The sequence below is a fragment of the Marinobacter sp. EN3 genome (assembly GCF_000475315.1).
Lineage (GTDB): Bacteria > Pseudomonadota > Gammaproteobacteria > Pseudomonadales > Oleiphilaceae > Marinobacter > Marinobacter nauticus.
The window spans coordinates 1-56,621 of the sequence record NZ_AXCC01000074.1 but is presented as its reverse complement, the minus strand read 5'-3'; the positions used below and the strand labels follow the sequence as shown (position 1 = coordinate 56,621).

Here is a 56,621-nt window from a genome sequence, read left to right as displayed (position 1 = left end):
GAACCTGGCTTTCTACGGAGGTCTTCTCGAAAAAACTGCGATTGTTCCACAGCCTGAGCGGCACTTGCATGGCACCGTCGGTGTCGATTCTCAGCAAGATGCGGTAGTCGTGACCGGCTTCAAGCTGGAACGGAAACAGGAAATGCGGATGCTCCACCGGGCGCTCCGAGAACAGCATGCGGTCACCGGTCTGGTAGTTCAGCTGGATTTCGCCGTCCCGTAACAGATAGAAATCGATCCGGTCCAGGTGCGGGTAGGTGATCTCCAGGAGATTGGTGGTTTGGGGCCGGGTGATGGGGAACTTCAGCCAGACCTGGTCCCGGGTGTAACCAAAATTAGGCGTTTGTTCGTTCAGGATTTGCCAGTCGCCGGATTCCAGAGCCTGTTGCGGGCTGCGTTGGTCGTCCGGCGCCAGTCTCAGATACTCAATGGCTGGAATATAGCCATCACTGGCAGCCATGGCCGGAAGCGAAAGCGCCAGAAGAATCAGCAGGGCTGCCAGGAGTCGGGCCAGTTGCATCAGAATCACAGGTTACCGTTCTTGTCGTTATGGCCTGAGTATGGCCTGTCGTCTGGGGCGGCTCAAGCTGTAACCGGCAGACTTTTGGTAACTTGTGTAATTATTGGTCAAATGCCGTTAATCCAGTTCCGTACCCAGGGCAGGGCCTCGGCTTCCGGCTCCAGAGTTTCCAGCGCATCAATCCGCAGGGTGTCGCCGACCTTGCGGGCGCCGGTTTCGTAAAGCGCTTCCTCCATCAGGTCTCCGGCACCGCAAAAGGTATCGCCATAGGAGCTGTCGCCCAGCACGATCACGCCAAAGGGGCGGCCGGGTTGTTGGGGGAGTTGTTCGCGCAAATCCAGATAAAACGGTAACAGGTTGGCAGGGACTTCTCCCTGGCCGGTGGTGGAGGTGCATACCAGCAAGGCATCGTGGTTGTCGCTGATATCGGCCAGAGTTGGATTCTCCAGAACCGTGACGGTATGCCCTTCGGGTTCCAGTTCCTGCTTGATACGGCGCGCTGTCAGCAGGGCGCCCCCGTAAACGCTGCCGGTTAGAATGCGGATTGCTGCCATGACCACTGCCTGTGTTGGTGGGGTGGGAATATTCTGGAGCAGATAGTAATGGCGTGGCGGGTTCGGCTCAAGCCGGCGTCTGTGGGCTGGGCCCGGCGTCCTGGCTCCTTACCCGGGGTGAAATTCGATTCCGGCCGCCCTCCTTGGCGTTGTAGAGCTGCACATCTGCTTGCTTGAGTAATTCGTTGATCGATCCGGATTTGGAAATCGAGCATACCCCGGCACTGATGGTGACCGGCAGGGTCTGTTCCCGGTGGTGAAAACGGGTGGCCGCCACTTCGGCGCGCAGGCGCTCAGCCAGTGTGAGGGCCTGCAGCAAGGTGGTGTCGGGCAGTAGCAGCAGAAACTCTTCGCCGCCCCAGCGGGCAGCCACATCCGACTGGCGGACCATTTGCCGGACCAGATCGGCGAACTGGCGCAAGACCTCGTCGCCGGCATCATGGCCGAAATCATCGTTAATGCGTTTGAACAGATCCAGATCGATCAGCACAACGGAAAAATGGTGGCCGGAGCGCTCGAACCGCGAGAATTCGGTGTTTAGCCGGCCCTGCATGTCCCGCCGGTTGGCCAGCCCGGTCAGTTCGTCGGTGCGGGCAGCGTGTTCGTGGGCCTGGGCCAGTGCCACCAGTTTGTTGCGGGCTCGTAAACGTCCGGCCTCCAGCACGAAACAGAAGATCGACTCAAAGGTAAGTGTGGCGAAGAAACGGATCTTGAAGTCAGTGCTGTATTCGGCACTGACGCCGGGCATATCGGGAAACTGAAAAACCAGGACGGCCAGCAGGTAGCAGAACAGCAGGATGGCGGTGCCACCCTTGAGGCTGGTCAGGTAGAACAGCAACGGTGGGAATACATAGAACCAGAGTGGGCCCGTGTTGCCCTCGCCGCCGGAGGCAATCAGGTAGGTAAACAGCAGGCCGACAATGACCAGCAGGCCCCTTTTCTGTACCGTTCGATCCCGGCGCCAGGCGTACCAGCCTATATTGGCGACAATTGGAACAACAAATGCCCAGAGCACCCATGCGTGCAGATGATGCTCGGCATACCACGCCTTGGCCCCGATCCCGGCCAGGAACAGGACCGCCATGGCTGACAGGCCATTGAGCAGCCGGGAGATCTGAAGCTCTTCATGCTCGCTGGACTGGATTTGGCTGGTATTCGTCATTAACTGTTGTTCTTTTTGACATATTTTCCGGGATTATGCGTCAAAAACCATCTGAATTGCAGCATTAACTATCAGGATTGTGAAGGGGGCCATCAACCGGGATTTGTTTCAATTTGATGGCAAAAAATTTATAGTTTGCCCCCGGCGAATACTGCCGAAACCCCTTCTGTCCACAAGACAAGAGAATCAATTGGTATGGCCCGTTCCAGCAGCTTTCTGGATAACCTTCTCACCAGCCCCTCCACGGAACGGTACAGGGTCGGACTTAGCGTACTTTTCCTTCTTTGTGTCTGGCTTGTGGTTGGCTCCTTCAGCCAGGGCCTGCCTAACGCGATGTTATTGATGGCCGCCGCCGTTATCGGGGGCTACATGGCGATCAATATCGGGGCCAACGATGTGGCCAACAATGTCGGTCCGGCGGTGGGCTCCGGCGCCTTGTCACTGGGGGCAGCCGTTCTTCTTGCCGCGGTATTCGAGGCGGCCGGCGCGCTGATCGCCGGTGGCGATGTCGTGTCGACCATCAAGGGTGGAATAATTGATCCGACTAGCCTGGAAGATCCGCGCGCCTTTGTCTGGTTAATGACGGCGGCCCTGCTGGCGGGCGCCCTGTGGCTGAACCTGGCCACCTGGATGGGCGCGCCGGTCTCAACCACCCACTCAATCGTTGGCGGTGTCCTGGGGGCTGGTATTGCGGCCGGGGGCTGGGCCATTGCCGATTGGGCGGTGATGGGCAAAATTGCTGCAAGCTGGGTGATCTCGCCGGTGCTGGGCGGTGCCCTGGCGGCGTTGTTCCTGTTCGCAATCAAGAAAACCGTACTGTACCGCCAGAATCTGGTGGCCTCCGCCCGTACCTTTGTGCCCTGGCTGGTGGCGATTATGGCCTGGGCCTTTGCCACCTATTTGATGATCAAGGGCGTCAAGAAGATCGTCAAAGTGGATATGGTGGAAGCCTCGGTGATCGGCCTGATTGTGGCGGGTGTGGTGTTTTTCGTGATGCGCACCCTCGTGGGCCGCAAAGCCTCGACCATGGAAAACAGTGCGCAGGGAGTGAATACCCTGTTCACCTGGCCGTTGATCTTCGCCGCGGCCCTGCTGAGCTTTGCCCACGGCGCCAACGACGTGGCCAACGCCATTGGCCCTTTGGCGGCCATCAATGATGCCATTCAGGCCGGTGGTGGTGTGGTTACCTCAGCGAAGATCCCGCTTTGGGTGATGCTGGTAGGTGCTCTGGGGCTGGCGATCGGGCTGATGCTGTTCGGCCCGCGCCTGATTAAAACCGTGGGTTCCGAGATTACTGAGCTGGATAAGACCCGGGCTTTCTGTATTGCACTGTCTGCGGCACTGACAGTGATTCTGGCTTCCCAGCTTGGCCTGCCGGTCAGTTCCACCCACATTGCCATTGGCGGCGTTTTCGGTGTCGGCTTCCTGCGTGAGTACCTGAAATCCAACTACGCGACCCAGTTGCACAAGATCATCGAACAGCATGACCCGACCGATCAGGAGCGCCTCAAGCCGTTCCTGGATGATTTCCGTAATGCCTCTGTGGAGGAAATGGAGAAGCTGCTGAAGCAGGCGAAGAAGAAAAAGCAGCAGGTGCCTTTGTCCAAGTCGGAGCGCAAGCGCCTGAAGAAGATTTACCGCGAGGAGATGGTCAAGCGCTCCCATCTGGTAAAGATTGCCGCGGCCTGGATCATTACCGTGCCGGCGTCAGCGATTATGGCGGCGTTCCTGTTCTTTACCCTGCGTGGCCTGATGGTCTGACTGTTGTGCGGGGCTGGTGATGGCCCCGCGCTTTGTCCATACTATAGGCAATGCATCCGGCAGGCGTGGCCTGTCGCTATCCATATTCGGGGAGTACAACATGAGTTCATCTGTCGAGAGCCGTCAGGCGCGGATGATTGAAGAGTTGCGGGTGTTCATCAAGAAAGTGATGAGCGATCCGACGATTGCCGTGAAGTCCATGGAGATTGCCCGCAAGTACAAGGGCGAGGCCAATGCCGATGAGCTGATGGCCCGTGAGATCAGTGCCAATACCACGATCCGGATTCCGGAGAGCTGGAGTGAGGCCGACAAGATGTTTCTGGAAATCCTGCACGAGGTGCTGGATGACGAAGAGGCGCTTTACTGATTCTGGCTTTGGAGTAGGTTGGGGCTCCCACAAGCCCCGCCCCACGCCGCGGAGCTGTATTCCGGAAGCACTAGGCCTGCCTGGCCTCTTTCTGGTTCTGCTTCAAAACCGCCGCAGCCATCTGGTGCAGGATGGCCATTTCATCGGCAATCCCATCTTCCTTCGACAGTTCCCTCTGCTCCCTGAGAATGTCTTCCAGAATATCCGGCGTTGTTAACGGGTTGGCCAGAACCACCCGGAACACAATGCACGGGAAGTGATAGTAACGGGCTGGCTCCAGTCGGGTTCGGGAGACGAATGCTTTGCCGCGTTCCCGTTGGGTTTTCTGGATGAACTTGGTGATGCGGTTCAGGCAGGTGTTCATCTTTTCTGCCTGCAGCTCATCGGCCATGGCCAGTGCCTGGCGTACATCTTCCGGGCAATAGCGGTAGGTCAGGATGTTCAGTTCCGGGCGGGTGACCAGTTCGAAATCCGGTTGTTCATCGATCATGTTGGCAAAGGTTTTGGCTTTGTCGATGCCCTGGTCGATGAGAATTTCGTAGCCTTCTCTGGCGAGGATTTTCAGGCCTGAGTGGATCAGCATGGACATGCCCGGCCGTGAGCCCTCCAGGGTGGTGCTGCCGAGGTCCCGGGAACCTTTCCGGATGATGTACTGGGCGTGGTGCTCTACCGCGCTGGCGAGGCTGGGGTCTTTGAAGACCACCAGGCCGGCACCCATGGGTACGTAAAGCTGTTTGTGGGCGTCGAAGGTGACCGAGTCGGCCTTTTCGATGCCGCGCAGCAGGTGCCGGTGTGTGCGTGAGAACAGGGTTGGCCCGCCCCAGGCGGCGTCGACGTGGAAGTGGGCGCCGAATTCCCGGGCGATGTCGGCCATGGCGTCCAGTGGGTCGACGTTGCCGGTTTCGGTGGTGCCGGCCACGCCGCAGATGGCCATGATCTTGATCTTCTGCTTCTGCAGCTCCAGGCATTTGTCGCGCAGGGCGTCGGTCTGGATGCGGTTGAACTCGTCGGTTTCCACTGGCACCAGGGCGTCCCGGCCAAGACCGAGGACGTCGGCGGCTTTGCGCAGGGAGTAGTGGCCGCGTTTGGACACGACGATGGCGGCGCCTTCATGGCCGTAGTATTTCAGGGCGCGGAACAGGCCTTCTTCGTGCAGACCGCGGAAGCTGCCTTCAGCGGGGAAGGCACGGTTACGAGCCACCCACAGGGCGGTGAGGTTGGCGACCGTCCCGCCGGAACACATGGCGCCCAGGGCGTGCCGGGGATCGTGCATCCATTTACGATAGAAAGAACCGTCTTCCTGGTACACCAGCCGGTGTATCTGGCCCAGTACCTGGCGTTCCATGGGCGTGAACGCTTTGGAGGTTTCGGTTTTCACCAGGTTCTGGTTCAGGGCGATCATGATCTTCGACAGCGGCAGCATGAAGTAGGGCAGTGCCGAGGTCATGTGGCCGATGAAGGCGGGTGACGCGGTATGAACGGAGTTGGCCACCAGTTTGTCGAGCAGGAACTGGGTCTGCTCGGAGACAAAAACAGGTTTCTCCGGGATGACGTAGTCGGAGAAGTCTTTCTCGACTTCGGACAGGTCCCGTTCGATGGCGACGATGTGCTCCTGGAGGAATCCGGCCAGGTTACGGGAGATGTCCTGGTCGATCCGGCTCAGGGTCGACTCCGGCGCTTCGGGCACCGTGAACACGCGATACATTGCCTCTAATGAGGCCTGGGCGGATTTTTTCTTTCCGGTCATAGCACCACACACATTCAGTGGTATCCGATGGGTTGGTTCCGGAAACCCGTCGGATGGAGCCGGGCGTGGCCCGGTTGCGAAAAATGTCTGCCAGCCGCCAAGCGGGGCATTGGTTCCCTGAGGCTGCGTAGTATAAGACCTGTCAGGCAATGACGCCATGCCTGGCGGGCCACTGGTCCGGGTTAGAGGATTTCCCGGTGTACATCCAGGATGGCGGCGTCGATGCGGTCCTGGATGTCTTTTTCCACCTGGTCAAGGCGCTGGGTGATCTGCTGGGCGCTGGCGCCCAGGGCGGCGATGGTCCAGGTGGCACAGTCGAGGGCTTCCTGGTCGGCGGTTTCGGCGACGGCGAGGTCGGGTTCTCTGCCCCAGATGGCCTTCATGGCGGTGAAGGCTTTGCGTTTGGCTTTCAGGTCTTCGCAGCCGTAGAGCTGGAAGTGCAGGGTGAGGACGCCTACGTGGGGGGTAATATCCTGGTGCTGTTGTGGGGTTTTGCCTTCTTTCAGCAGTTTTCTAAGGGCTTCTGACATGGTCCGATACCGCGTGTTGGTGCAGGAACCGGCGGGGGATGGCTTTCCAAAAACCGCTCCTTCGGCACATCCTTGTGGCGCTTCTGCTCCGCCATCCCTGGCTCCGCAAATTTTTGGAAAGCCATCCCCCGCCGGTTCACAAACCTCGCAAGGGGAGTCTTGTCAGTCTGCTGGCATCTTACTGGTGCGCCTAGCGGACTGAGTTTCCTCTAGCCTACTACAGACGTCCCCCGTTTGATAATCGCCGCCGGGTTGGTGCCGGAGGGCAGGTTGCCGTAGTTCATGCCACCGCCGCTTTGCAGGCGTGAGGCGCAGAATGCGTCGGCGACGTCTTTGTCGCCAAAGCGCAGCAGCAGGGAGCCCTGCATGGCCAGGGCCATGCGATCGACCAGGTTGCGGGCCCGGTACTGGAAATCGCTGATGTCGGCGAAGTCGTGTTGCAGTTGTGCCAGGTACTGGTCGAAGCGGCGGTCGGTGCCACGGGCTTCGGCCGTTTCTTTGAAGAAGGCGTCGAGGGTTTCGGGTTCTTTCTGAAGGGCGCGCAGGGTGTCCAGGCACTGGACGTTGCCGCTGCCTTCCCAGATGGCGTTGACCGGCGATTCCCGGAACAGGCGGGGCATGATGCAGTCTTCCATCACGCCGCTGCCGCCGATGCATTCCATGGCTTCGTAGGCGTGGTTGGGGGTGCGTTTGCAGATCCAGTATTTGCCGACGGGGGTGGCCAGGCGGGCCAGCAGGCGTTCGTGTTCGTTGTTCTGGTTGTCCATGGCCCGCGCGACGCGCATGGTGTAGGCGAGGGCGGCTTCGTTTTCGATAATCAGGTCGGCCAGGACGTTCTGCATCAGCGGCTGGTCGCTGAGGGTTGCGCCGAAGGCGCTGCGGTTGTGGCAGTGGTGCGTCGCCTGTGCCACGGCCTGGCGCATGCCGGCGGCGCTGCCAATCATGCAGTCGAAGCGGGTCATGGCGACCATTTCGATGATGGTTCTGACGCCGCGGCCTTCCTCGCCCACCATCCATGCCAGCGCACCGCGGATTTCCACTTCGCTGGAGGCGTTGGCAACGTTACCCATTTTGTTCTTGAGTTGCTGTACCTGCCAGGGGTTCTTGCTGCCATCTGGGCGCCATCTGGGCATCAGGAAGCAGGACAGGCCATTGGTGGTCTGGGCCAGTACCAGGAAGGCGTCGCACATGGGGGCGGAAACGAACCATTTGTGGCCGACCAGTTCGTAGGCCTGTCCGGGACCTTCCCGTCCTGTCGGGTAGGCCACGGTGGTGTTGGCGCGCACGTCGCTGCCACCCTGTTTTTCGGTCATGGCCATGCCGATGGTGACGGAGGTTTTGTCGCCGTCTGGCAAGTTGCGACTGTCGTATTCGTTGGCCAGGATTTTCGGGGCCCAGAGTTTGGCCAGGTCTGGCTGGTTCTGGATGGATGGGATGGCCGCGAAGGTCATGGTGACCGGGCAACAGTGAGCGGCTTCCACCTGGGAGTGCAGGTAATACTTGGCGGCCCGGGCCACGTGGGCGCCTTTGCCCGGGTTGGTCCAGGGGGAGCTGTGCAGGCCGTTTTCCAAGGCCACGCGCATGAGTTCATGGTAGGCCGGGTGGAAGGTGACTTCGTCTACTCGGTGGCCGTAGCGGTCGTGGGTGCGAAAGCTGGGTTTGTTGGCGTTCGCCAGGTTGCCCAGCTCGATGGTGTCGGCCTTGCCGGCCCAGGCGCCGAAGCGGCTGAGGTCTTCGCTGGCGTGGCCGGCGCCTTCTCGCAATACGGCTTCCCGGAGCGCGCTGTCCTGTTCGTAGAGGTTATAGTTTTCCAGCGGTCGGGGCTGGTTGATGACCTCGTGAGTGGCTGACAGATAGTGGCTGTCGGCGTTGGACTCGGTCTTGCGCTGCGGGCTGTTCATGGTTAGCTCCTGGTGCCGGTTAACCCCCGTAGGCAGAAGCAAACGATGGTGTCGACCAGCTCATCTTCGTTGTTGTCGTGTCCCGGTGGTGTTTCTGTCTGGGTCGGTGACAGCGGCCCCACCAGGGATTCCGAGATGGCGCCAACCAGGCAGGTGCTGGTAAGGCGGGCATCCTGATCCGGTATGCAGCCCTCGGTTATGCCGCTCCGGATCGCTTGTTCAAACAGGTTGGCGTAGGCTTTGCGGTATACCAGTCGCTCTTCTTCGACTTTCGGGTCTACCGGCTCGGCAATCAGTGCCCAGGCTTTCATCGGGCCTTTCAGGGCCCGACGGGCGAACTGACGCAGAGCGTTGTCCAGGCGTTCAACCGCACTACCGCCTACCGCGAGTGCTTCGGCGACCTTGTCGACCTCACGTTGGGTGGCCAGGCGAAAGATTTCCGCAAACAGGTCCTCCCGTGACTCGAAGTGGCGGTAGATGGTGCCTGTGGCAACGCCGGCCAGTCCCGCGATGCGGGTAATGCGTGCGCTGCGGAAACCGCCTTCGGATACGCACTCCCAGGTGCATTCAATGATCTTTTTCCGCGCTTCGGCTTTGCGCTGGCGCATTTTTTCAGTTTCGCGGTAGGCCATGCCGGCTCCTTGCAAGCATTGAATCAATATTCATTCTTTGTGTCAATTCTGTGTGCCGTTAAAAGGCTGATATCTGGTCATTTAAAACAATGGGTTATCTCCGATTACAAAAAATTACAAAAAAGTGGTTGTCAGGAAATAGCGTCGGTCGTGAAAGCAGATTATAAAGACGCCAAGACGGGCCGTCAGATGGCCGGCAGTCGAGACGGGGTGCGTCTTCCAGAGCATCTGGCCACCCGTAAAGCTGTTTTCGTTGATGGAGATAAACCATGAGTGAATTCGACGAAAGCAATCTGGAGCAGTCCAGCAACTGGACCAGCGACAGCGACGATAACCATTCCATTGCCGGCCGTGCCCGGGTCCGGGCCCAGTTGCAGGCAGATATTGAGGCCTTCCTGCAAGGCGGCGGAAAGATACAGGAGGTGGACACCACCTTCCGTTCTGATACCCCGCGCAAGGTGGAGATCGGGTTCAACAACCGCTCCCTCTGATGGCGTTTCCTCGCCGGGCAGCGGCTTCCGTTGCCCCGGCAACTCCGTTTATCTGTCATCTCTTTGTCATCTGTCAACGGCACACTCGGCTCAGGCCTGCAACGGGCGGCTTCTGGGGTGTATGATGTCATCACTTTCCAAGGCCATCCATGTTCAGGAGGTTATCCGTGTCGAAGCCGCGTCTTGCGCACTCCAGTCGAGCCTATCCGTTCACCCGTTTGCGTCGCAATCGTGCCAGTGATTTTTCCCGTCGTCTGGTTCGGGAGAACCAGTTGTCACCCGATAACCTGATTTTCCCGGTGTTTGTGCTTGAAGGCGAGAATCAGCGTGAATCCGTACCCTCCATGCCGGGTGTCGAGCGCCTGAGCGTCGATCTGCTGGTGGAGCAGGCGGCGGAACTGGTAGAGCTCGGTATTCCCGCCGTGGCGCTGTTCCCGGTAGTGCCGGCGGAGAAAAAGAACCTGTCCGGCTCCGGCGCGTGGGATTCTGATGGCCTGGCCCAGAGGGCGGTTCGTGCCCTGAAAAAGGCGCATCCGGAACTGGGGGTGATTACCGATGTGGCGCTGGATCCGTTCACCACCCATGGGCAGGACGGCATTATCGACAACGATGGCTATGTGCTGAACGATGTCACGGTTGAAGCGCTGGTCAATCAGGCACTGTCCCATGCCGATGCCGGTGCCGATGTGGTGGCACCCTCTGACATGATGGATGGTCGGGTGGCGGCCATTCGTGAAGCCCTGGAGGGGGCAGGCTATGTGAACACCCGGATTCTGGCCTACTCTGCCAAGTATGCGTCCAGTTATTACGGTCCGTTCCGGGATGCGGTCGGCTCGGCTGCCAACCTCGGCAAGGGTAACAAAGCCACCTATCAGATGGACCCGGCCAACAGTGATGAGGCCATTCATGAGGTGGCCATGGATCTGGCTGAAGGCGCCGATATGGTGATGATCAAGCCGGGCATGCCTTATCTGGATATCGTGCGCCGGGTGAAAACCGAACTGCAGGTGCCAACGTTTGTGTACCAGGTCAGTGGCGAATACGCCATGCATATGGCCGCAGCTCAAAACGGCTGGCTGGATGGCGATGCGGTCATGATGGAGAGCCTGATGGCGATGCGTCGTGCCGGTGCCGATGGCATTCTGACCTATTTCGCCGTGCGCGCCGCCAGACTGATGCGGGAACGACAGCGATCATAACCGGGCAGCGGCTGGTGGCCGAAGCCCGCCTCAACGATGGATATAAAGAGCAATGACAAGCGAAACCGTGACAGAGCCAGGCAGTGAACAGAGCGTCCCGGCGCCGGTGGATCTTCCTCCCGTTGGTGAGGAAGTGAATCTGGATGCCAGCGAGAACTACTTCAACCGCGAACTGAGCCAGCTGCAGTTCAATTACCGGGTGTTGAAGCAGGCGCTGGATACCACGCATCCTCTGATCAATCGTCTGATCTTCTGCTGCATTTTCAGCAGTAACATGGATGAGTTCTTTGAAATCCGGGTGGCGGGCCTGCGCCAGCAGATGAAGTATGGCCGCGAAACGGTGGGTGTCGACGGCATGTTGCCGGAACAGGTGCTGGCGGAGATCAGCCGCGTTGCCCACGACTATATCCACGAACAGTACGATATTCTCAATAATGTCCTGATTCCGGAGCTGGAGCAGGAGAACATCCATTTTGTCCGGCGCCGCGAGTGGACACCGGCCCAGGCCGAGTGGGTGCGCAATTACTTTGACGAGGAAATTCTGCCGGTGGTCAGCCCGATCGGGCTGGACCCATCACACCCGTTCCCCCGCCTGGTGAACAAGAGCCTGAACTTCATCGTTGAGCTGGACGGCAAGGATGCCTTTGGTCGTGAGACCGGGATGGCGATTGTGCCCGCGCCTCGCTCCCTGCCGCGCCTGGTGCGCTTGCCGGATGAGGTGTGCGAGGGTGGTGACAACCTGGTGTTCCTGTCGTCCATGATTCACGCCCATGCTGATGAGCTGTTCCCGGGGATGGAAGTGAAGGGCTGCTATCAGTTCCGGCTGACCCGGAACGCGGACCTTGAGCTTGAAGACGATCTGGAAGACCTGGCCTCGGCCCTGCGCGGCGAGCTGCTGAGCCGTCGGTTTGGCGATGGCGTTCGCCTTGAGGTGGCGGATAACTGCCCGGAAGAGCTGGTGCAGTTCCTGCTCCGGGAGTTCGGCCTGACCGAGCGGGATCTCTACCAGGTCCACGGCCCGGTAAACCTGACCCGCCTGATGGCGGTGGGTGGCCTGGTGGACCGCCCAGACCTGACCTATTCCAGCTTCTCGCCGTCGATTCCGCGCCAGATTCGCAGCAAGGAATCCATGTTCGATGCCATTCGCAAACGGCCCCTGCTGCTGTTACATCCCTATGAAAACTTCAGCCCGGTAGTGGACCTGCTGCGCCAGGCAGCCAAGGATCCACAGGTGCTGGCCATTCGCCAGACGCTTTATCGCACCGGTGCCGACTCGGAAATTGTCGAGGCCCTGGCCGATGCCGCGCGTCGAGGCAAGGAAGTGACGGCGGTTATCGAACTGAGAGCCCGTTTCAGCGAGGCCGAGAACCTGGAGTTGGCCAGTCGGCTGCAGGAAGCCGGCGTGATCGTGGTTTACGGTGTGGTCGGGTACAAAACCCACGCCAAGATGATCCTGATTGTCCGCCGGGAAGAAGGCCGCCTGCGGCGCTACGTGCATCTGGGCACCGGTAATTACCATGCCGGGAACGCACGCCTGTACACCGACTACAGTTTCATGACCTGTGACGAATCCATCGGCGACGACGTCAACAAGCTGTTCCAGCAGTTGACCGGCATGGGCAAGGCGTTGAAGATCAAAAAGCTGTTTCATGCGCCGTTTACCTTACACAACCGTCTGATCAGTCTGATCGAACGAGAGGCCAGCTATGGTGAGCAGGGGCGGATTATCTTCAAGTTCAATGCCCTGACCGAGCCGCAGATGATCAAGGCCCTGTATCGGGCCTCCCAGGCCGGGGTCAAGATTGATCTGGTCATCCGTGGCATCTGCTGCCTGCGTCCGGAAGTGCCGGGACTCTCGGACAATATCCGGGTGCGCTCGGTGATCGGCCGCTTCCTGGAGCACACGCGGGTGTACTATTTCGGTAATAGTGGCCGGCCCGAGGTGTATTGTTCCAGTGCTGATGGCATGGAGCGCAATCTGCTGCACCGGGTCGAAACCGCGTTCCCGGTTGAGGAGCCCGCGCTGATTGCACGCCTGCGGGAAGATCTGGATACCTATCTGGCGGACAATTGCCAGGCCTGGGTGTTGCAGCCCGATGGCAGTTACATTCAGAATCAGCCCGGGGAAGGCGAAGAGCGACTGGCATCACAGCTGGTCCTGCTGGAGCGCCTGACCGGCAAACCCAACTGAGGCCGGTGGGCCGGCACCGAAAAAAAACACAGGACGGATACCTTGAAACTAAAAAAATGGACCCTGGCCGGTCTGGCCGTACTGCTGGTGGCTGGCGGCGCTCCCTGGGGTGTGGGCTATGTCACCGAGCAGCACTGGCGTGAAGCAACACTGGAAGTAAACCGGGCCCAGCCCTTTCTGAATCTTGAGACCGAGCAGTATCGTCGTGGTGTGCTTGGTTCCGAGGTATCCGCTACCGTGACCCTGAGAGATCCTGAGACCGGGGATTCTCACACCATAGCGATCGAAATCCAGGTGTCCCATGGCGTAACTGGCAGCCTGATGGATTTCCGCCCGCGCCAGGGGTGGCAGCCAGAGGGTGCTGACTGGTTTCCGGACGATGAGCCCAGTCTGACGCTGGAAACCCGGCTCTGGGGCAGCGCCACGCTTGAGCTGACAGCACCGGTGATGGACATTGATAACCCGGAGCGGGAGACCTCACTCAAGAGCAGTGGCGGTCTGGTGCGGATTGATGTTGGGCGTCTTGGTGAAGCGGCAGACTTGCTGGTGGTCTGGCCGGCTATCCGCCTCAGCGATCCGGAAATGGATGTGACGATCGATAACGTCCATATGGAACAGAGCATGGAATGGCTGGTGGGGGATATCTGGACCGGCGCTGGCGTGATGACCGTGGATAACCTGACCTTGCAGGGGGCTGAGGCTCCCACAATGACCTTTGCAGGGATGTCGCTTGAAAGCGCCAGTGATGCCCGCCAGAACGGCGAGCGCCTGGACTCGCAGGTTACCCTGTCGCTGGAATCGGCTGCTCTGGCGGATCAGGCCTTTGGGCCGCATCGGTTGGAGGTGGCGCTGGAGAACCTGGATGTGGCCAGTTGGAATGACTTCAGTGGCGCCATGGCGGATATGCAGGCACTGGCTTTGACCGCCGGAGACGACCCGAGGGCCGCGTTTGAACAACAGATGGCGGTGATGCAGCGTTTTAACGAAGCCCTCCGCAGTCTTGCTGCCGAAGGCTTTTCCATGGGGATCCGGGAGCTCAGTCTGGCAACGCCTGAAGGGGAAGTTACCGGCTCACTGGACATCAGCCATCCGGAGCTCTCCGATCAACAGCGTGACAACATGTTGATGGTCATGCAGGCGCTGACCGGGAGTGTGAATTTCAGCATGCCGGTTGCCCTTGCGGAAGACTATCCCGCCGTGCGTATGCAGGTGGCGCCATTGATCAAACAGGGCCTGCTGGTTCAGAACGGTGAGCGCCTGGTCATGGATGGCCGGATGGAGGATCTGGTACTCACCGTAAACGACGTGGAAATCCCCCTGCCTCCGCTGCTCTGAATCTCAACGACCCGCCAGCTGCTGGTACTTCGCCATCAGCTGCGCTTCGGTGATCATCAACGCCCTTCGGATTTTCCTCAGGATTCGCTGAACTTCTGTTGCAGGGCTTCTGCCACAGCCGGGTCTACAAACTCGGAAATGTCCCCGCCCAGCGAGGCAATTTCGCGGATCAGGGTGGAGGAGATGTAGGACAGGTGGTTGGCGGGTGTCAGGAACACGCTCTCGACTTCCGGCGCCAGCCGGCGGTTCATGTCGGCAAGCTGGAATTCATATTCAAAGTCAGAAACCGCGCGCAGTCCCCGCAGGATAACGGAGGCGTTCTGTTCGCGCACGAAGTCGGCGAGCAGGTTGCTGAAGCCGGTGACGCTGACGTTGGGGAGGTGTGCGGTGGCCTTGCGGACCAGTTCGCAGCGTTCTTCAAGATTGAGAAGTGGCTGCTTTTTCGGGTTGTAGGCGACGGCGACGACAATTTCATCGAACATGCGGCCGGCCCGTTCGATGAGGTCGGTGTGGCCGTTGGTGATGGGGTCGAAGGTGCCGGGATAGATGACTTTGGGCATGCACAGCTCCTTTTGTTGGTGAGCCGTAGGATAGCAGCATTGCCTTTGGGGCTGTAGTCCGGAGCGCCGACAATCTGTTTTATGACTCTGGTGCTGGCGCAGGTCGGGGGCGGGTTTCCGGGAGACGCTACAAGCACATCCATGTGCGCTTCTTTCGGGCCGTCCATGGCCCTCAAGACTCCCGGAAACCCGCCCCCGACCTGCTCGATCAACTGGAGTGCTGGCCGCCCCGGCCTCCTACTTCAGACTCCTTATTGCCTCTCTGGAAGGGGTCTCTTAATCGCGGTTCAGGCAGAGTTGGCAAGCCTCTGCGCCAGTCTCGAGCTGTTCCTCGCTACCAACGCATACACCGACAACTGCGGGTTGGCGCCGATACTGGTGGGGAAGATGGAGGCATCGTGGATGTTCAGGTTGGCGATGTGGTGATGCTCACCGAAACTGTTCACTACCGAGGTTTTCGGGTCAGTGCCCATGCTGCAGCCGCCCATCTGGTGCGCGGTGAACAGGCGGGCGCGGTGGGGCTTCATGGGCAGGTTGTTGATGGCGTCTCTGGCCTGGTTCCAACTGGTGTACCAGTCGGAGTCCAGGTGCATGGCCTGGACGGCTTCGGCGCCGGCGGCGAACTGGATTTCGGCCATGGTCAGGTAGGCCTTGCGCAAGCCTTGCCAGAGGTAGTCGGTGATCGGGTAGTCCAGTACCGGGCTGCCGTCGTCTCTGAGTGACACTGTGCCGCCCGGGCTGTCCGGGTGGAAGCCGTCGCGCAGCAGGGCGATGACGGATTGCATCCAGGGCAGCTGGCCCAGGTTGTCTCGCTGTGGCTGGCCGTGGCCGGGTACCACGCCGGCTGCCATGGCCGGGTGCAGGGGCGGTACTTCCAGTTTGTAACCTGCCGGGCCGTCGGTGCCTGCCTTGAAGTTAAATTCGTCCGAGTAGATGGACTGGGGAGCGCCGTAGAACGGGTCGATTTTCGCCGGCATGCGGGCGACGGTGGCGTTGACCGGATGGATGAAGGATCGCTTGCCCACGCGCTGGTAAGGGTCGGGCAACTGCGAGCGAAGCAGCAGGCCGGGGGAGCCAATGGCGCTGGCGGCGACCACGAATTGCCGGGCTTTCAGGGTGATCGTGACGCCGGATGGGGTGACGCCGTCCGGGCCCATGGCGGAGGCGAGCAGGTGGTCGATCCGGTCCTGACTCATCACCAGGCGTTCTGCCCGCAGACCGTGGAAGAGCTGTGCCTTGTGATCCAGTGCGCCCGGGATGGTGGTGAGTAGTGCCCCCTGTTTGGCGTTGGTGGGGCAGCCTACGCCGCAGTAACCGCTGTTCCAGCAGCCTTTGACGTTTCTTGGGATTACCTGCCAGGAGTAGCCGAGCTTTTCGCAGCCCTGGCGCAGGATGTCGTTGTTCAGGTTGGGTGGGGTTTCCCAGGGCGCCATGTTGTGGCGCTGCTCACGGCCCTCAAACCAGGGGGCCATGGCGTCCGGCGCCAGTCCTTCGAGGCCGAGCTCCTGGCTCCAGTAGGTGAGCGTTTCGTCCGGTGTGCGGAAGCTGCTGGTCCAGTTTACCGTGGTGGAGCCGCCGACACAGCGGCCCTGCAAAATCGCGATGGCGCCATCGGCGGTGACCCGGCTCATGCCTTCCTGGTACAGATTGGCATAGGACGTCAGCTCGTCCATCTTGAAGTCTTTCTGATAATACAGTCGACCCTCTTCCACCAGAATCACGGACAGCCCCTGACGGGCGAGGATCTCCGCGGTTGTGCCACCTCCGGCACCGGTACCGATAACCACAACATCCGCCTCTACTGTGCGGTTTTCGCTCAGTTTGCTGGCATCGGTCACATTCCAGCCGGCAGCCAGTCCCCGGGCAATGGGATCGTTCATGGACATACTTCGCTCCTCAATACGATGGGTATCCGGGGTTTCTCAGACGGCAGGTTTGAACTGTGGCAAGGCATCTACCATCCAGGCGGGAGGCCCCGGATAACCAGACAGGTGCCAGTGGTCTTCATGCCCATAGAAGGCGACGTTGCCGATCTTGGTCAGGGCAATGTAGCCGTTATTCAAAAGTCCGATCCGGCTGTCGCGCCAGCGCCGCAGAAACGCGTCGGCATCGGCGGTACTGACTGAAGGCCAGTCTGACCATACCCGGGCCAGGGCGATCCGGGTGGGAGCGAAGTTAAGCAGATCAAAGAGCTTGCGCAGCTCCTGCTGATTCGCCGGGCCGAACTTCACAATGCCCTGGTCGATCCGTTCAATCGTGCCGGCAATGGCAAAGCGACGCTGGTTCGGTTCCTCCGGCAGAGCTCCGGCAAACATGGCCGGCAACAGGGCCTCGAACAGGGCGATGTCATCCCGGCTCAGAAACTGGAACTGGTAGCGGGCGTCCATGCGGCTGTCGACCGCGCTGACCCGGCCTGCGGGGGCCGTAGCGCAGCCGGTTAGCCCGGCAGAGAGGCTGATGGTGCTCAGGAACACCGCGCCGCCTAAACCGGTTTTGAGGAAACTGCGGCGGTCCAGAGAGGATGCGTTGGGCGAGCTGTCTGTCGAAACTGGGTCTGTCATCTGATTGTTGGCCGTTTTGTTATCTTTTTTTTGCGCGTTGCGAAACGTTTGATCGCCGGTGGGAGGGAGGTCTTTCCGGGACTGTGCAAAACAGGGATGTTTTGCTCAAGCCTACAGGGAAGTATTTACGGCGTGTCCCGGAAAGACCTCCCTCCCGCCGGCCTGCACCCAGTCCGAAGGCTGGGGCTGGAGAGAAGTGGTGTTCTCTGATTAACGAATAAACAGCTTATATACCAACCGATGCGCCGCCGTACCATGGGGCGCATACACGTATTTGCCGCTGTTGAACTTCTGCTTGGTAAAAATCGCCCGGTGATGAGAGAAGGTCAGGAAGCCTTCCTTACCGTGATAGTGCCCCATACCGGAATCACCAATCCCGCCGAACGGCAGGTCGTCCTGGGCCACGTGCATCAGGGCATCATTGATGCACATGCCGCCGGAATGGGTGTTGTCCACCACATGCTGCTGGTGCGACTTGTCATAGCCAAAGAAATACAGCGCCAGCGGCCGTGGCCGGTCATTGATGTAATGGATCGCCTCGTCCAGACTGCCGTAACTGATGACCGGCAGGATCGGGCCGAAAATTTCATCCTGCATCACCTTCATGTCCGGCGTGGTCTTCAGCACCAGTGTCAGCGGAATCTTCCGGGTACCGTCCTTCATGTTCTCGTTGGCGGGATTGATCTCCACCAGTTCAGCCCCCTTGGCCCTGGCATCTTCCAGATAGCCCTGCAAACGATTGTACTGGCGTTCATTGATGATGGCCGTGTAGTCGTCGTTATCCCGCAGGCTCGGGTACATCTCGGCGAACCGCGCCCGGAATTCATCCACGAACGCCTGCACCCGGTCGGCAGGGCAGAGCACATAGTCCGGTGCCACGCAGGTCTGGCCAGCATTGAAGGCTTTGCCGAAGGCGATACGCTGGGCCGCATCTTCCATCGGCACATCCGGCGAAACAATGGCCGGGGATTTGCCGCCGAGCTCAAGAGTTACCGGTGTCAGGTTTTCGGCTGCCGCGCGCATCACCAGCTTGCCCACCGAAGTAGAACCGGTAAACAGCAGGTGATCGAAAGGCCGTTGGGAGAAATCGGCCGCCACATCGGCCTCGCCAGTGATCACCGACACCAGATCCTCCGGGAACATCGACTCGATGATCTCCTTGAACAGGGCCGACGTGTGCGGAGTGAATTCCGACATCTTGATCATGGTGCGGTTGCCAGCCGCCAGGGAAGCGACCAGTGGACCGACTGCCAGATACAGAGGGTAATTCCAGGGCACGATGACGCCTACAACCCCTTTGGGCTGGTAGTAAACCTTGTTGCTGGCGGGCTGGAACAGAACCGAAACATGGCGTTTGGAGGGCTTCATCCAGTCGCCGAGATTCTTCAGCGTGTAATTGATGCCCTGAATAGACGGCATGACTTCGGCGATCAGGGATTCGTCTTTGGAGCGACAGCTGAAATCCCGATCGATGGCCTCGACCAGGCGATCCTGATGGGCCAGTAGCGCCCGTTTCAGGCGCTTGAGGTTCTCTTTGCGCTCGGTCAGGGACGGCATCGGGTTGTTGCGGAACGCCTTCTTCTGGTCCTCAAAGACGCGATGCGTGTGCTGGATCTGCTTTTTGCTCTCGGTGAGCTGGACGACGGTGGCACCCATGGTTTTCTCCCCCTGACTGCCTGGAGCGACAGGCGCTGGCAGTCGGTTATTGTCGTTGGCCAAAATCTGTGCGATTTGCGCTTGAGGCTATTATTAGAGTATATACTCTAGGCAGTCAAGAAAGCCGGATGGCTCTTTAGGCCATCCGTGACACTGATAACAACAAACACCGGCATGACGATGAAAACCAGAGACAAGATACTGTTATCCAGCCTGGAGCTGTTTAATGACAAGGGTGAGCGCAACATCACCACCAATCACATTGCCGCGCACCTGGCGATATCGCCGGGTAATCTGTATTACCACTTCCGCAACAAGTCCGACATCATCTACGAGATTTTCCAGGAATATGAAAAGCTGGTGGACTACTACCTGGATATTCCGGAAGACCGACCGATCACCCTGGAGGATATGACCTTCTATCTGGAGTCGGTGTTTGACGGCCTCTGGAGCTATCGCTTCTTCCACCGGGATCTGGAATACCTGCTCGACAGTGACCCGCGGCTGCGCCAGGACTACCGGGAGTTTACCAATCGCTGTCTGGCGGCCATCAACCGGATCTTCGCAAAGCTGGCGGATGCCGGCATTATCCAGCCTCAGCCGGAGGATCTGCGTTCGGCCATGTCACTGAATGTCTGGCTGGTGATTACCAACTGGATGGCTTTCCTGAAGACGGCTCATGCGGCCGAGGAGCCTGCCAGTCTGTCCCTGACCGAGTTAAAACAGGGGATCTATCAGGTGCTTACCCTGGAAGTGCCCTATCTCACGCCGGAGTATCGTGAACGGGTGCTGGCATTGCGAGAAAAATACCGTCCTACCTTGCCTGAGGCCCAGGGTATCTCTGGCGTTGAGGCATGAGCCTGGCTGGTCTGGTCAAAGTTTGATCTGATATTGAACTTTTTGAATGCGGCGCAGTCACAGCTGATGACGTTGGGAACCGGACACTCCCTGCGTCTCCTGAGTGAGTTCTCAGGTTTTCGGCCTCTGTGGTTGCAGAGGCACATAGCACGTCGCAAACCCTGACGTTTTCACCGGCCTGTCTTCTTCAGGCCGGCTTTTTATGCCTCAACCGGCGCCTGTTCCGAGGCTTCCAGCCAGTGGGTCAGCGCTTCCCGGCACTCGTCGACTCCGCGCTTGGAGGTGGCGGAGAACATGATGAGGTGCTCCACACATTGATATTCCTTCAGCTTTTTCGCGATACCCAGCATGGCGGTTTTTGCCTGACCAAACTTCAGTTTGTCGGCCTTCGTGGCCAGAATCATGAGCGGGAGGTGGTTATGTTCACACCATTCCACCATCATCTGGTCGAAATCTGTGAGCGGGTGCCGGATGTCCATCACCAGAACCAGGCCACGCAGGCAGCGGCGATCATTCAGGTAATGGCCGAGATGCTGTTGCCAGTCGTCTTTCATGTCCCGGGACACTTTCGCATAGCCGTAACCGGGCAGGTCGACCAGACGGGCATGTTCCCGGTTCAGGCTGAAAAAGTTGATCAGCCGGGTCCGGCCGGGCGTTTTACTGGTGCGGGCCAGTTTGCCGTTGGCGGTGATAGCGTTCAGGGCGCTGGATTTGCCCGCATTGGAGCGGCCGGCAAAGGCAACTTCAGCGCCATGGTCGGGGGGGCATTCGTCCAGTTTGGAGGCGCTGATGAGAAAACGGGCGCTGTTGAACGAGAGGCTTTTTTGAGTCAGATCAGGGTCCACGACGGTTGGTGTTCCTTTGGATTTCAGTTATCGGCGATTAATGTATAATGCTACACCAATTTCCGGCGGGACGCCTCGCGTTGCCGCTGTATGCCCCGGTTTTGCGCCTGACGACCCAGTGCCTGCCGGCTGCACAACGAAGAATACTTTCAAGATGCAAAGATGAGAGAAGCGGAGCGAGCATGAAAAGACTGATCGCAGGAGTTGTTCTCGGAGTTGGCCTTACAGCGATGGCTCACGGGGCAGGAGATCCGGCAGCGGGTGAACAGAACGCAGCAGTGTGTGCGGGCTGTCATGGTCAGGGCGGAGCCAAGCCGGTAATGGCTGTGTATCCGAAACTGTCCGGTCTGGGCGAGAAATATCTGTACAACCAGCTGGTTGACATCAAATCCGGGGATCGTGCCATTCCTGAAATGACGGGCCTGCTCAACGCCATGTCCGATCAGGATTTGCAGGATCTGGCTGCCTACTTCAACAGCCAGGAAATGGTTGTTGGTCAGGCCAATCCGGATCTGGTTGAGCAGGGTCAGGCACTGTACCGCGGCGGCAATATGGCCTCTGGTGTACCGGCCTGTTCCGGTTGCCATAACCCCTCCGGCATTGGCAACGAGCCGGCAGGTTACCCTGCGTTGGGCGGGCAGACTGCAGAATATGTTATCAAGCAGTTGAAGGCTTACCGGGCGGGTGAGCGTGCTGGAGGCGCGAATGCCGGCATCATGATGGATGTTGCCTCCAAGCTGACAGACGCTGAGATTGAGGCGGTCGCCAGCTACGTATCCGGCCTGAACTGATCGACAGCCGTCAGTTACGACTGAAAACCCCGCCTCGGCGGGGTTTTTGGTATCCGGTATTCATAATACCTAACCGTTCGGTAACGCATTCCTTTGGCCCTCCGGTGGAACTTTTCCGCATCCCTGGGTCATAATCCCCGTTAAAATTCATTGATGGCACGGAGATTCCCGATGATCAGAACCCTGACGTCTTCCGCCGTTCTGGCACTTTCACTGTTGTCTGCCGCTTCCCTGGTCAATGCCCAGCCCTGGGTGGCCGGAGAGCATTACCGGGTACTGGATAATCCGGTAAGAACGGCATCGGATAACGGTGTCGAAGTGGCGGAAGTCTTCTGGTACGGCTGTCCGCACTGCTACAACTTCAAGCCGCTGGCTGAAGCCTGGGAAGCGGAGGCTCCGGACTACATCAACTATGTGAAGCTGCCAGCGGCACTGGGTCGCAGCTGGGAGCCGCATGCCTACGCATTCTATGCCCTTGAGGCGATGGGCGAGCTGGACAAGGTGCATGACGCGCTGTTCGATGCCCTGGCCGGAGAGCGCCGTCCCCTCAATACCCCGGAAGCTCTGGCTGATTTTGTTGCCGGGTATGGCGTGAACGCCGAGAAGTTTCTGGAAAACTACAACAGTTTCGGGGTGCGTGCCAGAGTGCAGCAGGCCCAGGCCAAGATTCGTGGCGCGCGCATTACCGGTACACCGACTATGCTGGTTGATGGCAAGTACGTGGTAAGTGCCTCCATGGCGGGTAGTCACGAAAACACCCTGAAGGTGGTCGAGTATCTGGCGGAAAAAGAGCGCAGCGGGTCTGAGTAAGGCGCCATGCGGTTCGCCGGGCGCTGGATGGGCTGACCGGAGAAGCGGCTGATAATGTACAAGCGAATCCGTAACCAGCTGAACGGTATACTCAGAAACCAGGAAAGCTCCCGGGGCACTTGTTCCGGGAGCGAGCATGTGCCGGAGTTTGAAGCTCACAGGCACATCCGGCTACTGACTTTCAATATTCAGGTTGGTATCAACACTTCGTCCTATCACCATTACCTGACCCGCAGCTGGCAGCATTTTCTGCCCAATCGCCGGCGCTACGAAAACCTGGATCGGATTGCCACCCTGCTCAGCCAGTATGATGTGGTTGCCCTGCAGGAGTGTGATGGCGGCAGTCTCCGCAGTGGTTACATCAATCAGGTGCAATACCTGGCCGAGGCGGCCGGGATTCCTTACTGGTATCAGCAATTAAATCGTAACCTCGGCCAGATTGCCCAGCACAGTAATGGCCTGTTGAGCCGTTTCCGCCCGCTGGATGTCACTGAACACAAGTTGCCGGGACTGATTCCCGGACGTGGCGCCATCATTGCGCGCTACGGGGATGAGGAAGACCCGCTGGTACTGGTGCTGATGCATCTCTCTCTCAGCAAGTCGGCCCAGCAGAAGCAACTTGGCTTTATCCGTGAGCAGATTGCGAGCTATCGGCATGTGGTGCTGATGGGGGATATGAATGCCCATGCAGAGCAGTTGCTGACACGAACACCGCTGAAAGAAACCGATCTGATTCCGCTGCCCGACACCGCGCACAGCTTCCCGAGCTGGCGCCCGGAAAAGGCGCTTGACCATATTCTTGTCAGTCCCTCTCTGGAAATCCGGCGCTCTGAAGTGGTGAGCTATCCGGTTTCCGACCACCTTCCCATTGCCATGGATGTGGCGCTGCCCAAAGGCTATCTGGAAACATTCTGAGTCTTGTCTGATGCGTCCAGGCAATAAAAAACCCGGCAGATGCCGGGTTTTTTGTGGAGGCAGGATCAATTACTTGATCTTGGCTTCCTTGTACGCAACGTGCTTACGGACAACCGGATCGTACTTTTTGATCTCGATTTTTTCCGGGGTGTTACGCTTGTTCTTTTTGGTCGTGTAGAAGTGACCAGTGCCTGCTGAAGATACCAGCTTGATTTTCTCGCGCATGATGCGGCTCCTTAAACTTTCTCGCCGCGGGCACGAAGATCGGCCAGCACAGCGTCAATGCCTTTTTTGTCGATGATGCGCATGCCCTTGGTGGAAACGCGCAGCTTCACGAAACGCTTCTCGGACTCAACCCAGAAACGGTGGTTCTGCAGATTCGGCAGAAAACGACGACGAGTGTGGTTCATCGCGTGGGAAACGTTGTTACCGGTAACCGGACGCTTACCGGTAACCTGACAAACTCTGGACATACTTGCCTCCGACCTGAGCAATGGTCTCTATCAATACGAATTCGTTTTTAATGCGTCTCTGGTTGCTCCGGAGCCATACCTGCTGCCGGTTTGCGCTTCTGAAACAGAACGCTGCTCGCCAGACGCCGCCAGAAAGGGACGCTTTTATACCAGAACTGGCCGACCAACGCAAAAAATTGTTGGGAATTTGGCCAGTTTCGGAGCGGTATCCTTCACGGGGCTACATCAATCCTCGTTCAGCAAGGGATATTACCTCACCGTGGCCGATAACCATATGGTCAAGAACCCTGATATCGACCAGTCCCAGGGCCTCTTTCAGCCGGCGGGTCAGGGAAATGTCAGCCTGGCTTGGCTCGGCCACGCCTGACGGATGGTTGTGGGCAAAGATGACTGCGGCGGCATTGTCCTCCAGAGCCTGGCGCACCACCTCCCGGGGGTAAACCGCTGCGCCGTCTATCGTACCCCGGAACAGTTCCCGGTACTGGATGACCCGGTGACGGTTATCCAGGAACAGGCCGGCGAACACTTCATGAGGATAAGTGCCCAGGCGGCTGGTGAGAAAGCGCCGGGTATCTTCCGGTGAGCGCAGCGGATCGCCCTGGCGCAGCGGCTCGTCCATCACTCGCCTCGCCATTTCCATGGCAGCCTGCACCTGGGCATATTTGGCGGTGCCCAGGCCTTTGACCTCGCAGAATTGTCGGCGGGAAGCGGTCATCAGGCCGCGCAGTCCGGAAAATTCGGTGATCAGGTGTCGGGCCAGGGCCATCACCGGCATGCCGGTGGTACCGGTACGCAGGAAAATGGCCAGGAGTTCGGCATCTGACAATGATTCAGGGCCGTGAGTGAGCAATCGCTCACGGGGCCGCTCATCGGCGGGCCAATGGCTGGGTGGCATGTTTGCTTCCTTGCTGGTTTCGGGGGAGTGCGTCCTGCACCGGGTTCTCGAAATTACAAAGGTTACTCCAAAAGGTAACATTTGGTAAACGAACAGGGGTTCTGGCGGGCTGTCCGTCTGCGCTCGGCATGCTATCTTATAACTCTTTCATTTTACGGGATTACGGAGCCCGCATGACCGCCAAGCGAATATTGTTGGGAATTACCGGTGGTATCGCCGCCTATAAAAGTGCGGAGCTGGTTCGACTGCTGAAAAAAGCGGGGCACGAAGTCCGGGTTGTCATGACCCGGGGGGCGGAGGCATTTGTTGCGCCGCTGACCTATCAGGCTCTGAGCGGCGAACCGGTGCGCTCCTCGCTGCTTGACCCGGAAGCCGAGGCTGGCATGGGGCACATCGAGCTGGCCAAGTGGGCCGATCAGGTTGTGGTAGCGCCGGCGTCTGCGGATTTTATGGCCCGTCTGGCCCATGGGCTGGCCGATGACCTGTTGACCACGGTCTGTTGCGCCACCGAAGCGCCGATAGCGTTGGCCCCCGCAATGAACCAGGCCATGTGGAAGAACTTCCGTACCCAGCGGAATCTGGCGCTGTTGACGGAAGACCCGCAGATTACCGTCTGGGGACCGGACCAGGGCGAACAGGCCTGCGGTGATACCGGTCCTGGGCGCATGCTTGAGCCGGAACGTCTGGCTCGTCTGGTAAACGGAGAGGGCGTGGTTGAAACTACCGGGCCGCTGTCAGGCAAACGGTTGGTGATCACGGCCGGGCCAACCCGGGAGCCGATCGATCCGGTGCGCTACATTACCAATCACAGCTCGGGCAAGATGGGCTATGCCCTGGCCGGTGCAGCCGTTGCCGCGGGAGCCAAGGTGGTGCTTGTCAGTGGACCTGTCAGTCTGTCGGCCCCAGCGGGGGTTGATGTCCGGCCTGTCGGCACCGCTCAGGAGATGCTGGAAGCCGCCAGCAAGGCGGTCGATGAAGGCTGCGATATCTTTATCGCCACGGCCGCGGTGGCAGATTACCGGCCCGAGGTGTTCGCCAGCGAGAAAATCAAGAAAACCAACGACAACATGAGCCTGGCGCTGGTCCGTAACCCCGATACCCTGGCGACCATCGCAGCCAGGGCTGATGCGCCTTTCACGGTCGGCTTTGCGGCCGAGACTACGGATGTGGCGCGCTATGCGACCGACAAGATGCAGCGCAAGAAACTCAATATGATTGTCGCCAACGATGTGTCCGTGCCCGGGCTCGGCTTCAGCAGCGATCGAAATGCGGTTACGGTGTTCTGGCCTGAGGGTTCGGAATCCATCGGGCCGGACAGCAAACAGGCGATCGCTGCCCGTCTGGTGGCGTTGATTGCAGACCACAGCAACAGGATTGAACAGGCATGAGTAAAAGAAAGTTTGAGGTACGGGTTCTGGATGATCGCATTGGTACCGCGATTCCGTTTCCCGAATACGCTACGGAAGGCTCTGCAGGCCTTGATCTCCGGGCGGCATTAAAGGAAGCCAAGACCGTTATGCCGGGTGAGACCCACCTGATTCCCACCGGCCTGTCTGTGCATATTGCCGACCCGGGGTTGGCTGCCATGATCCTGCCCCGGAGCGGGCTCGGACACAAGCATGGGATCGTGCTCGGCAATCTGGTGGGGTTGATCGATTCCGACTATCAGGGCGAGTTGATGGTGTCCTGCTGGAACCGGGGCCAGACGCCATTCACCATCGAGGTGGGCGAACGTATTGCCCAGATGGTGCTGGTGCCTGTGGTACAGGCGGAGTTCGAGATTGTGACCGAATTTGATGCCAGTGACCGGGGTGAAGGTGGCTTTGGCTCCACCGGGAGCCACTGAGTCGGGCATCTTTACCTGGCAGCGAGATAACTGGCCGGCGTCTATACTCAGCGGATACAGACCTATCCGGGAAAGAAAATAACTGCGGGATGCATTATGAAATTCGCCAAGAAAAAAACCAACGCGTCTTCCGGTGATGAGCAGCCGGACAAGAAACCCGGAAAGAAACAGAAACCGTCCAAAACGTCAAAAGAAGCCGCTGGCTCCGGTTTAAAGAAACTCGGATCGGTCGGGTTGAACCAATCGCTGGTGGTGCTGGTGGCCGGCGTGGTCGCGGTGGTGCTGGCCCACTTTCTGGTGGTGGTGCCCGCGGGAGAGGCCCGCTATGAGGCGGCCAGCGCCATGGAAGTAGACACTGCGCAACGTCGCCTGAATCAGTCACTGACGGCGCTGCAGGAACAGGTTCGGGCGGTGGCGAACCAGCGTTACGCTGCCCTTGCTCTGGCCGAGCGGTCTGATCTGGCCAATCTCGCCGGACAATTGCAAACGGCGCTGCCCGGTTCCGCTCAGGTGTTTGTCTTCCCTTACCGGGAAGTGCCCCGGACCGGTAACGGCGATACCCTGCTGGGATTTGCGGGCCTGGAACTGGCCCGGCGGGCAGAAAATGGACAGAACCTGTTGCCGGACGCCTTCCCCCGCGACAATCAGTGGTATCTGCAATTTGCCGCGGCAGTGCGTCATCCCACAAGCGATGCCGTGGTTGGTAGCGTGCTGGCGGTTTTTGAAGCCTCCCACATACGGCCAATGCTGGCCGTGAGTAACCCGCAACTCGGGGGCCAGCTGTCACTGGTCCAATCCGTGTCCGGCGCTTCACGAACGGTGGCCAGCGCCGGTAACGGCAGCGGCCCTGAGCTGTCTCGCACCCTGATCAACCCGGACTGGTCTGTCCGTTACCAACCCGCCTCGGCACCGGTGGCGCCGGTAAGCACCATTCTCCTGGCGATTCTGGTGGGGGTGCCTGCGCTGGTGGCGGCGGTTCTGGTCTGGATGCTTCTTGGCAACGCTCAGCGTGGAATACGTCAGGATGTGACCGCGCTCATTCAGTGGGCCCACAAGGTGTTCGGAGGCGAGCGGATGAAACTGCCGGCTCTGCGCTGGGATATGGTGGCGTCCACCGGAGAAGTGCTGTTCCGTCTGTCGCAGATGGTTGAGAAGCGGGTGGCCAAGGCCGCGGAGTCGGCTGCGCCCAAAGCGGCTCCTGCCCGCCGCAAGGCAGCGACGGCGGAGGATGAACCGCTGTTTCAGGACAAGGATATGCCGGACATTGACATGCTCGATGGTGACGAGGATGTGCTCGGCTTTGGTGGCTCCGAGGATTCCCTGTTCGACGAGGACATTCCTGAAGTGGCTGAGGCCGAGGTGCCTTCGGTTCAGATCAACCCGGAAATCTTCCGCGCCTATGACATCCGGGGCATCGTCGGTCAGACCCTTTCGGCAGAGGTGGTTGAAGTCATTGGTCGCGCGATCGGCTCGGAAGCGACCGAGCGTGGTGTCACAGATATCTGTATTGGCTACGATGGCCGGCACTCCAGTCCGGAATTGGCTGATGCCCTGGGGCGCGGCATCATGGCGACCGGTTGTAACATCATTCACCTGGGGGCCATACCTACGCCGGTGCTGTACTTTGCAACCCATCACCTGCAGACCGGTTCTGGCGTTATGGTGACCGGTAGCCATAATCCAGCCAACTATAACGGCCTGAAGATCATGCTGGGCGGAGAGACCCTGTCTGGTGAAGCTATCCAGAAGCTGTACCAGCGCATCCAGACCGCCGACCTTGCCAGAGGGCAGGGTGAGCAATCCCGGGACGACGTACGCCGCGCCTATCTGGACCGTATCGTCGGTGATATTGCTGTGGCGGCGCCGTTGAAAGTGGTGGTCGATGCCGGTAACGGCATTGCCGGAGAGCTGGGCCCCATGCTGGTTGAGGAACTGGGCTGTGAAGTCACACCACTGTATTGTGAAGTGGACGGTGATTTCCCGAATCATCACCCGGACCCCGGCAAACCCGCGAACCTGCAGGACCTGATTGCCAAGGTTAAGGAGACCGGCGCCGATATCGGGCTGGCCTTTGATGGCGATGGTGATCGTCTGGGCGTGGTTACCAATACCGGCAAGATCATCTGGCCGGATCGCCTGCTGATGCTCTTTGCCAGGGATGTGGTGTCCCGCAACCCCGGCGCGGATGTGCTCTATGACGTGAAGTGCAGCCGCCGGCTGGCCAGCGTGATCTCGGAAGCTGGAGGGCGCCCGATCATGTGGAAAACCGGCCATTCCCTGATGAAAGCGAAAATGAAGGAAACCGGCGCCCTGCTGGCGGGCGAAATGAGCGGACACATTTTCTTCGGCGAACGCTGGTACGGCTTTGACGATGGCCTCTACTCGGCTGCCCGGCTGCTGGAAATCCTGGGTATTGAGGATCGTCACTCCGATGAAGTCTTTGAAGACTTCCCCGAGGATATCAGTACCCCTGAGCTGAATGTCGAGGTGACCGAGAGCGACAAGTTCGCCATCATTGAACGGCTAGGTCAGCAGGCGGATTTTGGTGACGGCAATATCAGTACCATTGATGGCATTCGGGTAGATTATGCCGATGGCTGGGGGCTATGCCGTGCGTCCAATACCACGCCGGTTCTGGTTCTGCGCTTTGAAGCCGAAACAGAACAGGCACTGGAGCGGATCAAATCCGTGTTCCGGGAGCAACTGCAGAAAGCGGCACCAGACCTGGTGGCGGAATTCTGAAACCCATTACTGTCGTAAGGATTAACACAACATCATGGCGCTGGATCGTGAAACAGCAATGCAGGTGGCCTCGGTACTGAGCCGGGGCCTGCCCTATATCCAACGGTTTACCGGCAAGACGGTCGTGATCAAATACGGCGGCAACGCCATGGAGAACGAAGACCTGAAAAGCAGTTTCGCCCGGGACGTGGTGCTGATGAAGCTGGTGGGGATCAACCCTATCGTGGTTCACGGCGGCGGCCCCCAGATCGGAGAGCTGCTGGAACGCCTGAATATCCAGTCCCGCTTTGTTAACGGCATGCGGGTTACCGATGCGGAGACCATGGACGTGGTCGAAATGGTGCTCGGCGGCCAGGTGAACAAAGAAATCGTTTCCCTGATCAATGCCCACGGCGGCACCGCGGTGGGCCTGACCGGTAAGGATGCCAATCTGATCCGGGCCCGGAAGCTGGAAGTGGTCAATCGTTCGCCGGAGCTGGAGCGGCCTGAAATCATCGATATTGGCCATGTTGGCGAGGTGGCAAGCGTCAACGTGGATGTTATCGACATGCTGACCCGCAGCAACGTGATCCCGGTTATCGCGCCCATCGGTGTCGGGCCGGATGGCGCTTCCTACAACATCAATGCGGACCTGGTAGCCGGCAAGGTGGCAGAAGCCATGAAGGCGGAAAAGCTGATCCTGCTGACCAATGTCTCCGGCCTCAAGAGCAAGGAGGACAAAGTGCTGACCGGCCTGACCGCCCAGCAGGTGAACGATCTGATTGAAGACGGCACCATCCATGGCGGTATGTTGCCAAAAATCCGCTGTGCCCTGAGTGCGGTGGAAAACGGCGTGCGCACCTCCCACATCATCGACGGACGTGTCGCCCACGCCTGCCTGCTGGAAATCTTCACCGACGAGGGGGTCGGTACGCTGATTTCCCGTAACTGATACTTCTGGCCGGGAGTTACCGGATGAAACGCCTGCTGTCATTTCTCGTTATCACAGGAATAGTGGCCTTCGCCGGCTTTAAAGCTGGCGTCTGGTGGCTGACGGACCAGCGTCTGGCAGAGGCGCGCACGGTACTATCGGAATCCGGTGTACTCGAGCGGGGGAGCATCAGCTCCTCTGTGGATGGCCGGGTCATCCTCCGGCAGGCGCACTGGGAGGACTTCCAGCTTACTCAGCCATTGCAGATGGACCTGATTGAACTGGAAACCGGCTCTCCAATCGCTCTGTTGACCACACTGATGAGCCCGGACAGCTTGCCGGCCAGTTGGCGGCTGTCCGTTGAGCGCGCCAGCATTACGCTGGAGCCTACCATGTTCCGGAACTGGGTGACGGCGGCGCCGGATGAAACTGCCCAGGCCCCGCTAGCCAATCTGTCCTGTGCGCCGGACCCAAGGCAGCAACTGGGTAGTGGGGATTTGATGCGTATGGGGATTCCTGATATCCGGGGCGACATGTTGCTGGAGCAGACCCCCGATGCCCTGCGTTTTGAACTGAATACCCGTGAAACCGGAAGCCTGGAGCTGGTTTGGCCAGACGCCAGACTGACCATGGGCAATCTGGCCGACCCGGCCTCCATGGGGGCCGGGCCACTGCAACTGACCGTTCGTGACGCGGGTCTGATGCGCCGCCTCTCTGCCTATTGTGCCCGCGAGACCGGGCTGGAGGTCAGCGACTGGGCCGGGCGGGGTGTCGCGGCATTGGAGAAAGGGCTGCAGGCTCGGGGCCTGGAAGCCAGTCCGCAATTGCTGGCACTGTATCGGCAATGGCTGACCGAAGGGGGTGAGGTGACCATGATGCTTGCACCCGGCTCGGAAACCTTCGGGCTGCCCGTACGCACCGATTCGGAAAACACCGTCAGCCTGCGCGTATCCTATAACGGTGCCACCGTGCCGGATGTGTACCTGACCGAAATGCAACGGGTGGAACCAGCATTGCCTGCGCAGGCAATGGAGCCTGTGGTACCGCCGGAAGACCCGGATTTTGAGCAGTGGTACCCTGACAGTGTTGAGAACGCCAATACCTGGCTTGGCCGGCGCGTAAAGGTTACGCTCTCGAATGAAAACCAGGTTGAGGGGCGACTGGTCAGCGTTGGCGAGCGGGATATGGAAATCGCCCGCACAGTGGCCGGGGGCGAAGTGGCGTACCCCATTCTGATTCGTGCCATTACACAATTTGAAGTCTGGCGCCGGGGCCGCCCGGAATAGCGCCGGGACGGGAGGCAATAAGTGACCGCAAGTGCAAGCACAGGGGTGCCGGGTATCAGGGAAATGCTGGCCCGGCTGATTTCATTGCCATCCATCAGCAGTGCCTCGCCGGAGTGGGATCACAGTAACGAAGGTGTGGTCCGCCTGCTGGCAGAGTGGCTCGAACCCCTGGGGTTTACCGTCGAGATCATGGAAGTGCCGGGCATGCCCGGCAAGTTCAATCTGATCGCCACTCTGGGTAGCGGTCCGGGTGGACTGGTACTCTCAGGCCATACCGACACCGTACCGTTTGACGACAAACGCTGGCAAAGTGATCCGTTCAGTCTCACGGAAAAGGACAACCGCTGGTACGGTCTGGGCACCTGCGACATGAAGGGCTTTTTCCCGCTGGCCATTGAAGCCGCCAGAGCCTTTGCCGGCGAGCCCTTGCAGCAGCCGCTGATTATCCTGGCCACTGCTGACGAAGAAAGCTCGATGAATGGCGCCCGGGCACTGGCAGAAGCTGGCAAACCGAAAGCCCGTTACGCGGTGATCGGCGAGCCCACCAATCTCAAACCAGTGCGCATGCACAAGGGCATCATGATGGAGCGGTTGCGGTTTGACGGGCAATCGGGCCATTCCTCCAACCCGGCCCTGGGCCGCAACGCGCTGGAAGGCATGCACGAGGCGCTCGGCGAACTTCTGGCCCTGCGCAGCGAATGGCAGGAAAAGTACCGCAACCCCAACTTCGAGGTACAGGTGCCCACCCTGAACCTGGGCTGTATCCACGGTGGTGACAATCCCAATCGCATCTGCGCCCAATGCGAATTGCACTTCGACCTGCGTCCGCTGCCGGGCATGAACATGGAGACCCTGCGCCAGGCGATTCTTGACCGGATGCAGCCTCTGGCCGAGCGGCGGGAACTCAAACTCACGTTTGCCCCCCTGTTTGACGGCGTACCGCCGTTTGAAACCCCGGCCGACGCCGCTCTGGTCAAAGCCTGTGAGAAACTCACGGGCCACACGGCACACGCCGTTGCTTTTGCCACGGAGGCACCCTGGCTGCAGCAGCTGGGGTTGGAGACCCTGGTGATGGGGCCAGGTTCGATCGACCAGGCGCACCAGCCGGACGAGTTTCTTGAACTGTCCCAGTTACAGCCGACGGTGGATATCCTCAAGGGATTGATCAAAAGGTTCTGTCTTTGAGTAGACTAACGGTAAGGCGGGCGGAAAACCGTCCCGGCATTCTCCATTCTTGGCAAGCATTATCAGGGTATAAGGAATAAAGGTTTGAAATCAAACGACTGGCTGCACGGATTCCGCCATTCCTCTCCGTACATCAACGCCCATCGCGGCCGAACCGTCGTCCTGACCATGCCCGGGGATGCCATCGAGCACCGCAATTTTATCAACATCATCCACGACATCGCTTTGCTCGGCAGCCTTGGCGTCAAGTTGGTGGTGGCGTTCGGTGGCCGCCCCCAGATTCAGTCGCGACTGGATGATGCCGGCCTGGAATCCTCCTTCGCACGGGGCTTGCGCATCACCCCCGATAACCATCTGCCGATGGTTATGGAAGCCATTGGCGGGCTCAGGGCCTACCTGGAAAGCCAGCTCTCCATGGGGTTGGTGAACTCACCCATGCATAACGCCCGGATTCGGGTCAGCAGCGGCAACTACGTCACCGCCAAACCCGTTGGCGTGCTGGATGGCATTGATTTTGGCTACACCGGCCGCGTCCGCCGTGTTGATACCCGAGGCATCGAGCAATTGCTGGAGCTGGGGCATATTGTTTTGCTGCCGCCAATGGGCTATTCGCCCACCGGTGATGCCTTCAACCTTTCCTATGAGGATGTTGGCAGCCAGGTGGCCGCGGCGCTGCAGGCGGAGAAGCTGATTGTCTTCATCGACGACGAAGGCCTGCTTGAAGAAGATGGCAGCCTGATACGTGAGTTGTCCGCCCGTCAGGCGTCCGAACGCCTGAACGACAATGCCGTCACCGGCCACGACGCGGCCCTGCTCAAGGCCGCCTGCGATGCCTGTGTCAAAGGCGTTCGGCGTGCCCACATCATCAGTTATGTCGAAGACGGCGCCCTGCTGGAGGAGCTGTTTACCCGCGATGGTTCCGGCACCCTGGTCAGCGGTGATAACTACGAACAGATTCGCCAGGCGCGGGTAGAAGATATCGGGGGCATTCTGGAGCTGATTCAGCCGCTGGAAGAGCAGGGCGTGCTGGTTCGCCGCTCCCGGGAAATGCTGGAAACCGAAATTGACCGGTTTGTGGTGGCGGAGCGGGACGGCACCATTGTCGGCTGCGCCGCGCTATACCATTATCCGGAGGAGGGCTCCGGAGAGTTGTCCTGTTTTGCGGTCGACCCCTCCTACCGACGCGCCGGCCGTGGTGACGAGATTCTCGCCATGGTTGAAAAGCTGGCCCGGGGCCAGGGTGTCCACAAACTGTTTGTGCTGACTACCCAAACCGAACACTGGTTCCGGGAACGCGGTTTCGTACCCACCGCCGTGCAGGATCTGCCGGGGCCAAAGCTGGCCTCATACAACACCCAGCGCAATTCAAAGGTTTTCTACAAACCGCTCTGACAGCAATTTCAACTGCGCAGATCGACTGTCCGCTGGCTGTCGGGAAAGCTCCTCGGCAGCCCGGTAAAAATCGTGGAAGCGGTAGTTCAGCTCTTTCAGCATCTGTCGGAAGGCGGGAACATGCTGATTATATTGCCGGAACAATGCCAGCTGTGCGTTGTTAAGCTGCACCGGCGGCGGGCCAAACGGCCCCGGCTCTTCGTATTGCCCGGCCAGGTTGGCGTAATTCCGGGCCAGCTCATCGAGCAGTTGGGCCTTGTGCGCACGCAGCATGGATTTGTCCATCTGGTTCTGGCTGGCATAAAGCTGCTGCAGCTGTTCGCTGGTGGCGTCGACCAGTGCCAGCGTCTGTTGCCGGTGCTGCAGTCGCGCTAGGGCACGCTCAAAACCCTCCGGTGCCCCTTGCTGCTGAAGCCAGAGCCGAAGCCCCTCCAGCTCCACGGCGGTGGCAAAACTTTCGTTAAAGGCGGTATCACCGTTGATATAGAGAACTCGGTGGGCCAGCTCGTGGAACATCAGGGCGACCATGCGGTCATCCGCCAGGGAGGTGAACCCGGTATGCAGTGGATCATCGAACCAGCCCAGGGTGGAGTAGGCGGTAACAGCGCCGATAAAGGTATCATAATGGCGTTCGCGAAAGGCCGTCTGCTCCTGTCGGGCGTCGGCTAGCTGGAAGTACCCGCGATACGACTGGCAGCCCACAAACGGATAACACCATTGGTGGGGGGTAAGCGAAAACTCCGGCACGGCGACCAGATTCACCACCACCCATGGCCGCCCCAGCGCCACGTATTTACTGAAGGCATCGTCTACCGGCAAGGCCAGTTCTTTCGCCGCGAATTCTCGTGCTTGTGCTGCCAGCTCAAGCCGTCGGCGAAGTTCCGGGTCGGTTTCCGGTGCTGTGGTTACCTGGTTGATGGGCCTGGCCTTCATCATCAGGGACACATGGCCGCCAATGGCCTGGCCATAGTAGCCAATGGTCGTACAGCCATTCAGGGGTGTTACCAGTAGCAAAAGGAGATAGATCTGACTAAGCTGTCTCATGAATCATCATATTATGATGTTGTGGGTATGAGGCTGTACAATTCCTTATCCGCCGACGGCTGTCACAGATTTTTAACCGACCGCCGCAGGCCTTATCATAACAGCTCGAACCTACACCCACTCAGGGACGTTGGCCGGATTTCCGCATCCGGCAACATGCCGGCTTTGCAACTGGTCAGGTAGTTCATGGATCCGAGAGAGCGTCGCAGCAGCCCCCGACAGCCGATCAAACTTGCCGCTCAGATAGATGCCGGCAGTGGTGAGGCGTGGCCCTGCCAGATTGCAGATTTCTGTGCCGAAGGCATGTTCATTCGTTATTCGGGTGAAACCTCCGGCAAAATCGAGCGGGCCTTTGCCGGCGGCAGCGTTACCGAGCTGGTGGTTCGGTTCCGCGGTCTTGAGGGCAATCGTCGATACGAGCTTCATGTCAGCCCGGTGCGGCGTATTGACGGTGCCATGGGCGTGCATTTTACCCGCCCCGATTCCGATGCCTTCAACGCCATGCTGCAGTTGTGTGGCAGCTCCGGTGATCAGTCCCGGTCATCCCTTCGCGCCCCCAGTGAGCGGGTTCAGTTTGTGCTTCATCAGTGTGCCAAAACGGTTACGCGGTTTATTGAACCACTGATGGATGCCTGTTTTGTGCAGACGGTGGATGCCCTGCGTGTTACAGCCCAGAAAGCCCCCAATGATCAGCTTGCCAATGAGTTGATGGATGCCTCCGGCCAGATTCAGGGGCGCCAGCGGGTGCTCTGGCATTACATGAGCCGCAGTCTGGAATCGCCCTTAAAACCGGAGCCCAAAGGCGCGCCCGGTTCAGTGTTGTCGGTGGTAGACAAAAACGAGTTTGAGGACTGGCTGGCAATTCGGGTGATGGTTACCCGTGCTGATACCCAGTACCGTGGCGACCTGCTACAGCTCAAGCTGAGGCTGGACAAGTTAGGTATCGCCAATCGCACCGGCCATCATAATCCCCTCGGTCCCGCTCTTGTGTGCGAAGCCTTCCATAACGCGCTTGCCCAACTGAAAGTCAGCCGGGAGGTTGAAAAGGTCTGCCTGAAGACGTTTGAGCAGACGGTGATCAAACAGCTGGAGCCGCTGTATCGGGAGTTGAACAATATCCTGATCCGGCATGGTGTGTTGCCGGATCTGGACCTGTCCCGTTATCTGAGCGAACAGGCGCCGGCCAGGAAGGAACCGCCGACCGAGGTGCTGAAGCCGGAGCCCGAAACACCTCTGGAAAAGCCGCAGCCTGAGGCGTCGGAAAGCAAACCCGGGCAAACGGCCCGCGGGCTGAAAAACCGGGTAGCTGGAGAGTTCCGGGGGTATGCCCGCGCAGCCCAGACTGCTTTTGCCACGGTGAGGAATCTGCTGACAACACTGCAGGCCAGTCGTGTGGAGAATGGAGAGGCGACGCCAGAGCCGTTTGCGGCCAATGCCCGTCCGCTGTCTCAGGGTGAACTGCACCGGGAATTGCAGGAGCTGCAGCTACGCGCTGCGGCTCCGGAAGAGCCGGCCGTGCCCTTGCGGGACCGGGTGGTTGAAAAGATACGTGAAACCGGTGACACCCGGCTCAATGCTGAGCAGCAGGACACTCTGGACGTTGTCGATCGGTTTTTCCGGAGCGTGGTCGATAGCCCCAAGCTCAGTGACTACGCCCAGAGCCGAATGCGTCAGCTGGAAGTGCCGGTGCTGAAGGTTGTGATGCGTGATCCCGAATTCTTTGAGGACCAGGACAGCCCGGTTCGTGGTGTGATGAACCGCCTGGCACAACTGGGCGTTAAGGGTGGCCGGCTGAACCCGGTGGTGCAGCGCCGGGTGGATGAGCTGATTCACCGCATTGCTACCGAGTTCGAACAGGATACCGGTGTGTTTGAGCAGACCGTAGGTGAGCTGGACACGCTGATTGACCGGCAGAACCTCGTGTATCGCCGCAACGTTGAGCGGGTGACTGCTGCCGCAGAGGGTGCCCAGAAGGTTGCCGAATCCAAAACCGCCGTGGCCAGCGCGCTGGAAAGCAAACTGGCTGGCCGCAAGGTTCCCAGGGCCCTGGTCAGCTTGCTTGACGGCGGCTGGCGGGATTTATTGTCGCTGACCTGGATTCGCCAGGGACCAGACAGTCAGTTATGGCAGGACTACCTGGCGGTGATCGATTCGCTGATGGCTTTTGCCGAGGACCCGGACAGCAGCATTAACCTGCCCGAACTGTTACGGCTGATTCAGGATGGTCTGGCGTCGATCTCCAGCAACCATATGCCGTCCTCCCAGATCCGGGATGAGTTGAAGCAGTTTTTGGTGCGTCGGCCTGACAAGGCGCCGGAAATGGTTGAAATGCCTGCGGTCAGTGGTGTCCGCCCGGACAAACAGGTGCTCAGTGAGCGGGAACAGCGCAGCCTGCAACGCTGGATCAACCGGGCCCAGCAATTGCGCACCGGTGACTGGCTGCGGGATCAAACCAAGGCGGAAGATCCCCAGTATATCCGCCTGGTGTGGATTGCCCGTGGTTTCAGCCGGTTTGTATTCGTTAATCACCAGGGTATGCGGGTGGTTGAGCTGGAGCTGGAAGCTCTGGCCAGGCAAATGCGCAAAGGCATCATCGTACCGGATAATCAGTATGATCGACCGCTGGTAGATGAGAGCATCGACCGCATGGTTCGCAACGTCTATGACCAGCTGTCCTGGGCATCCACCCATGATGAACTGACCCGGCTGCTTAACCGTCGGGAATTCGAGCGTATGCTGGAACAGCAACTTGCCCGCCGGGAAGATAGCCGGACTTTATTGCAACTGGATCTGCGCGGGTTCCGATTGCTGAATGATACGGCGGGCTACCAGGCCGGAGATGAAACCCTGAAACGGGTGGCGGAGGTCATCTGTCGGCATGTGGGCGATGGCATGCCGGTGGCTCGTCCCGGAGGCAATGAATTTGCCATGCTGGTGCCTGAAGAACAGGGGCCGGAAATTGCCAAGGCGCTCCTGGAAGCCATTGCAGATGAGCCCTTCGAGTATGGCGGACGGTGTTACACGTTAAATGCCAATGTTGGTCTGGCGCCGGAACTGCCCGCGTTGATCAGCGCCGAAAAATGGCTGAAAGCCGCCGAACAGGCGCTCAATTCTGCCCGTGACAAGGGCCCTGGCCGTTTCTCTATATACACTCTCGACGCAGACGACCAGGCCCGGCAAGAGCAGATTGCAGCCCGTGTGGCTGGCCTGAGCAACCCGGATGAAGAACGCATGCTGCTGCGTTGCCAGAAGATCATCCCTCTGCACGGCAGCACCCGCATGGGGGCGCAGTATGAAATTCTGATCAGTATGTACGACGACAGCGGGCAGCTGATTACCGGCCAGGATTTCGTCCGCATGGCCGAGCGCTATGACCGTATGCAGGCGGTGGATCGCTGGGTCGTGGGGCACATGCTGGATTGGCTGAGGGATCAGTCACCGGATCCGCGCCATGTAGGCGGTGTGTGCATAAATCTCTCCGGCTATTCGTTGAACGACCAGTCACTGCTGGAATTCATTTACGAAAAGCTCAGTGAGAAGGATGCGCCTATTGAGCGTCTCTGGTTCGAGCTGACGGAAGCCTCTGCCATTCATGATCTGCAATCGGTGGCGGATTTCATGCTGGAAATGAAAGAGCTCGGCTGCCGGTTCTGCCTGGGTAACTTTGGCAGCGGCCCCAGTTCCTTCCAGTTCATGCGATCGTTGCCGGTAGATCTGATCAAGATCGACAGTGCCTTTACCGGTCAGTTGGCAGCCAACCAGACGGACCAGGCGATGGTCAGGTCCATGGTTGATATGGCTCACTACATGGAACGGGAAGTGATTGCCTCTCAGGTTGAATCCCGTGAGGTTCTGGATATGCTGAGACAACTGGGCGTGGATTACGCTCAAGGGTTTGTGGTCGAGAAGCCCCGACTGCTGACCAGCCTTGTCTGACGCACATCCGGGAACCTGAGCTTTTTATGTCCAGACGCCATCCGATTATCGCCGTTACCGGGTCTTCCGGGGCGGGCACCACCACAACCGGGCAGATCTTCAGCCGCATGTTTGCCAGTGAGGGCATTGCTGCCGCCATGGTCAGTGGCGACAGCTTTCATCGGTATACCCGGGAACAAATGGCACGGCTCGCCGCTAAAGGGCAGTTTGGTGAACGCAACCATTTTGCCCTGGCAGCCAATCATATCGATAGGCTGGAAGCTCTGTTCTATGACTACAGCCATACCGGCAATGGCCGATACCGGCAGTACGTTCATGACGAAGACCGTGACCTGATCGCCGCTGGCCACAAACCCGGAACCTTCACCCCCTGGGGCCCGTTACCTGCGGATACCGATGCCCTGTTCTACGAGGGGCTTCACGGCGGGGTGGTGAGCGACAACTACAATATTGCCCAGTACGTTGACTTGTTGATTGGTGTGGTACCCATTGTCAATCTGGAGTGGATCCAGAAAATCCATCGGGACACCCATCAGCGGGGCTACAGCCAGGATGCCGTGGTTCAGACCATCATCAATCGGATGGACGATTACGTGCACGACATCGTGCCGCAGTTCTCTCACACCCACATCAACTTCCAGCGAATTCCGCTGGTGGACACCTCCAACCCCTTCGTTGCCCGGGATGTGCCCAGTGAAGACGAGAGCATGGTGGTGATTCACTTTCGGGAAACGACGGATGTGGATTTCCCGTGGTTACTGCAGGCCATTCCCCAGAGCAGCCTTTCCCGTCACGATACCCTGGTGATTCCGGGGCCGAAAATGGCCCTGGCCATGGACCTGATTATCCGGCCCATGGTCCAGAGCCTGATGGCCGGCAAAACCTTTGCCTGATCAGACCGTCAGGGTGCCATCGCGGTAGTCGGCCAGCGCCTGCTCAATCTCAGCAGGTGTGTTCATCACAAACGGACCATACTGGACAACTGGCTCGCCGATGGGCCGGCCTGCAATCAGTAGCAGCTGTGCCCCGGCCTCTCCGGCCTCAATCAGAACTTCGTCCCCCTGCTCCAGAATGTTTGCCGAGGACAGTGCCAGAGCCTGGTTCCGGTCTTCGCTTACCAGGCTTGCGCCACCTTCATACAGGTAAACCAGGGCATTGAGCGCCTGGGGGACGGGCAGCGATACCCTCGCTCCGGATTCCAGGTGGACATCGGCATACAGAGGCTCCGTGCTGCCGCCGGTGACTGCACCGGTGACGGAACCGCCGCCGATCTCCAGTTCACCGGCAATCACCCGGACGGATACGCCCTGCTGGCGCGCCACCGGAATCTCCTCTGGCTGAATGTCCCGGTAACCGGCGGCCTTCATTTTTTCGGCGGCAGGCAGGTTGAGCCAGAGCTGGAAGCCCCGCATGACCCCGGATTCCTGCTGTGGCATTTCCGAATGCACGATGCCCCGGCCCGCGGTCATCCATTGCACCCCGCCGTTGCGAAGGTTGCCTCGATTCCCCAGGTGATCCTCATGCAGCATGTGCCCTTCAATCATATAGGTGACGGTTTCAAAGCCCCGATGCGGGTGGGCCGGAAAGCCGGCAATGTAATCCTGTGGCTGGTCAGAGCCGAACTCATCCAGCATCAGAAATGGGTCCATTCGCACGGATTGGCGCTGGCCCAGTGAGCGTTTGATGCGAACTCCGGCGCCATCGGATGTGGCCAGTGCGGGAATGGTCTGTTTCAGGGAGCGAAGCATGATCCCGTCCTCCTCTCGGTTATTGATGGGTCTATTTAACCGGGGTAGCAGAAGGGATGAAAACGCAGAATTCTGGCAGGGGAGGTCAAAAAAACTGACGAAGGCACCAGAAGGTGACGACGGTAGCCCCGTCGTCACCCCCGGAGCGATTATTCCACGTTGCGGGAGTAGAAAATTTCCAGCATTTCCCGGCGCAGGCGATCCTCAATGGACTGGGCTTCTGCCGGGTCCAGATCGCTGGCGTTCACTCCGAACACATAGTTGTCCAGATTGAACTCCTTGAGCATCATCTTGGTGTGGAACAGGTTTTCCTGATACACGTTGACGTCGATCATCTGATACGCGTTCTGGGTATCCTCGGTCAGGTAGTTCTGGATCGAGTTGATGTCGTGATCGATGTAATGCTTGGTGCCATCTACGTCACGGGTGAAACCGCGTACGCGGTAGTCAACGGTAACCACATCCGAGTCGAAGCTGTGAATCAGGTAGTTCAGTACCTTCAGCGGTGAAATCAGACCGCAGGTGGAGACGTCGATATCTGCACGGAAGGTGCTTACGCCGTCATGGGGATGGCTTTCCGGGTAGGTGTGAACCGTCACGTGGCTCTTGTCCAGGTGCGCCACAATGGTATCCGGCAGCGGGCCGGGAGACTCTTCGTTATTGGCTTCGCTGTCGGTCAGTTCGTGCTCGGCGATCAGCATGGTGACGGACGCACCGTGGGGCTCATAATCCTGACGGGCAATGTTGAGAACATTGGCGCCGATGATCTTGACCACATCGGTCAGAATCTGGGTCAGACGCTCGGCGTTGTACATCTCGTCGATGTAATCAATATAGGCTTCGCGTTGTTCTTCGGTCTGCGCGTAACAGATGTCGTAGATGTTGAAGCTCAGGGATTTGGTCAGGTTGTTGAAACCGTGCAGCTGGAGTTTGGTTTCCATGCTCAGCCCCTCCGGGAAATGGAGATGAATGATCACAGGGAGAGGAGCTCTCCCTGCCGAGGCCGCCACCGACTACTGACCGGGTGAACGGAATTGTTCACCTTTTGCGCAGACCGGCGGAGAAAGTTGCGTATTATGCATACCGCAGGTGTCATTGAATAGTATTTGCAATGACATTTTTCATAACGAAAAGCCCCGGCTCCCGGGCGCTGGCCGGAATTTGCCTTGCCGGTTTAGCTGGCGGCCTGAATCTCGAAGCTGTGCGTGATCTCGACACCGGCTTTGCCCAGCATGATCGAGGCCGAACAGTACTTGTCTGCAGACAGGCTGACCGCACGCTCCACCTGCTTTTCCTTCAGGTTGTGGCCGCTAACCACGAAATGAAGATGGATGCGGGTGAACACGGCCGGCACTTCATCAGCGCGTTCGGCATCCAGCTCGCAGTGGCAGGCTGTCACGTCCTGGCGGCTTTTCTTCAGGATGCTCATCACATCGAAGGAGGAGCAGCCACCCACGCCCATCAGCAGCAACTCCATCGGGCGTGGGCCCAGGTTTTCGCCACCATGATCAGGGGGCCCGTCCAGTTGAACACTGTGGCCACTGCCACTGGTGGCTTTGAAGCTGGCGTTGCCGGTCCAGTCGACGGTTGCTTTCATCGGAGTTACCCCTGGTGCCTGAATGAATGGGCAGGATGCTAGCACAGTTAACTCCCTGCGGCATGATGTGGTTGCGACCAAAGCGGTATTGCCTTCAGATACATCCTGTATCCGCTTTTGAGTTGCCCAAAAGTTACCTTCTTGTTATAAGTTGCGTGGCATATCAGTAAAACCCCTAACCCGCACGGACAGGCGGGGATATAAAAACGATCAGGAATCGCCAGACTCTGAGGAGGCATGTCTCGCATTATGGCTACCATTGTCAAGCCGGTTGAGCAGAAGACCAAACACCTGGATTACTTCCTTTCCCAATGCCATCGCCGGCGTTACCCAGCCAAAAGCACCATCATCTATGCGGGTGATAAAAGCGATTCCCTGTTCTACATCGTCAAGGGCTCGGTCACTGTCATTATTGAAGATGACGATGGTCGTGAAATGATCATGGCCTACCTCAATGCCGGTGATTTCTTCGGCGAGATGGGGCTGTTCGATAACATGGATTCCCGCAGTGCCTGGGTCAAAGCCAAGACCGAGTGCGAGGTGGCGGAAATCAGCTACACCAAGTTCCGGGAAATTGCCCAGCAGGACCCGCGCGTGTTGTACTTTATCGGTGAGCAGATGGCCTCGCGCCTGCGCCAGACAACACGTAAGGTAGGCGACCTGGCGTTCCTCGATGTCACCGGTCGGGTAGCTCGTACACTTCTGGATCTGTGCAAGGAGCCGGATGCCATGACTCATCCCGATGGCATGCAGATCAAGATTACCCGTCAGGAAATTGGACGCATTGTTGGCTGCTCCCGGGAAATGGTCGGGCGGGTGCTGAAAACCCTGGAGGACCAGGGTCTGGTGCGGGTCAAGGGCAAAACCATGGTGGTTTACGGTACTCGCTGATTGTCTCCTTCCTGCTCCTCCTGGCACTCCAGATGAACCGATGCGCCGCCTGTTGGTGGACATCGGTCGCATGCCACTTTTTTCCAGTCCCTCGTTGCCAAGCCATTAACGATTAGCGGTCACAAAACTCCCGACAGACTGGCAGATGGCGTCGGGCTCGGTCAGTGGTGCCCAGTGCGGGGCGTCCAGTTCCTGAAGTGTCAGCTTTCCGGTCCAGTGCACCAGGTGTTCGGTCAGATGACGGCCGACGTAGGCGTCGCGCGTGGGAATGATGACCTGAACGGGGCAGCGGGTGTGCCGGGGCCTTGGGCGCAGCAGCCTGGGCAGGAAGTTTGCCCGATAGAGCTTCACACCATATTGTCCGTCTGCTTTCTGCCAGGGGCTGAAACGGGCGTCTTCAACCTGTTCCTGTGTCTTCAGATAGTTCGGCCAGACTTTGTCAAGCCCGGCTTTCCAGATCATTTCCGGTAGCAGCGGCAGCTGGAACAGGAAAACATACCAGGAGCTCGCCAACTGACGCAGTACTTTGGTGGTGCCTCCGTTCGCAGGTGAGCCTATCTGATTGCGAATCCAGAAGCCGACATGATCCAGGCAGGGGCCGGAAATGGAGGTGTAGGAGCGAATACGCTGCTGAAGATCGGGGTCCGTCACTGATTCCCAGCTCTGGATGGAGCCCCAGTCGTGGGCAACCAGATGAAATGACTGGTCGGGGACAATGGCGTTGACGACTGCTTGCAGATCTTTTGCCAGCAGCGCCAGGCGATAGTCCCGGGTGCGAGCTGGCTTGTCGGAGCGGCCAGCCCCGCGGACATCATAACGAATCACCAGATATTCCTGGCTGAGTGCTGCCGCCACCTTGTCCCAGACACTGTGGTTGTCGGGGTAGCCGTGTACCAGAACAATGGGCGTTGCCTCGGGGTTGCCCTCCGCAACGGCGTAGAGAAGAAGGTCTCCACTGGTCACCCAGTGTTCATGTTTGGTCGGCATCAGTCCGCTCCCGGCATAGTGTGTTTAAACGCCAGAGTAGCGATATCACTGGTCACACTCTGTGGCCAAAGGGGCCAGAAGTCGGGCCTGAGGCGCTTCAGTCCACCAGGGCAACCGATTTGATCTGGAGCCACACCGGCTGGCCAGGGGTGAGTGCCAGCTGGGCCGCGGAGCGGCTGGTCAGCCGGGACAGAAACGGAGTATTACCAGCCAGCAGGCGCACCAGGGTGATGCCGGGGGTGACGTCAGTCTCGACGTGATCCACCCGCGCCGGCAGCAAATTCTGGATACTCTGGTCGCGATGCTCCGTCAACGCGATACTCACATCTCTTGCCAGTACCTGTATGCGGGCCTGGCAACCGTGCCGGAAGCGCGGATCCTGTCGTAGCCACAAGCTGCCACCGTCAAAGCTGAAGCGGGCGAGATGCCATGGCTCATCCAGCGCATCCAGTCTTGCCTGAACCAGTACGCCGGCGTCTTCCTCCAGCCGAAACGGCTGGTCCACACGGGCCAGAGTCTCTTGCAGCGGTCCCTGTGCGATAACACGTCCCTTGTCCATCATTACAATGTGGTTGGCCAGGCGCGCCACTTCGCTGGTGGAGTGGGAAACGTAGATCATCGGAATGGCCAGATGGTCGCGCAGCCGCTCAAGGTAGGGCAGTATCTCCTGCTTTGAGCTCTGATCCAGTGCCGACAGAGGTTCATCCATCAGCAGCAGTCGAGGGCTGGTGAGAATGGCCCGGGCAATGGCAACCCGTTGTCGTTCGCCCCCGGACAGTCTGGCAGGCATACGCTCCAGAAGGTGGGCCAGCCCGAGCCAGGAGACGGCATCGTCAAACCGGATCTGGCGTTGCTCGGCTGGAACCCGGCGTTGCCCGAACGTCAGGTTCCGGCGCACCGACAGGTGAGGAAACAGATGCGTCTCCTGGAACACATAGGCCAGGGGCCTTTGATGAACCGGCCTGAACAGGGTGTCTGTCTGCCAGGGCGTGCCGAATACGGAAAGCTGTCCCTGGGCCTGCTGCAGCCCGGCGATGCAGCGGAGCAGCGTGGTTTTGCCGCATCCGGAGTGACCGAATAAAGCGGTAATCCCGTTGCCGGGTAGCTTCAGGTCGACATCCAGTTCAAATCCGGGAAAGCGGCAGATAAAACGTGCCTCGATGGCTGTGGGATTCATCGCAGGGCCCCCGCCCGGGCCCTGCCATTGAGGACGTACAGGGTCACTAGGACGATGAAGGAAAACGCTACCATGCCCGCAGCCAACCAGTGGGCCTGGGTGTACTCCAGGGATTCCACGTGATCGTAGATGGCCACCGACAGCACTTTGGTCTCGCCCGGGATATTGCCGCCAATCATCAGGATGACGCCGAACTCGCCGATTGTATGGGCGAAGGTCAACACGCTGGCGGTGATAAAACCGTTGCGGGCCAGCGGAATCACCACGAAGAAAAACCGGTCCCAGGGCCCGGCCCGGAGGGTGGCGGCGGTTTCCAGAAACCCTTCACGGATACCCTCGAAAGCGTTCTGCAGGGGTTGCACGGTAAAAGGCAGGGAATAGATAACCGAGGCCACTACCAGGCCCTCAAAGGTGAACGGTAGTAAACCCAGGCCAAGACGTTCTGTCAGTTGGCCGACCCAGCCATTCGGGCCAAGCAGTAGCAGAAGATAGAATCCGAGCACCGTGGGCGGCAGGACCAATGGCAAGGCGACGACCGCAGCAATCGGCTGGCGCAGCCAGTGACGGGACCGGGCCAGCCACCAGGCGATCGGAGTTCCTACCAGAAGCAGTACCAGGGTTGTCAGTGAAGCCAGCTTCAGCGTCAGCCAGACCGGCTGCCAATAGGTTTCCAGCATCAGTCCGCCGTGTCGTATCCGTAGTCCTGAATAATCGCAACAGCCTCCGGGGATTGCAGGAAGGCGAGCCAGTCTCTGGCGGCAGCATTGTCGACACCGCGCTTCAGAAGAATCGCCTGCTGGTCGATGGGGGCGTAATAGGCTTGCGGAATCCGCCAGAGTGTTCCGTCCTGATTCGGCCAGGCTTTGACCTGAGCCAGCGCCACCAGCCCGGCCTGGGCATTGCCGCTGGCAATGAACTGGAAGGTCTGGGCGATGGAGTCGCCACGGACCAGTTTGGGCTGCAGCGGTGACCAGAGTTCCAGGTGTTCCAGGACCTGCTGTGCGGCCTGGCCATAGGGGGCAGTTTTAGGATTCGCGATGGCCAGCCGCGAGAACGGCTGTTCGCTCAGGTAGGCGATGGGAGAGATAAAGGCCGCGATCTCAGGGCTCCAGAGCACCAGCTTGCCCCTGGCATAGGTAAAGCGAGAATCGGGAACGGCCATCCCGTCGGATTCCAGTAACCGGGGGCGTTGAGCATCGGCCGCCATGAAAACATCAAATGGAGCGCCGTTGCGAATCTGGGCGTAGAGTTTACCCGTGGAGCCGAAACTGGCGGTGACCCGGTGACCGGTTGAGGCCTTGAATGTCTCCACCAGACTGGCGGTGGTGTCGGTGAAATTGGCAGCGACGGCGAGGGTCAGATTCCCCGCATAGGCGTTGCTTAGGGGCAGAAGCAGCCAGATTGCCAGCAAAGGGAAGAAACGCCAGCAGGTACGGCGGCTCATAGCGATTCCTTATGGTAGTGACTGGGCCAGTGGCAGGTCGCGGGTCTCCGACCGAGCGGGCGACTGAATACGGCATAAGCTTAGCACGTATTGCCACACTTCCATGCGATTGGTTTCATTGAGCATCTCATGGCGCCCGCCGTCGAACAACCGCAGCGTTACCTGCTCGATGCCCGACTCCCGGATGGTCTGAAAATGCTGGCGGACGCCTTTCCCCATCTCGCCCACGGCATCGGCGGTGCCGGACAGCAAGTGTACCGGCAGATCCCGATGCCAGGTTGCCGGCCGGATGCTTAGCATCCCGCCAATGAAGTCCTGCCAGAGCCCCACGGAGCAATCGAAACCACAGCAAGGATCGGCTTCGTAGCGGTCTACCTGCTCGGCATCGCGGCTCAGCCAGTCGCTGCCGGTACGGTTGGGCCGGAAAGCACGATTGAACTGGCCAAAGGTCATCTTGCCGATGAGCCGGCTGCGATGGCGCCGGCCACGGACGCCGGCAATCAGGTTGACCAGCAGCCGCGGGGCCAGCAGTTGGAGCCGGTGGATGCGGTTGGTGGCACTGAGTATCAGGGCGTTGATACGGTCGCCGTATTGCTGGGCATAGCTCTGAGCGATGAACGAGCCCATGCTGTGGCCGAGCAGATTTACTGGCAGGCCTGGATGCTGCTTGCGGGCAGTCTCTACCACTTGCGCCAGGTCGTCCACCACCCGTTGCCATCCGTTCTGATCAGCATAATGCCCCTGGTGTTCGGCCGGGCAGTGGGGGCCATGGCCCCGGTGGTGATAGGTGATGACAAGAATGTTATGAGCCCCGAACCAGCGGGCCAGCTCCTGGTAGCGATCACCGTGCTCCGCCATGCCATGGCTGATCACCAGAATGGCAACTGGCTGTGCCGGCAGGTATTGCCGTCCGGCAATGGTGTGGCCATCAGGGGTATTCAGCGTCAGAGGGTGTTCGGTCATGGTCTCGGCCCACATCCTTGTTGTTGTTCTGAGGTGCCGGGCGCTGCCACTCCGGCGGATTCCATAAATGCTGAAGACGGGACAATAAGCTGCCGGGGCGGGCCATGTCGCGGAACATGTCCACATATTCGTGGGTCCAGAGCACAATCAGGTTATTGGAATGAATCTGCCGGGTAATGCCGTATTCCGGTGGGTTGCTGTCGCTCTCCGGGACAAAGGTTCCGAACAGGCGATCCCAGATAATCGGTGTGCCACCGTAGTTGCGGTCGATGTATTCCGGGTTACGACCATGGTGAACGCGGTGGTGGCTGGGGGTGTTGAAAAGGTGCTCGATCCAGGCCGGCAGGCGCCCCACCAGCGTGGTGTGCACGAAAAACTGGTACACCAGAGAGAAGGCATAGGCGATGCCGATCCACACCGGGTTGAATCCGATCAGCGCCATGGGCAGATAGAAAATCCACATGCCGTTGAAAATGTTGGTGGCATTCTGGCGCATGGCGGTGGAGAAGTTCATGCGTTCGGACGAATGATGGACCACATGGGCGGCCCAGAACCAGCGCATGCGGTGGCTGGCCCGGTGCATCCAGTAGAAACAGAAATCCACACCGAGAAAGGTCAGAAATCCGGTCGTCCAGTTCAGCTCCAGTTCAAGCAGGCGATAGTGATAGCAGAGTGCGTAGACGGGAAAGGCAATCAGACCGGCAAAAAACAACTCAGTAACCTGGTAGCCGGCACCGAGGGCGAAGTTGCGAATAGCCTCCGGCACGTTCATCAACCGTGGGTCATGCCGTATCTTCAGGTATTCCCACAAGGTAACGGCAATGAACACGGGGGTGGCGATGACGAAAATCAGCTGTCGTTCGTCAAGAGCCAGCCAGGGGGCCAGGGACTGCCAGAGGCTGATCAGCCCGCTGTCTTCCAGCACTGTCCGCATCATGTCGATCAACACCATGGCTGCTCCCCAAATTATTTTTGTTGGAAGTCATCATCGCACAGCGTCGGCTAAAGGCGATGTCCTATTGCGCCAGGGTTGCTGGCCTATTCCGCCACCGCCTGGCCAGCGTCACCGGTTCTGGCGATACACCGCGGCGATGGGATCGATGGCAGTCTGCCATTCGGATAGCCAGGCCTGCACAGGCTTTGGGATCTTGGCCGGCTTTGGCCAGGGCACGGGGTACTCGGGCGGCTGGAACAACGGCGCCAGCAGTGAACAGGCAGTGAGATCGGCGCGGGTGAACTGATCGCCGACCAGGAACGGACGGTGCTGATAGATCTCGGCCAGTTCTTTAACCAGAGCCTCGAGGGTTGCCTGTGAGGTATCGGCGGTTTTCTGGTTGATCTTCATCCACTTGCGCATGATCTCATCAACCCGGCTGAAGGCCAGGCTGAGCAGGATACGATTATAGAATGGTGTGCCCGCTGCCAGCATGGGTACCACTATTTTCGGGCGTTGCAGAAAATAGTGGTACACCCAGGTGCGCAGAGCGGGGCCGGCCTGTTCGTCCAGCTTCTGTTCCCATTCAAGAACCCTGGCCTGAAGGTCTGGATCCGCCGGCAATAAGGGCTTGTCTGGAAAGACCTTGTCGAGGTAATCCAGGATATGTCCGGAGCCCTGGATGATCTGGCCGTCGTGTTCGAGTACCGGTACAGACGACTCGGCCCCGGTCAGTTTGCGAATGGTGTTTACATGCTGGCCCGGGAGCAGGTTGACGGTCTGATAGTTGATGCCCTTGTAGTCCAGGGCCCAACGCGCCTTTTCGCAGTAGTGCGAAATGCAGAACTGATAGAGTTTGATCGCCATGGTGTTGCTCCGGATGTCTGGTAACTCAAGATTAACCTTTCTGTAGGCGAATTCCCAAGACGGCAGGCGTAGAATGTAATGGTTATCTCACTATCTATCAGGGGGTTATATGAGTCTTGCAAAGAATGTCATGGCGATGTTGCTGATTACCGGGTCGCTCTGGGGCTGCTCCCTCAATGCCGAGAAAGAGGGTGGAAAGCCCGGGTCGCTGGCCGGTAGCCAGTGGTTGGTGGAAGAGATTGATGGTGAGCCGGTGCTTGAGGGTAGTGAGGTTACCATCGGGTTCACCGATGAAGGGCGGGTGTTTGGCTCATCGTCCTGCAACCGTTACAACGGAGGCTGGCACATTCAGGGTCAAGAACTGGTGTTTTCCCAGATGGCCGCGACGCGAATGGCCTGCCCCGAGACCCTGATGCAGCAGGAAAACCGGTTTCTGAAACTGCTGGGCGACGTTCACGGGTATCAGTTCGCCGCAGATGGCCGTCTGGTGCTTGAGACCGGGCAGGGCGTTACCATCCTGGCCTCGCCAGCCGCTGAACAGGAGTAGTTCCGGTCGCCTTGGCGATGACGTGACACAGAATACGCTTCTGCCTCAGCGCTTTGACTCGATCGTGGTGAATCCAGGATGGAATCTCTACAATGGCGACTTGTAGTCTGGAACAACAGAGGATGTGTTCATGTTTTTGCGACAAGGTGTATCGCTGTCTGTCGTGGTTCTTGCAGGCGCACTGATGAGTGCCTGTGCATCCAGCCCGACAAAGACCGGGTTGTCGGAATTTGGCCGCTATCAATGTGGCCAGTTGGAAGTTACGGTCACCAGCTCTGGTGATGACGAACTGGTAGGGCTGGAGTACTTGAACCGCCGGGTTCTGCTCAAGCCGGCCGAGAGTGCCTCAGGCGCCTTGTTTGTCGCGCCCGGCGACCCGGATACCCGGTTCTGGAGCAAGGGGGAGCGGGCAACGCTGAGCCTGCGTGGCGAGACGCTTCCCGAGTGCCTGGAGCCGGGCGCCATTGAATCCTCGTTTCGTGGGATAGGCACGGAACCGTTCTGGTCTGTTGTCATCGAGAATGGCCAGATGCGGCTGACCCGTCCTTACGACCAGCAAGTCACCGAAGATATCCGCCTGAACGAGATTCTTGCCAATCGTCATGGCCGCGCCTATGAGGCCACGTTGGGTGATGAGCGTGTGGAAGTGCGGATCGCCCACCAGCTGTGTGAAGACCAGATGGCTGGCGCTCAGTATCCGGCTCAGGTTCGTTTGACACTCGGCGATGAGACGTTCGAGGGCTGTGGCGGGGATCGTCAGCGCCTGTTCAGGGGAGCCGAATGGGTTGTGGAAGACCTTGGCTGCGCCGGCATTATTGACCGCTCCAGGATTACCCTGAGGTTCCTGGCGGATAACCGGGTCGCGGGTCGGGCCTCCTGTAATCGTTATGTGGGAAGTTATAACCTGACCGGAGAAGGGCTGTCCTTCAGTCCGCAGGCCACCACCATGATGGCCTGTGCGCCCGCTCTGATGAACCAGGAAAGGCGATTCCTGGAGCTGCTGGAACAGGTAACGGATGGCCGGATTGGCCGGCATGGCGAATTGCTGCTGCAAACACCCGCTGGCGACACCATCAAGGCGTTTCAGTCGGAGGTGGAGAGCCCGTAGGACGCCTTGATTGCGTTCAGTCGGCCAGTTGCAGCCAGTCTGGCCAGGCCCGCATCCAGTAGCCTGGCCAGTTCTTCCGCTCTTGGATTCTCGGCCGCGAAGGCAATGTAGACGGGAGCCTGATGGGCGATACCGGCCAGTCTTGGGGTGGTGTATCCTGCTTGTTCCTGCAAAAACCAGCTCATGACCGCCTGGTCTTCGGCGAAGGTATCTGTGCGTTCCTGTGCCAGTAGTCTGAGGGCTCGCCCCAGGGGCGCTGCTCCGGAGATGACCCAGACTCTTTCGGGATCATCGGCATAGTCTGCAATATAACGATCCAGCTCCGGAGAGTAGGAGTAACCGTTGATTACCAGCAGGGTTTTGCCGTTAAGCGACTCCAGCCCCTTGTATTGCCATTGACTCTCCGGATGGGTATACAAGCCGATACGGGCGGTGCCCATGGGCCGCTCGGGAAAGACAAAGTCCGGGGCGTCACCTTTCAGGGCGCCGATAACGCCATCAATCCGGTTCTCCCGGGCCAGGCTCAGTGAGCGGGCCCAGCCATAGTTTCTGTACTCAACGTCAAAACCGGATGCGGCAAAAATCTCCCGCGCAATATCCACCATATAACCTTCCTCCGGCGCACCAGCCCGGCAGTTATGGGGGCACCAGGGGTCGGCGGCGAGAATGATCCGGTGTTGATCAGGATGGGGGGCAGGTTGCTGGCGCGTGGCGCTTTCCGTAGCTTCATGCCGTCCTGGTTCTGTAGCTTCATCGGGTGAGCAGGCGGCCATCAACAGGGCCAGGATGAGCAACGGGAATCTGGGCATGAGCGGATTGGGTCACGGTAATCTGCGAAGGTGCATTTTCATAGTATACCCTTGCATACTATTTGCAATAACAGGTTCGACACTGTCAACGGACTGAAGCATTTCTGGCGCACACTGTCAGCAGCCGTTGCCAGAGAGCCTGAAATGACCGAACTGAAAGCATTGACGCCCCACGCTGTGATACCAGCGGAGCAAGCCCGCCGGGACAAAGGCCAGAAACGAAGGCTTCGCACCTTCCTGCCGGAGCTGATCCAGCTCGAGCGGCTGCTGGCGGAGGCGCCGGAAGGTGTCTCCAGTTCGGTCCTGTCCCGTGTGAACGTTCGGGACCTGGAGCTGCCGGTCTATCGGGTCGACCTGGGCACCGACCGCAAGGATGTGCCCGTTGTTATGCTGATTGGCGGAGTTCATGGGCTTGAGCGTATCGGCACGCAGGTGGTGATGGCGTGGCTGTCTTCTTTTCTGGCCCGCCTGGCCTGGGAGGACAGCGTACAGGCGCTTCTGGAGCGGGTGCACATCACGCTTCTGCCCATGCTGAACCCGGGCGGCATGTACCTGAACCAGCGCAGCAATCCGAACGGGGTTGATCTGATGCGTAATGCGCCGATCACGGCCCAGGATCGCAGTGCCTTCCTGTTGGGAGGGCAGCGGCTTTCACCACGCTTGCCCTGGTATACCGGTGATCCCGAACAGGGGATGGAAGCCGAGAACCTGGCCCTCGAGTCGGTGGTCCGGGAACTGTTGCCGGGCCGTCCATTCAGTCTGGCGCTGGATTGTCATTCCGGCTTTGGCTGGCAGGATCAGATCTGGTTTCCCTACGCTTACCGCCGCCGGCCCATGCGCCGCATTGGCTCGGTCATGGCGCTCAAACTGATCTGGGAACAGGCTTACCCTAATCACACGTACCGTTTTGAGCCGCAATCTGCCCACTATCTGACCCATGGTGATCTATGGGACTACTTTTACAAACAGGTTAACCGAACCAGCGAGGGTGTTTTTCTGCCGCTCACCCTGGAAATGGGATCCTGGCGCTGGATTCGTAAACGCCCGCGTCAGCTGTTTCGGCTGGAAGGCTTCTTCAACCCACTGGTTCCGCACCGACACCAAAGGGTGTTGCGCAGTCACATGCCGTGGATTGATTTCCTGTTGAACGCCGCTGCCAGTCATGAGAACTGGTTGCCGGGGGCGGATGAAGAGTCCATGCTGAGGGAAGCTGCCATTATGCACTGGTACAGGGATAGCCGATGACATGCACTGGATCCTTCTGAGAGGCCTCACCCGGGAGCAGGGCCATTGGGGCGATTTCCCGGCACAGCTTCGCTCGGCCTTTCCGGAACACCGGTTCCACACCATTGATCTGCCGGGCACCGGCACACTGTTCCGCGAGGATTCTCCCGGCACTATCCCTGAGATTCGCAGGCGCGTCTGTGAGCAGGTCAATCATATACCCAGGCCGTTCAGCCTGTTGGCGTTGTCCATGGGCGGTATGGTGGCCCTTGACTGGGCCCAGCATGCCGAACCCGGGGAGCTGCAGCACCTGGTTCTGGTCAACACCAGTTCCGGTTTCAGCCCGTTCTGGAGGCGCATGCGCCCGCTGGCCTGGCCGCGCGTGACTCAGCTACTGGCCCGTCGAGAGCTGTTTCACCGGGAGCGGGATATTCTGCGCCTGACGTCCAATCGAGAGATTTCACTGTCTTTGTGCAAAGCCTGGTACAGCATCCAGCGCCAGCGCCCGGTCAACTATCGTACGGCGTACAATCAGTTGCGGGCGGCAGTCGGGTTTCGGCCTTTGCCGCAGCGGCCCATGGCAGACGCTCTGCTGCTGGCGAGCAAGGGTGACCGTATTGTGCACTGGCATTGCAGCGCCGAGCTGGAACGGCGTTGGTGCTGGACGCTTCGGCTGCATCCGGATGCCGGGCACGACCTGCCGCTGGATGAACCCGGGTGGATCATCCGGCAGATGGAACAGTGGTTGCCTGGTCAATAGCGGTTGCTTGACGCAACTGTTTTTTGCGGTCACGCTCATTGGCGTCAATTCAACGAGTGAACGGAGCCAATAACAAGATGAAACTCTTCGAAACCCGAACCGCCCCCAACCCACGCCGAGTGCGCATGTTCCTGGCCGAGAAAGGCTTGCTGGACCAGATTGAACTGGTGCAGGTGGATATTGAAAAAGGGGAGAACCTGAGCCCGGAATTTGTTGCCCGCAACCCGATGAAGAAAGTGCCGGTACTGGAACTGGACGACGGCACCTGCATTGCCGAAACCATGGCCATCTGCCGCTATTTTGAGGAAAGCTATCCGGACACCCCCAGCCTGTTGGGTGAATCGCCGCTGGAGAAAGCCCAGGTGGAACAGTGGCTGCGCTGGATCGAATTCTACTTCATGATGCCCACCGGCATGTGCTTTCAGCACACCACCGGCTATTTCAAGGATCGGATGAACCCCATCAAGGAGTGGGGCGAGGAATGCGGCCAGGGCGTCGAGAAATTCATGCATTTCCTGAACAAGCAGCTCGAGGGCAAGGAATACCTGTGCTGTGACCGGTTCACCGCCGCCGACATCAATGCCTTCACCACCGTGGCCTTCGCCCGGGTGGTCAATATCCGCATCAAACCGGAGCAGGAACACCTGCAGGCCTGGTTCGACCGGATCAAGGCGCGACCTTCGGCTCAGGTTTGAAGTTCGCCGGTGACCTTAGGTCCGACCGGCTGATAGTATTGCTCTATAGACGGCGCGCCCTGTTCATCCGGGCGCGCCAAGAGCGAGCCATGCGACTTGAAGGACTGAATGATGAGCGCCAGTGCCAATCTGGAATGTGCGATTAACGCCATCGACCAGGCAAACCAGCAGGATCCCAACCGTGAGGAAATAGGCGGTGAATCCCTTCCCAGGGAATACGCCTATAGCCTGCACATGACCCGCTGGCTGTTTGAGCTGGAGCCGGAACCTTCCGAACGCATGCAGATTGCCTGTCGGGCCCAGCATATCGAGCGCTGGACCATGCCCCGGAGTGACTATGGTGAGGGCCGCAAGAATTACTATCAGTGGCGACAGGCGTGCGGCCGAATGCATGGCCGCCGGGCGGCTGAGATCATGGCGAAGTGCGGCTATCCGCAAGCCGAGTGCGAGCGGGTCGAAACCATTCTGACCAAGCGTAAACTGCGGGAAGACGAAGATACCCAGTTGCTGGAAGACGTGGCGTGTATGGTGTTTCTGGAGCGCTATTTTGCGCAGTTCTTTGAAGATAATCCCGATTACGACAAAGAAAAATGGCTGCGCATTGTGCGCCGGACCTGGGCCAAAATGACGCCCCGTGGCCACCGTGCTGCCCTGAAGCTGGCCGAGGGCATGCCCGCCCATTTGTTGGCTTTGCTGCAGGAAGCGCTTTCTGCGCCTGCCGAGTGAGCCCTGACACTTGAGCTACCGCCCTCTGTTGCATATGATATTCGTTATCATTTGGTAATGGATGTCAAACCATGGCAACGCTGGCCAACCGAAACCCGAAGATTCTGATTGTCGAAGACGACCAATCCCTCAGTGATCAGCTGTCCGGATTACTGGCCTCCCGCGGCTATCACGTGGTGCAGCGCTATGAGGGTGATCAGGCACTGGTTACCGCATTGGGCCAACGGCTGGACCTGATTCTTCTGGATGTGCTGCTGCCGCGGATGAACGGGTTCGAATTCCTGGAGAAGCTCCGTAAAACCCGCCAGACCCCGGTCATGATGCTGACCGCCTGTGGTGCCGAGCAAGAGCGCATTATGGGGTATCAGCAGGGGGCCGATGACTATGTGCCAAAGCCTTTCAGTTTCACCGAATTGCTGCTGCGAATCGAGGCGTTGCTGCGGTGCACCCTGGGCGAAACCGATCAACGTGCAGACCCTGCGACACTGTCTGCCGGTGAGCTGAAGCTTGACCGCCACGCCATGACCGTCAGCGTTCAGGGTAATCCGGTCGTCCTGACTCCGATCCAGTTTCGCCTGCTCTGGATTCTGGTGTTGCACCAGAGCGAACCCTTGAGCAAACCCTATCTCTACCAGGTGGTGCTGGAGAAGGAATTCAGTCGCTATGACCGAAGTCTGGACATGCACCTGAGCCGGGTACGTCGCAAGCTGGTGGAGGCTGGTGTTGCCGGCGATCGTCTCCAGACGGTGCACGGCAAGGGGTATTGCTTCCAGTGAATCACCGTTTGTGGTGGAAGCTGTCAGGCACCTTGGCGCTGGGAACCCTGGTGTTGTTCTGGGTGATTTCCTTTCTGGGGACCACCACCGAACAGCAGATAAGTTTTATCGCCCGCAAGCATCAGGAGACCCTGCAAGACTGGGGGCACACAGCAGAGCGTCTGTACCTGGCCGGCGACGAACAGGCCTTTGCCCGTTGGCTGGAGCAACTGCAACGTGAGGAAAACACCTGGGCCGCTGTGGTTCAGTCTGAGAGGATAGGAAGAATAAAAG

General features: G+C 59.0%; 56 protein-coding genes (1 of these 56 running past the window's edge). 29 read left to right on the top strand and 27 right to left on the bottom strand.

Annotated elements, in window-relative coordinates; all coding sequences use genetic code 11:
* The 3 genes from Q675_RS35695 to Q675_RS35685 all read right to left on the bottom strand — a co-directional run.
* Positions 1-520, bottom strand: partial view of an EAL domain-containing protein gene (locus tag Q675_RS35695; RefSeq protein WP_031211799.1) — the start only. Its footprint begins 2,042 nt before the window's first position; 520 of the gene's 2,562 nt are visible here — the first part of the coding sequence; the start codon lies at positions 518-520; its stop codon lies beyond the left edge, outside the window.
* Positions 521-627: 107 nt separating this feature from the next.
* Complete coding sequence (locus Q675_RS35690) at positions 628-1,074, bottom strand: flavodoxin (protein WP_011786997.1); 447 nt, start codon at positions 1,072-1,074, stop codon at positions 628-630.
* Between the two features lie 67 nt (positions 1,075-1,141).
* Positions 1,142-2,236: a GGDEF domain-containing protein gene (locus Q675_RS35685; RefSeq protein ID WP_023012063.1), complete on the bottom strand. Its 1,095-nt coding sequence runs from the start codon at positions 2,234-2,236 to the stop codon at positions 1,142-1,144.
* A 195-nt stretch (positions 2,237-2,431) separates the two neighbouring features.
* Here Q675_RS35685 and Q675_RS35680 point away from each other — a divergent pair, with 195 nt between their 5' ends.
* Together Q675_RS35680 and Q675_RS35675 are read left to right on the top strand one after the other, a co-directional pair.
* Complete coding sequence (locus Q675_RS35680) at positions 2,432-3,997, top strand: inorganic phosphate transporter (protein ID WP_023012062.1); 1,566 nt, start codon at positions 2,432-2,434, stop codon at positions 3,995-3,997.
* A gap of 100 nt (positions 3,998-4,097) precedes the next feature.
* A complete protein-coding gene (locus Q675_RS35675) occupies positions 4,098-4,364 on the top strand; it encodes a hypothetical protein (protein ID WP_031210303.1) in 267 nt (88 codons plus the stop codon).
* 70 nt (positions 4,365-4,434) lie between these two features.
* On the opposite strand, the gene panP is transcribed toward Q675_RS35675, so the two are convergent.
* The 4 genes from panP to Q675_RS35655 all read right to left on the bottom strand — a co-directional run bounded on the left by panP (position 4,435) and on the right by Q675_RS35655 (position 9,174).
* Complete coding sequence (gene panP / locus Q675_RS35670; protein WP_031211796.1) at positions 4,435-6,111, bottom strand: pyridoxal-dependent aspartate 1-decarboxylase PanP; 1,677 nt, start codon at positions 6,109-6,111, stop codon at positions 4,435-4,437.
* 182 nt (positions 6,112-6,293) lie between these two features.
* Positions 6,294-6,641 carry a DUF503 domain-containing protein gene (locus tag Q675_RS35665; RefSeq protein ID WP_011786992.1) on the bottom strand — a complete coding sequence of 116 codons (348 nt, stop codon included), beginning with the start codon at positions 6,639-6,641 and terminating at the stop codon, positions 6,294-6,296.
* A 209-nt stretch (positions 6,642-6,850) separates the two neighbouring features.
* A complete protein-coding gene (locus tag Q675_RS35660; RefSeq protein ID WP_023012060.1) occupies positions 6,851-8,542 on the bottom strand; it encodes an isovaleryl-CoA dehydrogenase in 1,692 nt (563 codons plus the stop codon).
* Between the two features lie 2 nt (positions 8,543-8,544).
* Positions 8,545-9,174, bottom strand: coding sequence for a TetR/AcrR family transcriptional regulator (locus tag Q675_RS35655; protein WP_023009492.1), 630 nt, complete (start codon positions 9,172-9,174; stop codon positions 8,545-8,547).
* A gap of 9 nt (positions 9,175-9,183) precedes the next feature.
* Between Q675_RS35655 and Q675_RS0119425 the strand changes: the two genes are divergently transcribed.
* The 5 genes from Q675_RS0119425 to Q675_RS35635 all read left to right on the top strand — a co-directional run bounded on the left by Q675_RS0119425 (position 9,184) and on the right by Q675_RS35635 (position 14,390).
* On the top strand, positions 9,184-9,447 hold the full coding sequence (locus Q675_RS0119425) for a hypothetical protein (RefSeq protein ID WP_031211795.1): 264 nt from the start codon (positions 9,184-9,186) through the stop codon (positions 9,445-9,447).
* The gene (locus Q675_RS35650; protein ID WP_011786988.1) at positions 9,444-9,665 is read left to right on the top strand and encodes a hypothetical protein; all 222 of its coding nucleotides are present in this window, start codon (positions 9,444-9,446) and stop codon (positions 9,663-9,665) included. The genes Q675_RS0119425 and Q675_RS35650 overlap by 4 nt, the downstream gene beginning before the upstream one ends.
* A 149-nt stretch (positions 9,666-9,814) precedes the next feature.
* Complete coding sequence (hemB, locus tag Q675_RS35645; protein ID WP_049756904.1) at positions 9,815-10,864, top strand: porphobilinogen synthase; 1,050 nt, start codon at positions 9,815-9,817, stop codon at positions 10,862-10,864.
* 52 nt (positions 10,865-10,916) lie between these two features.
* The gene (gene ppk1 / locus Q675_RS35640; RefSeq protein WP_023012059.1) at positions 10,917-13,055 is read left to right on the top strand and encodes a polyphosphate kinase 1; all 2,139 of its coding nucleotides are present in this window, start codon (positions 10,917-10,919) and stop codon (positions 13,053-13,055) included.
* 42 nt (positions 13,056-13,097) lie between these two features.
* Positions 13,098-14,390: a DUF945 family protein gene (locus tag Q675_RS35635; RefSeq protein ID WP_023012058.1), complete on the top strand. Its 1,293-nt coding sequence runs from the start codon at positions 13,098-13,100 to the stop codon at positions 14,388-14,390.
* A 77-nt stretch (positions 14,391-14,467) separates the two neighbouring features.
* On the opposite strand, the gene coaD is transcribed toward Q675_RS35635, so the two are convergent.
* The 4 genes from coaD to Q675_RS35615 all read right to left on the bottom strand — a co-directional run bounded on the left by coaD (position 14,468) and on the right by Q675_RS35615 (position 19,167).
* Positions 14,468-14,950 (bottom strand): pantetheine-phosphate adenylyltransferase, encoded by a 483-nt coding sequence (gene coaD, locus Q675_RS35630; RefSeq protein WP_014422845.1) that lies wholly within the window; start codon positions 14,948-14,950, stop codon positions 14,468-14,470.
* 287 nt (positions 14,951-15,237) lie between these two features.
* Positions 15,238-16,836, bottom strand: a complete 1,599-nt coding sequence (locus tag Q675_RS35625; protein WP_023012057.1) for a GMC family oxidoreductase — start codon at positions 16,834-16,836, stop codon at positions 15,238-15,240.
* 36 nt (positions 16,837-16,872) lie between these two features.
* Entirely contained in the window at positions 16,873-17,511 is a 639-nt protein-coding gene (locus Q675_RS35620) for a hypothetical protein (protein WP_022993186.1), read from the bottom strand.
* A 210-nt stretch (positions 17,512-17,721) separates the two neighbouring features.
* Positions 17,722-19,167 (bottom strand): coniferyl aldehyde dehydrogenase, encoded by a 1,446-nt coding sequence (locus Q675_RS35615; RefSeq protein ID WP_011786981.1) that lies wholly within the window; start codon positions 19,165-19,167, stop codon positions 17,722-17,724.
* Between the two features lie 180 nt (positions 19,168-19,347).
* On the opposite strand from Q675_RS35615, the gene Q675_RS35610 reads away from it, so the two are divergent.
* Positions 19,348-20,025, top strand: coding sequence for a TetR/AcrR family transcriptional regulator (locus tag Q675_RS35610; RefSeq protein WP_022993185.1), 678 nt, complete (start codon positions 19,348-19,350; stop codon positions 20,023-20,025).
* A gap of 200 nt (positions 20,026-20,225) precedes the next feature.
* On the opposite strand, the gene yihA is transcribed toward Q675_RS35610, so the two are convergent.
* The gene (yihA, locus tag Q675_RS35605) at positions 20,226-20,870 is read right to left on the bottom strand and encodes a ribosome biogenesis GTP-binding protein YihA/YsxC (protein ID WP_011786979.1); all 645 of its coding nucleotides are present in this window, start codon (positions 20,868-20,870) and stop codon (positions 20,226-20,228) included.
* A 182-nt stretch (positions 20,871-21,052) separates the two neighbouring features.
* Between yihA and Q675_RS35600 the strand changes: the two genes are divergently transcribed.
* From Q675_RS35600 to Q675_RS35590, 3 genes are all read left to right on the top strand, one after another.
* Positions 21,053-21,661 (top strand): c-type cytochrome, encoded by a 609-nt coding sequence (locus Q675_RS35600; protein WP_011786978.1) that lies wholly within the window; start codon positions 21,053-21,055, stop codon positions 21,659-21,661.
* 171 nt (positions 21,662-21,832) lie between these two features.
* Complete coding sequence (locus Q675_RS35595) at positions 21,833-22,471, top strand: thiol:disulfide interchange protein DsbA/DsbL (protein ID WP_011786977.1); 639 nt, start codon at positions 21,833-21,835, stop codon at positions 22,469-22,471.
* 54 nt (positions 22,472-22,525) lie between these two features.
* Positions 22,526-23,386, top strand: a complete 861-nt coding sequence (locus Q675_RS35590; protein WP_011786976.1) for an endonuclease/exonuclease/phosphatase family protein — start codon at positions 22,526-22,528, stop codon at positions 23,384-23,386.
* A 69-nt stretch (positions 23,387-23,455) separates the two neighbouring features.
* Here Q675_RS35590 and rpmG read toward each other — a convergent pair whose 3' ends face one another.
* The 3 genes from rpmG to radC form a co-directional block, all read right to left on the bottom strand.
* On the bottom strand, positions 23,456-23,611 hold the full coding sequence (gene rpmG, locus Q675_RS35585; RefSeq protein ID WP_008173465.1) for a 50S ribosomal protein L33: 156 nt from the start codon (positions 23,609-23,611) through the stop codon (positions 23,456-23,458).
* 11 nt (positions 23,612-23,622) lie between these two features.
* Positions 23,623-23,859, bottom strand: a complete 237-nt coding sequence (rpmB, locus tag Q675_RS35580; RefSeq protein WP_011786975.1) for a 50S ribosomal protein L28 — start codon at positions 23,857-23,859, stop codon at positions 23,623-23,625.
* A gap of 220 nt (positions 23,860-24,079) precedes the next feature.
* Positions 24,080-24,754, bottom strand: a complete 675-nt coding sequence (gene radC, locus Q675_RS35575; protein ID WP_014422834.1) for a RadC family protein — start codon at positions 24,752-24,754, stop codon at positions 24,080-24,082.
* A gap of 173 nt (positions 24,755-24,927) precedes the next feature.
* Between radC and coaBC the strand changes: the two genes are divergently transcribed.
* The 7 genes from coaBC to argA all read left to right on the top strand — a co-directional run bounded on the left by coaBC (position 24,928) and on the right by argA (position 34,115).
* Positions 24,928-26,142, top strand: a complete 1,215-nt coding sequence (gene coaBC / locus Q675_RS35570) for a bifunctional phosphopantothenoylcysteine decarboxylase/phosphopantothenate--cysteine ligase CoaBC (protein ID WP_023012056.1) — start codon at positions 24,928-24,930, stop codon at positions 26,140-26,142.
* The gene (gene dut / locus Q675_RS35565; RefSeq protein WP_023012055.1) at positions 26,139-26,600 is read left to right on the top strand and encodes a dUTP diphosphatase; all 462 of its coding nucleotides are present in this window, start codon (positions 26,139-26,141) and stop codon (positions 26,598-26,600) included. The genes coaBC and dut overlap by 4 nt, the downstream gene beginning before the upstream one ends.
* Positions 26,601-26,696: 96 nt before the next feature.
* Positions 26,697-29,342: a phosphomannomutase/phosphoglucomutase gene (locus Q675_RS38580; RefSeq protein ID WP_023012054.1), complete on the top strand. Its 2,646-nt coding sequence runs from the start codon at positions 26,697-26,699 to the stop codon at positions 29,340-29,342.
* 34 nt (positions 29,343-29,376) lie between these two features.
* Positions 29,377-30,273, top strand: coding sequence for an acetylglutamate kinase (argB, locus tag Q675_RS35555; RefSeq protein ID WP_014422830.1), 897 nt, complete (start codon positions 29,377-29,379; stop codon positions 30,271-30,273).
* Positions 30,274-30,296: 23 nt separating this feature from the next.
* Entirely contained in the window at positions 30,297-31,538 is a 1,242-nt protein-coding gene (locus Q675_RS35550; protein WP_022993181.1) for a hypothetical protein, read from the top strand.
* A gap of 21 nt (positions 31,539-31,559) precedes the next feature.
* The gene (gene argE / locus Q675_RS35545) at positions 31,560-32,723 is read left to right on the top strand and encodes an acetylornithine deacetylase (RefSeq protein WP_014422828.1); all 1,164 of its coding nucleotides are present in this window, start codon (positions 31,560-31,562) and stop codon (positions 32,721-32,723) included.
* Positions 32,724-32,807: 84 nt separating this feature from the next.
* A complete protein-coding gene (gene argA, locus Q675_RS35540) occupies positions 32,808-34,115 on the top strand; it encodes an amino-acid N-acetyltransferase (RefSeq protein ID WP_023012053.1) in 1,308 nt (435 codons plus the stop codon).
* Here argA and Q675_RS35535 read toward each other — a convergent pair.
* Positions 34,089-35,159 carry an aminopeptidase gene (locus Q675_RS35535; protein ID WP_011786966.1) on the bottom strand — a complete coding sequence of 357 codons (1,071 nt, stop codon included), beginning with the start codon at positions 35,157-35,159 and terminating at the stop codon, positions 34,089-34,091. The two genes, argA and Q675_RS35535, sit on opposite strands and share 27 nt — an antisense overlap.
* 186 nt (positions 35,160-35,345) lie before the next feature.
* Between Q675_RS35535 and Q675_RS35530 the strand changes: the two genes are divergently transcribed.
* A complete protein-coding gene (locus tag Q675_RS35530; RefSeq protein ID WP_023012051.1) occupies positions 35,346-39,095 on the top strand; it encodes a DUF1631 family protein in 3,750 nt (1,249 codons plus the stop codon).
* A gap of 26 nt (positions 39,096-39,121) precedes the next feature.
* Positions 39,122-39,988: a phosphoribulokinase gene (locus Q675_RS35525; protein ID WP_023012050.1), complete on the top strand. Its 867-nt coding sequence runs from the start codon at positions 39,122-39,124 to the stop codon at positions 39,986-39,988.
* Here the strand turns inward: Q675_RS35525 and Q675_RS35520 are convergent, their stop codons facing one another.
* The 3 genes from Q675_RS35520 to Q675_RS35510 all read right to left on the bottom strand — a co-directional run bounded on the left by Q675_RS35520 (position 39,989) and on the right by Q675_RS35510 (position 42,440).
* The gene (locus Q675_RS35520; RefSeq protein ID WP_023012049.1) at positions 39,989-40,843 is read right to left on the bottom strand and encodes a pirin family protein; all 855 of its coding nucleotides are present in this window, start codon (positions 40,841-40,843) and stop codon (positions 39,989-39,991) included. It lies immediately after the preceding gene.
* Positions 40,844-40,992: 149 nt separating this feature from the next.
* The gene (gene speD, locus Q675_RS35515) at positions 40,993-41,784 is read right to left on the bottom strand and encodes an adenosylmethionine decarboxylase (RefSeq protein ID WP_022993175.1); all 792 of its coding nucleotides are present in this window, start codon (positions 41,782-41,784) and stop codon (positions 40,993-40,995) included.
* Positions 41,785-42,017: 233 nt separating this feature from the next.
* On the bottom strand, positions 42,018-42,440 hold the full coding sequence (locus tag Q675_RS35510) for an OsmC family protein (protein WP_023012048.1): 423 nt from the start codon (positions 42,438-42,440) through the stop codon (positions 42,018-42,020).
* Positions 42,441-42,689: 249 nt separating this feature from the next.
* Here Q675_RS35510 and crp point away from each other — a divergent pair, with 249 nt between their 5' ends.
* The gene (gene crp, locus Q675_RS35505; RefSeq protein WP_007153756.1) at positions 42,690-43,331 is read left to right on the top strand and encodes a cAMP-activated global transcriptional regulator CRP; all 642 of its coding nucleotides are present in this window, start codon (positions 42,690-42,692) and stop codon (positions 43,329-43,331) included.
* Between the two features lie 105 nt (positions 43,332-43,436).
* Here the strand turns inward: crp and Q675_RS35500 are convergent, their stop codons facing one another.
* The 7 genes from Q675_RS35500 to Q675_RS35470 form a co-directional block, all read right to left on the bottom strand.
* A complete protein-coding gene (locus Q675_RS35500; RefSeq protein ID WP_023012047.1) occupies positions 43,437-44,318 on the bottom strand; it encodes an alpha/beta fold hydrolase in 882 nt (293 codons plus the stop codon).
* Positions 44,319-44,415: 97 nt separating this feature from the next.
* The gene (gene modC, locus Q675_RS35495; RefSeq protein WP_023012046.1) at positions 44,416-45,495 is read right to left on the bottom strand and encodes a molybdenum ABC transporter ATP-binding protein; all 1,080 of its coding nucleotides are present in this window, start codon (positions 45,493-45,495) and stop codon (positions 44,416-44,418) included.
* Positions 45,492-46,172, bottom strand: a complete 681-nt coding sequence (modB, locus tag Q675_RS35490) for a molybdate ABC transporter permease subunit (RefSeq protein ID WP_023012045.1) — start codon at positions 46,170-46,172, stop codon at positions 45,492-45,494. Before modB ends, modC begins: the two co-directional genes overlap by 4 nt.
* Positions 46,172-46,939, bottom strand: coding sequence for a molybdate ABC transporter substrate-binding protein (gene modA, locus Q675_RS35485; RefSeq protein ID WP_023012044.1), 768 nt, complete (start codon positions 46,937-46,939; stop codon positions 46,172-46,174). Before modA ends, modB begins: the two co-directional genes overlap by 1 nt.
* A gap of 9 nt (positions 46,940-46,948) precedes the next feature.
* The gene (locus tag Q675_RS35480) at positions 46,949-47,902 is read right to left on the bottom strand and encodes an alpha/beta hydrolase (protein ID WP_031211787.1); all 954 of its coding nucleotides are present in this window, start codon (positions 47,900-47,902) and stop codon (positions 46,949-46,951) included.
* Positions 47,868-48,854 (bottom strand): sterol desaturase family protein, encoded by a 987-nt coding sequence (locus Q675_RS35475; RefSeq protein ID WP_023012042.1) that lies wholly within the window; start codon positions 48,852-48,854, stop codon positions 47,868-47,870. The genes Q675_RS35480 and Q675_RS35475 overlap by 35 nt, the downstream gene beginning before the upstream one ends.
* A 111-nt stretch (positions 48,855-48,965) precedes the next feature.
* Complete coding sequence (locus Q675_RS35470) at positions 48,966-49,703, bottom strand: glutathione S-transferase family protein (RefSeq protein ID WP_023012041.1); 738 nt, start codon at positions 49,701-49,703, stop codon at positions 48,966-48,968.
* 109 nt (positions 49,704-49,812) lie between these two features.
* Here Q675_RS35470 and Q675_RS35465 point away from each other — a divergent pair, with 109 nt between their 5' ends.
* Positions 49,813-50,250 (top strand): META domain-containing protein, encoded by a 438-nt coding sequence (locus Q675_RS35465; RefSeq protein ID WP_011786952.1) that lies wholly within the window; start codon positions 49,813-49,815, stop codon positions 50,248-50,250.
* A 130-nt stretch (positions 50,251-50,380) separates the two neighbouring features.
* The gene (locus tag Q675_RS35460) at positions 50,381-51,358 is read left to right on the top strand and encodes an META domain-containing protein (RefSeq protein ID WP_023012040.1); all 978 of its coding nucleotides are present in this window, start codon (positions 50,381-50,383) and stop codon (positions 51,356-51,358) included.
* Here the strand turns inward: Q675_RS35460 and Q675_RS0119420 are convergent.
* A complete protein-coding gene (locus Q675_RS0119420) occupies positions 51,334-52,167 on the bottom strand; it encodes a substrate-binding periplasmic protein (protein ID WP_031211786.1) in 834 nt (277 codons plus the stop codon). The genes Q675_RS35460 and Q675_RS0119420 overlap by 25 nt on opposite strands.
* 144 nt (positions 52,168-52,311) lie before the next feature.
* Here Q675_RS0119420 and Q675_RS35455 point away from each other — a divergent pair, with 144 nt between their 5' ends.
* The 6 genes from Q675_RS35455 to Q675_RS0119415 form a co-directional block, all read left to right on the top strand.
* Positions 52,312-53,412, top strand: coding sequence for a M14 family zinc carboxypeptidase (locus tag Q675_RS35455; RefSeq protein ID WP_023012038.1), 1,101 nt, complete (start codon positions 52,312-52,314; stop codon positions 53,410-53,412).
* Between the two features lies 1 nt (position 53,413).
* Positions 53,414-54,151, top strand: coding sequence for an alpha/beta fold hydrolase (locus tag Q675_RS35450; protein ID WP_023012037.1), 738 nt, complete (start codon positions 53,414-53,416; stop codon positions 54,149-54,151).
* 77 nt (positions 54,152-54,228) lie between these two features.
* Positions 54,229-54,846, top strand: a complete 618-nt coding sequence (locus tag Q675_RS35445; protein ID WP_023012036.1) for a glutathione S-transferase family protein — start codon at positions 54,229-54,231, stop codon at positions 54,844-54,846.
* 108 nt (positions 54,847-54,954) lie between these two features.
* Positions 54,955-55,572, top strand: a complete 618-nt coding sequence (locus tag Q675_RS35440) for a DUF4202 domain-containing protein (RefSeq protein WP_031211785.1) — start codon at positions 54,955-54,957, stop codon at positions 55,570-55,572.
* Positions 55,573-55,643: 71 nt separating this feature from the next.
* A complete protein-coding gene (locus Q675_RS35435; RefSeq protein ID WP_023012034.1) occupies positions 55,644-56,348 on the top strand; it encodes a response regulator transcription factor in 705 nt (234 codons plus the stop codon).
* A partial coding sequence (locus tag Q675_RS0119415; protein ID WP_031211784.1) for a histidine kinase sensor domain-containing protein occupies positions 56,345-56,621 on the top strand: 277 nt, incomplete at its 3' end. The genes Q675_RS35435 and Q675_RS0119415, both read left to right, overlap by 4 nt.

Coding starts and splice junctions, on each gene's coding strand:
- Q675_RS35690 (WP_011786997.1), bottom strand. CDS start 1,074: ATGGCAGCAATCCGCATTCTAACCGGCAGCGTTTACGGGGGCGCCCTG.
- Q675_RS35685 (WP_023012063.1), bottom strand. CDS start 2,236: ATGACGAATACCAGCCAAATCCAGTCCAGCGAGCATGAAGAGCTTCAG.
- Q675_RS35680 (WP_023012062.1), top strand. CDS start 2,432: ATGGCCCGTTCCAGCAGCTTTCTGGATAACCTTCTCACCAGCCCCTCC.
- Q675_RS35675 (WP_031210303.1), top strand. CDS start 4,098: ATGAGTTCATCTGTCGAGAGCCGTCAGGCGCGGATGATTGAAGAGTTG.
- panP (WP_031211796.1), bottom strand. CDS start 6,111: ATGACCGGAAAGAAAAAATCCGCCCAGGCCTCATTAGAGGCAATGTAT.
- Q675_RS35665 (WP_011786992.1), bottom strand. CDS start 6,641: ATGTCAGAAGCCCTTAGAAAACTGCTGAAAGAAGGCAAAACCCCACAA.
- Q675_RS35660 (WP_023012060.1), bottom strand. CDS start 8,542: ATGAACAGCCCGCAGCGCAAGACCGAGTCCAACGCCGACAGCCACTAT.
- Q675_RS35655 (WP_023009492.1), bottom strand. CDS start 9,174: ATGGCCTACCGCGAAACTGAAAAAATGCGCCAGCGCAAAGCCGAAGCG.
- Q675_RS35650 (WP_011786988.1), top strand. CDS start 9,444: ATGAGTGAATTCGACGAAAGCAATCTGGAGCAGTCCAGCAACTGGACC.
- hemB (WP_049756904.1), top strand. CDS start 9,815: ATGTTCAGGAGGTTATCCGTGTCGAAGCCGCGTCTTGCGCACTCCAGT.
- ppk1 (WP_023012059.1), top strand. CDS start 10,917: ATGACAAGCGAAACCGTGACAGAGCCAGGCAGTGAACAGAGCGTCCCG.
- coaD (WP_014422845.1), bottom strand. CDS start 14,950: ATGCCCAAAGTCATCTATCCCGGCACCTTCGACCCCATCACCAACGGC.
- Q675_RS35625 (WP_023012057.1), bottom strand. CDS start 16,836: ATGTCCATGAACGATCCCATTGCCCGGGGACTGGCTGCCGGCTGGAAT.
- Q675_RS35620 (WP_022993186.1), bottom strand. CDS start 17,511: ATGACAGACCCAGTTTCGACAGACAGCTCGCCCAACGCATCCTCTCTG.
- Q675_RS35615 (WP_011786981.1), bottom strand. CDS start 19,167: ATGGGTGCCACCGTCGTCCAGCTCACCGAGAGCAAAAAGCAGATCCAG.
- Q675_RS35610 (WP_022993185.1), top strand. CDS start 19,348: ATGAAAACCAGAGACAAGATACTGTTATCCAGCCTGGAGCTGTTTAAT.
- Q675_RS35600 (WP_011786978.1), top strand. CDS start 21,053: ATGAAAAGACTGATCGCAGGAGTTGTTCTCGGAGTTGGCCTTACAGCG.
- Q675_RS35595 (WP_011786977.1), top strand. CDS start 21,833: ATGATCAGAACCCTGACGTCTTCCGCCGTTCTGGCACTTTCACTGTTG.
- Q675_RS35590 (WP_011786976.1), top strand. CDS start 22,526: ATGTACAAGCGAATCCGTAACCAGCTGAACGGTATACTCAGAAACCAG.
- rpmG (WP_008173465.1), bottom strand. CDS start 23,611: ATGCGCGAGAAAATCAAGCTGGTATCTTCAGCAGGCACTGGTCACTTC.
- rpmB (WP_011786975.1), bottom strand. CDS start 23,859: ATGTCCAGAGTTTGTCAGGTTACCGGTAAGCGTCCGGTTACCGGTAAC.
- radC (WP_014422834.1), bottom strand. CDS start 24,754: ATGCCACCCAGCCATTGGCCCGCCGATGAGCGGCCCCGTGAGCGATTG.
- coaBC (WP_023012056.1), top strand. CDS start 24,928: ATGACCGCCAAGCGAATATTGTTGGGAATTACCGGTGGTATCGCCGCC.
- dut (WP_023012055.1), top strand. CDS start 26,139: ATGAGTAAAAGAAAGTTTGAGGTACGGGTTCTGGATGATCGCATTGGT.
- Q675_RS38580 (WP_023012054.1), top strand. CDS start 26,697: ATGAAATTCGCCAAGAAAAAAACCAACGCGTCTTCCGGTGATGAGCAG.
- argB (WP_014422830.1), top strand. CDS start 29,377: ATGGCGCTGGATCGTGAAACAGCAATGCAGGTGGCCTCGGTACTGAGC.
- Q675_RS35550 (WP_022993181.1), top strand. CDS start 30,297: ATGAAACGCCTGCTGTCATTTCTCGTTATCACAGGAATAGTGGCCTTC.
- Q675_RS35535 (WP_011786966.1), bottom strand. CDS start 35,159: ATGAGACAGCTTAGTCAGATCTATCTCCTTTTGCTACTGGTAACACCC.
- Q675_RS35530 (WP_023012051.1), top strand. CDS start 35,346: ATGGATCCGAGAGAGCGTCGCAGCAGCCCCCGACAGCCGATCAAACTT.
- Q675_RS35525 (WP_023012050.1), top strand. CDS start 39,122: ATGTCCAGACGCCATCCGATTATCGCCGTTACCGGGTCTTCCGGGGCG.
- Q675_RS35520 (WP_023012049.1), bottom strand. CDS start 40,843: ATGCTTCGCTCCCTGAAACAGACCATTCCCGCACTGGCCACATCCGAT.
- speD (WP_022993175.1), bottom strand. CDS start 41,784: ATGGAAACCAAACTCCAGCTGCACGGTTTCAACAACCTGACCAAATCC.
- Q675_RS35510 (WP_023012048.1), bottom strand. CDS start 42,440: ATGAAAGCAACCGTCGACTGGACCGGCAACGCCAGCTTCAAAGCCACC.
- crp (WP_007153756.1), top strand. CDS start 42,690: ATGGCTACCATTGTCAAGCCGGTTGAGCAGAAGACCAAACACCTGGAT.
- Q675_RS35500 (WP_023012047.1), bottom strand. CDS start 44,318: ATGCCGACCAAACATGAACACTGGGTGACCAGTGGAGACCTTCTTCTC.
- modC (WP_023012046.1), bottom strand. CDS start 45,495: ATGAATCCCACAGCCATCGAGGCACGTTTTATCTGCCGCTTTCCCGGA.
- modB (WP_023012045.1), bottom strand. CDS start 46,172: ATGCTGGAAACCTATTGGCAGCCGGTCTGGCTGACGCTGAAGCTGGCT.
- modA (WP_023012044.1), bottom strand. CDS start 46,939: ATGAGCCGCCGTACCTGCTGGCGTTTCTTCCCTTTGCTGGCAATCTGG.
- Q675_RS35480 (WP_031211787.1), bottom strand. CDS start 47,902: ATGACCGAACACCCTCTGACGCTGAATACCCCTGATGGCCACACCATT.
- Q675_RS35475 (WP_023012042.1), bottom strand. CDS start 48,854: ATGGTGTTGATCGACATGATGCGGACAGTGCTGGAAGACAGCGGGCTG.
- Q675_RS35470 (WP_023012041.1), bottom strand. CDS start 49,703: ATGGCGATCAAACTCTATCAGTTCTGCATTTCGCACTACTGCGAAAAG.
- Q675_RS35465 (WP_011786952.1), top strand. CDS start 49,813: ATGAGTCTTGCAAAGAATGTCATGGCGATGTTGCTGATTACCGGGTCG.
- Q675_RS35460 (WP_023012040.1), top strand. CDS start 50,381: ATGTTTTTGCGACAAGGTGTATCGCTGTCTGTCGTGGTTCTTGCAGGC.
- Q675_RS0119420 (WP_031211786.1), bottom strand. CDS start 52,167: ATGCCCAGATTCCCGTTGCTCATCCTGGCCCTGTTGATGGCCGCCTGC.
- Q675_RS35455 (WP_023012038.1), top strand. CDS start 52,312: ATGACCGAACTGAAAGCATTGACGCCCCACGCTGTGATACCAGCGGAG.
- Q675_RS35450 (WP_023012037.1), top strand. CDS start 53,414: ATGCACTGGATCCTTCTGAGAGGCCTCACCCGGGAGCAGGGCCATTGG.
- Q675_RS35445 (WP_023012036.1), top strand. CDS start 54,229: ATGAAACTCTTCGAAACCCGAACCGCCCCCAACCCACGCCGAGTGCGC.
- Q675_RS35440 (WP_031211785.1), top strand. CDS start 54,955: ATGATGAGCGCCAGTGCCAATCTGGAATGTGCGATTAACGCCATCGAC.
- Q675_RS35435 (WP_023012034.1), top strand. CDS start 55,644: ATGGCAACGCTGGCCAACCGAAACCCGAAGATTCTGATTGTCGAAGAC.